This is a genomic window from Cellulosimicrobium sp. 4261 (assembly GCF_040546915.1).
Lineage (GTDB): Bacteria > Actinomycetota > Actinomycetes > Actinomycetales > Cellulomonadaceae > Cellulosimicrobium > Cellulosimicrobium cinnabarinum.
The window spans coordinates 1-56,256 of record NZ_JBEPOQ010000013.1 but is presented as its reverse complement, the minus strand read 5'-3'; the positions used below and the strand labels follow the sequence as shown (position 1 = coordinate 56,256).

Annotated in this window: 53 protein-coding genes, 4 tRNA genes and 1 pseudogene (1 of these 58 only partly in view); 30 read left to right on the top strand and 28 right to left on the bottom strand. The window is 75.6% G+C overall.

The window, feature by feature from the left end; translation table 11 throughout:
• The 9 genes from ABIE39_RS15150 to ABIE39_RS15110 form a co-directional block, all read left to right on the top strand.
• Positions 1–431, top strand: the 3' portion of a protein-coding gene (locus ABIE39_RS15150) for a hypothetical protein (RefSeq protein ID WP_061268560.1). It extends 136 nt beyond the left edge of the window; 431 of the gene's 567 nt are visible here — the last part of the coding sequence; its start codon lies off the left edge, out of view; its stop codon occupies positions 429–431.
• On the top strand, positions 428–2,149 hold the full coding sequence (locus ABIE39_RS15145) for an AAA family ATPase (RefSeq protein ID WP_354052391.1): 1,722 nt from the start codon (positions 428–430) through the stop codon (positions 2,147–2,149). The genes ABIE39_RS15150 and ABIE39_RS15145 overlap by 4 nt, the downstream gene beginning before the upstream one ends.
• Positions 2,146–3,504 (top strand): GlnX family signal transduction membrane protein, encoded by a 1,359-nt coding sequence (locus ABIE39_RS15140; RefSeq protein ID WP_175008102.1) that lies wholly within the window; start codon positions 2,146–2,148, stop codon positions 3,502–3,504. The genes ABIE39_RS15145 and ABIE39_RS15140 overlap by 4 nt, the downstream gene beginning before the upstream one ends.
• Entirely contained in the window at positions 3,501–4,541 is a 1,041-nt protein-coding gene (locus ABIE39_RS15135) for a glutamate ABC transporter substrate-binding protein (RefSeq protein WP_083385467.1), read from the top strand. Before ABIE39_RS15140 ends, ABIE39_RS15135 begins: the two co-directional genes overlap by 4 nt.
• Entirely contained in the window at positions 4,538–5,644 is a 1,107-nt protein-coding gene (locus ABIE39_RS15130) for a hypothetical protein (RefSeq protein ID WP_354052389.1), read from the top strand. The genes ABIE39_RS15135 and ABIE39_RS15130 overlap by 4 nt, the downstream gene beginning before the upstream one ends.
• Positions 5,641–7,992 carry a serine/threonine-protein kinase gene (locus ABIE39_RS15125; protein ID WP_354052388.1) on the top strand — a complete coding sequence of 784 codons (2,352 nt, stop codon included), beginning with the start codon at positions 5,641–5,643 and terminating at the stop codon, positions 7,990–7,992. The genes ABIE39_RS15130 and ABIE39_RS15125 overlap by 4 nt, the downstream gene beginning before the upstream one ends.
• Positions 7,989–9,275, top strand: a complete 1,287-nt coding sequence (locus ABIE39_RS15120) for a PP2C family protein-serine/threonine phosphatase (protein WP_354052386.1) — start codon at positions 7,989–7,991, stop codon at positions 9,273–9,275. Before ABIE39_RS15125 ends, ABIE39_RS15120 begins: the two co-directional genes overlap by 4 nt.
• Positions 9,276–9,345: 70 nt before the next feature.
• Positions 9,346–10,629: a vWA domain-containing protein gene (locus tag ABIE39_RS15115; RefSeq protein WP_021483252.1), complete on the top strand. Its 1,284-nt coding sequence runs from the start codon at positions 9,346–9,348 to the stop codon at positions 10,627–10,629.
• Complete coding sequence (locus ABIE39_RS15110; protein ID WP_209827485.1) at positions 10,626–11,630, top strand: FHA domain-containing protein; 1,005 nt, start codon at positions 10,626–10,628, stop codon at positions 11,628–11,630. The genes ABIE39_RS15115 and ABIE39_RS15110 overlap by 4 nt, the downstream gene beginning before the upstream one ends.
• A gap of 7 nt (positions 11,631–11,637) precedes the next feature.
• Here the strand turns inward: ABIE39_RS15110 and ABIE39_RS15105 are convergent, their stop codons facing one another.
• Complete coding sequence (locus ABIE39_RS15105) at positions 11,638–12,123, bottom strand: Hsp20/alpha crystallin family protein (RefSeq protein WP_400109857.1); 486 nt, start codon at positions 12,121–12,123, stop codon at positions 11,638–11,640.
• 338 nt (positions 12,124–12,461) lie between these two features.
• On the opposite strand from ABIE39_RS15105, the gene ABIE39_RS15100 reads away from it, so the two are divergent.
• From ABIE39_RS15100 to ABIE39_RS15080, 5 genes are all read left to right on the top strand, one after another.
• On the top strand, positions 12,462–13,175 hold the full coding sequence (locus ABIE39_RS15100; RefSeq protein WP_354052385.1) for a biotin transporter BioY: 714 nt from the start codon (positions 12,462–12,464) through the stop codon (positions 13,173–13,175).
• 20 nt (positions 13,176–13,195) lie between these two features.
• A complete protein-coding gene (locus ABIE39_RS15095; protein ID WP_354052384.1) occupies positions 13,196–14,593 on the top strand; it encodes a class I adenylate-forming enzyme family protein in 1,398 nt (465 codons plus the stop codon).
• The gene (locus ABIE39_RS15090) at positions 14,590–15,801 is read left to right on the top strand and encodes a thiolase family protein (protein WP_354052382.1); all 1,212 of its coding nucleotides are present in this window, start codon (positions 14,590–14,592) and stop codon (positions 15,799–15,801) included. Before ABIE39_RS15095 ends, ABIE39_RS15090 begins: the two co-directional genes overlap by 4 nt.
• Positions 15,802–15,905: 104 nt before the next feature.
• Positions 15,906–16,586 carry an ATP-binding cassette domain-containing protein gene (locus tag ABIE39_RS15085; RefSeq protein WP_175008220.1) on the top strand — a complete coding sequence of 227 codons (681 nt, stop codon included), beginning with the start codon at positions 15,906–15,908 and terminating at the stop codon, positions 16,584–16,586.
• A gap of 29 nt (positions 16,587–16,615) precedes the next feature.
• Positions 16,616–17,182 (top strand): CbiQ family ECF transporter T component, encoded by a 567-nt coding sequence (locus tag ABIE39_RS15080; protein WP_354052380.1) that lies wholly within the window; start codon positions 16,616–16,618, stop codon positions 17,180–17,182.
• 52 nt (positions 17,183–17,234) lie between these two features.
• Here ABIE39_RS15080 and ABIE39_RS15075 read toward each other — a convergent pair whose 3' ends face one another.
• The 3 genes from ABIE39_RS15075 to ABIE39_RS15065 are packed head-to-tail and all read right to left on the bottom strand — an operon-like array spanning position 17,235 to position 19,944.
• Complete coding sequence (locus ABIE39_RS15075; protein WP_354052378.1) at positions 17,235–18,551, bottom strand: MFS transporter; 1,317 nt, start codon at positions 18,549–18,551, stop codon at positions 17,235–17,237.
• Entirely contained in the window at positions 18,548–19,171 is a 624-nt protein-coding gene (locus tag ABIE39_RS15070; RefSeq protein WP_209827477.1) for an ArsR/SmtB family transcription factor, read from the bottom strand. The genes ABIE39_RS15075 and ABIE39_RS15070 overlap by 4 nt, the downstream gene beginning before the upstream one ends.
• Positions 19,172–19,218: 47 nt before the next feature.
• Positions 19,219–19,944, bottom strand: a complete 726-nt coding sequence (locus ABIE39_RS15065) for a phosphatase PAP2 family protein (RefSeq protein WP_175008091.1) — start codon at positions 19,942–19,944, stop codon at positions 19,219–19,221.
• A 226-nt stretch (positions 19,945–20,170) separates the two neighbouring features.
• On the opposite strand from ABIE39_RS15065, the gene ABIE39_RS15060 reads away from it, so the two are divergent.
• From ABIE39_RS15060 to ABIE39_RS15050, 3 genes are all read left to right on the top strand, one after another.
• Positions 20,171–20,311, top strand: coding sequence for a hypothetical protein (locus ABIE39_RS15060; RefSeq protein WP_157446647.1), 141 nt, complete (start codon positions 20,171–20,173; stop codon positions 20,309–20,311).
• Between the two features lie 184 nt (positions 20,312–20,495).
• Positions 20,496–21,209 carry an oligoribonuclease gene (orn, locus tag ABIE39_RS15055; protein WP_209827475.1) on the top strand — a complete coding sequence of 238 codons (714 nt, stop codon included), beginning with the start codon at positions 20,496–20,498 and terminating at the stop codon, positions 21,207–21,209.
• A gap of 92 nt (positions 21,210–21,301) precedes the next feature.
• Positions 21,302–21,377 (top strand) — tRNA-His (locus ABIE39_RS15050).
• Between the two features lie 87 nt (positions 21,378–21,464).
• Here the strand turns inward: ABIE39_RS15050 and ABIE39_RS15045 are convergent.
• Positions 21,465–22,106: a LysE family translocator gene (locus ABIE39_RS15045; RefSeq protein WP_255437030.1), complete on the bottom strand. Its 642-nt coding sequence runs from the start codon at positions 22,104–22,106 to the stop codon at positions 21,465–21,467.
• 226 nt (positions 22,107–22,332) lie between these two features.
• Between ABIE39_RS15045 and ABIE39_RS15040 the strand changes: the two genes are divergently transcribed.
• From ABIE39_RS15040 to ABIE39_RS15025, 4 genes are all read left to right on the top strand, one after another.
• Entirely contained in the window at positions 22,333–23,166 is an 834-nt protein-coding gene (locus ABIE39_RS15040) for an ATP-binding cassette domain-containing protein (protein ID WP_175008089.1), read from the top strand.
• The gene (locus ABIE39_RS15035) at positions 23,163–23,804 is read left to right on the top strand and encodes an ABC transporter permease (protein WP_175008088.1); all 642 of its coding nucleotides are present in this window, start codon (positions 23,163–23,165) and stop codon (positions 23,802–23,804) included. The genes ABIE39_RS15040 and ABIE39_RS15035 overlap by 4 nt, the downstream gene beginning before the upstream one ends.
• Positions 23,801–24,532, top strand: coding sequence for an ABC transporter permease subunit (locus ABIE39_RS15030; protein WP_175008087.1), 732 nt, complete (start codon positions 23,801–23,803; stop codon positions 24,530–24,532). Before ABIE39_RS15035 ends, ABIE39_RS15030 begins: the two co-directional genes overlap by 4 nt.
• A gap of 79 nt (positions 24,533–24,611) precedes the next feature.
• Positions 24,612–25,535: an ABC transporter substrate-binding protein gene (locus tag ABIE39_RS15025; RefSeq protein WP_108048678.1), complete on the top strand. Its 924-nt coding sequence runs from the start codon at positions 24,612–24,614 to the stop codon at positions 25,533–25,535.
• A gap of 142 nt (positions 25,536–25,677) precedes the next feature.
• On the opposite strand, the gene ABIE39_RS15020 is transcribed toward ABIE39_RS15025, so the two are convergent.
• From ABIE39_RS15020 to ABIE39_RS14990, 7 genes are all read right to left on the bottom strand, one after another.
• Complete coding sequence (locus tag ABIE39_RS15020; RefSeq protein WP_354052375.1) at positions 25,678–26,604, bottom strand: ATP-grasp domain-containing protein; 927 nt, start codon at positions 26,602–26,604, stop codon at positions 25,678–25,680.
• 59 nt (positions 26,605–26,663) lie between these two features.
• Entirely contained in the window at positions 26,664–28,223 is a 1,560-nt protein-coding gene (locus ABIE39_RS15015) for a dihydrolipoyl dehydrogenase family protein (RefSeq protein WP_354052373.1), read from the bottom strand.
• 55 nt (positions 28,224–28,278) lie between these two features.
• Positions 28,279–28,845: an AAA family ATPase gene (locus ABIE39_RS15010; RefSeq protein ID WP_209827458.1), complete on the bottom strand. Its 567-nt coding sequence runs from the start codon at positions 28,843–28,845 to the stop codon at positions 28,279–28,281.
• Between the two features lie 108 nt (positions 28,846–28,953).
• On the bottom strand, positions 28,954–30,600 hold the full coding sequence (locus tag ABIE39_RS15005; RefSeq protein WP_074810655.1) for a monocarboxylic acid transporter: 1,647 nt from the start codon (positions 30,598–30,600) through the stop codon (positions 28,954–28,956).
• On the bottom strand, positions 30,597–30,947 hold the full coding sequence (locus ABIE39_RS15000; RefSeq protein ID WP_170982087.1) for a DUF485 domain-containing protein: 351 nt from the start codon (positions 30,945–30,947) through the stop codon (positions 30,597–30,599). Before ABIE39_RS15000 ends, ABIE39_RS15005 begins: the two co-directional genes overlap by 4 nt.
• Positions 30,948–31,131: 184 nt before the next feature.
• A complete protein-coding gene (gene trmB, locus ABIE39_RS14995) occupies positions 31,132–31,947 on the bottom strand; it encodes a tRNA (guanosine(46)-N7)-methyltransferase TrmB (protein ID WP_502914875.1) in 816 nt (271 codons plus the stop codon).
• Between the two features lie 55 nt (positions 31,948–32,002).
• Positions 32,003–33,322: a TrpB-like pyridoxal phosphate-dependent enzyme gene (locus ABIE39_RS14990; RefSeq protein WP_354052372.1), complete on the bottom strand. Its 1,320-nt coding sequence runs from the start codon at positions 33,320–33,322 to the stop codon at positions 32,003–32,005.
• Positions 33,323–33,615: 293 nt separating this feature from the next.
• Between ABIE39_RS14990 and ABIE39_RS14985 the strand changes: the two genes are divergently transcribed.
• Positions 33,616–34,377 carry an SDR family NAD(P)-dependent oxidoreductase gene (locus tag ABIE39_RS14985; RefSeq protein ID WP_209827452.1) on the top strand — a complete coding sequence of 254 codons (762 nt, stop codon included), beginning with the start codon at positions 33,616–33,618 and terminating at the stop codon, positions 34,375–34,377.
• Between the two features lie 133 nt (positions 34,378–34,510).
• On the opposite strand, the gene ABIE39_RS14980 is transcribed toward ABIE39_RS14985, so the two are convergent.
• The 4 genes from ABIE39_RS14980 to ABIE39_RS14965 all read right to left on the bottom strand — a co-directional run bounded on the left by ABIE39_RS14980 (position 34,511) and on the right by ABIE39_RS14965 (position 39,312).
• On the bottom strand, positions 34,511–38,251 hold the full coding sequence (locus ABIE39_RS14980; protein WP_354052370.1) for a hypothetical protein: 3,741 nt from the start codon (positions 38,249–38,251) through the stop codon (positions 34,511–34,513).
• Between the two features lie 385 nt (positions 38,252–38,636).
• Positions 38,637–38,709: transfer RNA gene (locus ABIE39_RS14975), tRNA-Lys, on the bottom strand.
• A 125-nt stretch (positions 38,710–38,834) separates the two neighbouring features.
• Positions 38,835–38,910, bottom strand: a tRNA-Lys gene (locus ABIE39_RS14970).
• A gap of 105 nt (positions 38,911–39,015) precedes the next feature.
• Positions 39,016–39,312: a GroES family chaperonin gene (locus tag ABIE39_RS14965; RefSeq protein ID WP_009862228.1), complete on the bottom strand. Its 297-nt coding sequence runs from the start codon at positions 39,310–39,312 to the stop codon at positions 39,016–39,018.
• A gap of 157 nt (positions 39,313–39,469) precedes the next feature.
• Here ABIE39_RS14965 and bcp point away from each other — a divergent pair, with 157 nt between their 5' ends.
• Positions 39,470–39,946 carry a thioredoxin-dependent thiol peroxidase gene (gene bcp / locus ABIE39_RS14960; RefSeq protein WP_061268538.1) on the top strand — a complete coding sequence of 159 codons (477 nt, stop codon included), beginning with the start codon at positions 39,470–39,472 and terminating at the stop codon, positions 39,944–39,946.
• A gap of 94 nt (positions 39,947–40,040) precedes the next feature.
• Positions 40,041–40,122 (top strand) — tRNA-Leu (locus ABIE39_RS14955).
• 252 nt (positions 40,123–40,374) lie between these two features.
• Here ABIE39_RS14955 and trxA read toward each other — a convergent pair.
• Positions 40,375–40,758: a thioredoxin gene (gene trxA, locus ABIE39_RS14950; RefSeq protein WP_043652553.1), complete on the bottom strand. Its 384-nt coding sequence runs from the start codon at positions 40,756–40,758 to the stop codon at positions 40,375–40,377.
• 113 nt (positions 40,759–40,871) lie between these two features.
• Here trxA and ABIE39_RS14945 point away from each other — a divergent pair, with 113 nt between their 5' ends.
• The 4 genes from ABIE39_RS14945 (at position 40,872) to ABIE39_RS14930 (ending at position 45,271) form a co-directional block, all read left to right on the top strand.
• A complete protein-coding gene (locus tag ABIE39_RS14945; protein ID WP_175008078.1) occupies positions 40,872–42,326 on the top strand; it encodes an MFS transporter in 1,455 nt (484 codons plus the stop codon).
• Positions 42,319–43,920: a pyridoxal phosphate-dependent decarboxylase family protein gene (locus ABIE39_RS14940; RefSeq protein WP_354052367.1), complete on the top strand. Its 1,602-nt coding sequence runs from the start codon at positions 42,319–42,321 to the stop codon at positions 43,918–43,920. The genes ABIE39_RS14945 and ABIE39_RS14940 overlap by 8 nt, the downstream gene beginning before the upstream one ends.
• 106 nt (positions 43,921–44,026) lie before the next feature.
• Positions 44,027–44,596 carry an NUDIX hydrolase family protein gene (locus tag ABIE39_RS14935; protein WP_043652560.1) on the top strand — a complete coding sequence of 190 codons (570 nt, stop codon included), beginning with the start codon at positions 44,027–44,029 and terminating at the stop codon, positions 44,594–44,596.
• Between the two features lie 132 nt (positions 44,597–44,728).
• Positions 44,729–45,271: a flavodoxin domain-containing protein gene (locus tag ABIE39_RS14930; RefSeq protein ID WP_209827447.1), complete on the top strand. Its 543-nt coding sequence runs from the start codon at positions 44,729–44,731 to the stop codon at positions 45,269–45,271.
• Between the two features lie 63 nt (positions 45,272–45,334).
• On the opposite strand, the gene ABIE39_RS14925 is transcribed toward ABIE39_RS14930, so the two are convergent.
• Entirely contained in the window at positions 45,335–46,966 is a 1,632-nt protein-coding gene (locus ABIE39_RS14925; RefSeq protein WP_209827444.1) for an ABC-F family ATP-binding cassette domain-containing protein, read from the bottom strand.
• A gap of 110 nt (positions 46,967–47,076) precedes the next feature.
• Here ABIE39_RS14925 and ABIE39_RS14920 point away from each other — a divergent pair, with 110 nt between their 5' ends.
• Positions 47,077–47,526 (top strand): DUF3054 family protein, encoded by a 450-nt coding sequence (locus tag ABIE39_RS14920; protein ID WP_175008075.1) that lies wholly within the window; start codon positions 47,077–47,079, stop codon positions 47,524–47,526.
• On the opposite strand, the gene rdgB is transcribed toward ABIE39_RS14920, so the two are convergent.
• The 6 genes from rdgB to clpS all read right to left on the bottom strand — a co-directional run bounded on the left by rdgB (position 47,515) and on the right by clpS (position 51,750).
• Complete coding sequence (rdgB, locus tag ABIE39_RS14915; RefSeq protein WP_175008074.1) at positions 47,515–48,201, bottom strand: RdgB/HAM1 family non-canonical purine NTP pyrophosphatase; 687 nt, start codon at positions 48,199–48,201, stop codon at positions 47,515–47,517. The genes ABIE39_RS14920 and rdgB overlap by 12 nt on opposite strands.
• Positions 48,198–48,968: a ribonuclease PH gene (rph, locus tag ABIE39_RS14910; RefSeq protein ID WP_354052364.1), complete on the bottom strand. Its 771-nt coding sequence runs from the start codon at positions 48,966–48,968 to the stop codon at positions 48,198–48,200. Before rph ends, rdgB begins: the two co-directional genes overlap by 4 nt.
• Positions 48,969–49,060: 92 nt before the next feature.
• Positions 49,061–49,891 carry an MBL fold metallo-hydrolase gene (locus ABIE39_RS14905; protein WP_354052362.1) on the bottom strand — a complete coding sequence of 277 codons (831 nt, stop codon included), beginning with the start codon at positions 49,889–49,891 and terminating at the stop codon, positions 49,061–49,063.
• Positions 49,891–50,694 carry a glutamate racemase gene (murI, locus tag ABIE39_RS14900; protein ID WP_031316087.1) on the bottom strand — a complete coding sequence of 268 codons (804 nt, stop codon included), beginning with the start codon at positions 50,692–50,694 and terminating at the stop codon, positions 49,891–49,893. Before murI ends, ABIE39_RS14905 begins: the two co-directional genes overlap by 1 nt.
• Before the next feature lie 88 nt (positions 50,695–50,782).
• Positions 50,783–51,466 (bottom strand): DUF2017 family protein, encoded by a 684-nt coding sequence (locus tag ABIE39_RS14895; RefSeq protein ID WP_175008071.1) that lies wholly within the window; start codon positions 51,464–51,466, stop codon positions 50,783–50,785.
• A complete protein-coding gene (gene clpS / locus ABIE39_RS14890; protein ID WP_209827769.1) occupies positions 51,463–51,750 on the bottom strand; it encodes an ATP-dependent Clp protease adapter ClpS in 288 nt (95 codons plus the stop codon). Before clpS ends, ABIE39_RS14895 begins: the two co-directional genes overlap by 4 nt.
• Positions 51,751–51,863: 113 nt before the next feature.
• Between clpS and ABIE39_RS14885 the strand changes: the two genes are divergently transcribed.
• Positions 51,864–53,294 carry a nicotinate phosphoribosyltransferase gene (locus tag ABIE39_RS14885; RefSeq protein ID WP_209827438.1) on the top strand — a complete coding sequence of 477 codons (1,431 nt, stop codon included), beginning with the start codon at positions 51,864–51,866 and terminating at the stop codon, positions 53,292–53,294.
• A 36-nt stretch (positions 53,295–53,330) separates the two neighbouring features.
• On the opposite strand, the gene ABIE39_RS14880 is transcribed toward ABIE39_RS14885, so the two are convergent.
• From ABIE39_RS14880 to ABIE39_RS14865, 4 genes and pseudogenes are all read right to left on the bottom strand, one after another.
• Positions 53,331–55,187 carry a DEAD/DEAH box helicase gene (locus ABIE39_RS14880; protein ID WP_354052360.1) on the bottom strand — a complete coding sequence of 619 codons (1,857 nt, stop codon included), beginning with the start codon at positions 55,185–55,187 and terminating at the stop codon, positions 53,331–53,333.
• Positions 55,184–55,519: a DUF3039 domain-containing protein gene (locus ABIE39_RS14875; RefSeq protein WP_021482851.1), complete on the bottom strand. Its 336-nt coding sequence runs from the start codon at positions 55,517–55,519 to the stop codon at positions 55,184–55,186. The genes ABIE39_RS14880 and ABIE39_RS14875 overlap by 4 nt, the downstream gene beginning before the upstream one ends.
• A 108-nt stretch (positions 55,520–55,627) precedes the next feature.
• Entirely contained in the window at positions 55,628–55,936 is a 309-nt protein-coding gene (locus ABIE39_RS14870; protein ID WP_354052358.1) for a hypothetical protein, read from the bottom strand.
• Between the two features lie 229 nt (positions 55,937–56,165).
• Positions 56,166–56,256 (bottom strand): annotated as a pseudogene (locus tag ABIE39_RS14865) (glucosamine-6-phosphate deaminase); the annotation flags it as partial.

Sequence of the window (56,256 nt, the reverse complement as noted above, 5' to 3'; positions counted from 1 at the left end):
GCCGTGTGCCGCCCGCCGTGACGGCGCGCGTGCACCGCATCACCGGCACGGTCGAAGAGATGGTCCCCCGCCTCGACCGCCTCGGCGGCGGGTCGCAGCAGGCGCACACGGTCGTCGCGACGGCGACGAGCTACCTGCCCGAGGCCGTCGGCGCGTACCTGCGCCTGCCGCGCGACTTCGCCGACCGGCGGGTCGTCGCGCAGGGCAAGACGTCGCTCATGCTGCTGTGCGACCAGCTCGACCTGCTCGGCGTGACGCTCGACAAGATCTCCGACGCCGTCTCGCGGGCCGACGCCGCGGCCCTCGTCGCGCACGGCGCGTTCCTCGCGGAGAAGTTCCGCGACTCGTCGATCGCGCTCGACCCCGGCGCGGGCCGGGGCACGCCGCAGCCGGGCCCGCCGTCGGAGCCCGGACGACTGGAGGCACCGTGACCACCCCGGACACCCCGACCCTCGCGGCGGCGCTCGACGCGCTGGACGCCGCCGCGCGTGCCGCGGGCGTGGACGAGGAGGCCGCCCGCGACGAGGGCGCGCGCCTCGCCGCGGCCGTCGCCGAGTCCTCCCCCGGCGCCCCGGCGGCGTGGCTCGCCGCGCTGGGTCACGACCCGGCGGCGACGGGCGCGTTCTTCACCGCGGCGTCGAGCGCCCGGCGCTGGCGCACGTCCCCGACCGACGTCCTCGCCGCACTCGGGGCGGCGCGCTCGAAGCACGCGACCGCATACGGGCAGGCGCTCGCCGACGTCGCCCGCGCGGCCGCGCGCCTCGGCTCGCCCGGCCCGCACGTCGCCGGGGCCGCCGCCGCGACGGCCGCGGTCCAGCAGGCCGGCGCCGGGCCAGTGGCCGCTCCCGCGGCGAGCCGCGCGCCGTCGGGCCCGACGCCTGCCGCGGGCGGCCCGCTCGGCGCACCCCGCACGACGGGCGGCGCGGACCCGTTCGACCTCGGTGACCTGCTCGCCGCGCAGGGCTCGCTCGACGCGCTGCGCCGCCCGGCCCCCGAGGTCCCGTCCGTCGCGTCGATCCTCGACGCGCTCGGCGCGCGCGGGACCGGGGGCGGGACCGCGCCGTCGGGCACGACGCCCGCCCCGGCGTCGGGCACGACGGCGGACGCGACCGCCGGGAGCGCGGAGACGGCCACCGCCACGGAGACCGCTGCGGACGCGGCCGTCGAGGAGGAGCCCGCGCGCTCGATCGAGGAGCTGCTCGCCGAGCTCGACGCGCTCACCGGCCTCACGCGCGTCAAGGACGAGATCCACCGCCAGACCGAGCTGCTGCGCGTCGAGAAGCTGCGCACCGAGGCGGGCCTGACCCGCCCCACGCTCACGCGCCACCTCGTGTTCCTCGGCAACCCGGGCACCGGCAAGACGACGGTCGCGCGGCTCGTCGCGGGCATCTACCGCGCGCTCGGGCTGCTCGAGAAGGGCCACCTCGTCGAGGTCGACCGCTCGGAGCTCGTCGCGGGCTACCTCGGGCAGACGGCCGTGAAGACGTCGGAGGTCGTCGCGACCGCGCTCGGCGGCGTCCTGTTCGTCGACGAGGCGTACGGGCTCGCGGAGGACCAGTACGGCGCCGAGGCGATCAACACGCTCGTCAAGGACATGGAGGACCACCGCGACGAGCTCGTCGTCATCGTGGCGGGCTACCCCGGCCCGATGGCCGACTTCCTCGCGACCAACCCCGGGCTCGAGTCGCGGTTCTCCACGACCATCACGTTCGAGGACTACGCCGACGCCGAGCTGCGCGACATCTTCGCGAGCATGGCCTCCCGGGCGGACTTCGAGCCGACCCCCGAGGCGCTCGACGTCTTCGCGCGGCTCGCCGCGGCGCAGCCGCGCACCGAGGGGTTCGGCAACGCCCGCTGGGCCCGCAACGTGCTCGACGCCGCGATCGCGCGCCACGCGTGGCGGCTCAAGGACGTCGACGCCCCGACGATCGACGAGCTGCGCCTGCTCCTGCCCGTCGACCTCGTGGACGGCGAGGGCGCTCCCGCGCTCCTCGCGACGCTCGACCCGCCCGCACCCGAGGACGCGCAGGCCGAGCCCGCCGAGGCCGAGCCGGCCGGATCCGCAGCGGAGGGCACGGACGGCACAGACCGCCCCGCCACCGACGACGCACCAGAGACCGCACCCTCCAGCGCCGAGGAGAACGCATGACGACCACCCCGGTCCGCCCGGCGGGCCAGCAGATCGTCCCGGCCGGCGGCCCCGCGCCGGGTGGTGCCCTGACCGCCCCGGGCGGCGGCGCCGTCGTCCCGCAGGGGTCGCAGAGCGCCGCCGTGTCCCGCGCGCGCGGCGCGCTGCGACGCACGCCCGGCAAGCTGCGCCTCGTCATGGCGCTGTGCGTGCTCGCCGCGCTCGCGCTCGGTGCCCTCGGGTTCCAGGCCGGCAGCCTCCAGTCGCGCGCGCTCGCCGCGGCGAGCGAGGACGCGGCCCAGCTCGTCGGGGTCCAGGAGGTCCGCAACGCGCTCGTCGCCGCGGACGCGACGGCGACCGGGGCGTTCCTCGTCGGGGGCCTCGAGCCCGCCGACCAGCGCGCGCGGTACGACGAGCTCGTCGACCAGGCCGCGAACCGCCTCGCCACGCTCTCGGGCAGCAACGAGGCGGACGCCGCGCTGCTGGGCCAGGTGGCCGCCGACCTCACGGTCTACACGGGCCTCGTCGAGCAGGCGCGCGCCACCAACCGGCAGGGCTTCCCCGTCGGGTCCGCGTACCTCGACCAGGCCTCGACGATCCTGCGCGAGCAGATGCTCCCCGCGCTCGACGAGGTCGTGCTCGACGACGCCGACCGCGTCGCCGCGGACTTCTCGGGCGTGCGCAACGCGCTCTGGGTGCTCGCGGCCGGCCTCCTCGCGCTCGCCGTGCTCCTCGCGAGCCAGGTCTGGCTCGCGCGGCGCACGCACCGCGTGCTCAACGTGGGGCTCGCCGTCGCGACGGCCGTGGTGCTCGTCGTGGGCGTCGTCTCGACGGTCCTGCTGTCCCAGGCGAGCGCCCGCGCGCACGACGTCCGGACCGGCCCGTACGCCGCGACCCTCGCCGCGTCGCAGGCGTACTCGCTCGCGAACGACGCGAAGTCCATGGAGGCGTTCACGCTCATCAAGCGCGGCTCGGGCCAGACGTACGAGGAGTCGTTCGTCGCCGCGACGGACGACGCGGCGGCACGCCTCGACACCGCCGCGACCGAGGGCAACCTCGACGGGACGACGGCGCAGGCCCTCGACGCCTGGGTCGCGCGGCACGCCGAGATCCGCGCGCTCGACGACGCGGGCCAGTGGGACGACGCGGTCGCCCTCGCGACCGCGACCGACCCCGAGAGCCCGAACGCCGCGTTCGACGCGTTCTCGGCCGCGGCGCGCGACGACATCGAGACCAACGCCGCCGCGACGAGCGACCGCCTCGACGGCGCGGCGACGACGGCCACCGTCGCGGGCTGGCTGCTGCTCGTGGCAGGGCTCGTCGCGGCGCTGCTCGCGTGGCGCGGCGTGACGGCACGACTGGAGGAGTACCGGTGACCACGACGCCCGCCCCCCACGCCCGGCCCGCCGGGACCCGCCGCACCGGCACGCGCGCCCGCCGGGCCGGCGCCGTCACGACCGGGGTCGCCTCGGCGCTCGCCGCGCTGCTCGTGCTCGGCGCCTGCTCGGGGCCGTCGGGCGCGGAGGACCTGCGCCTGACGACCACCCCGCAGGACGAGGCGACCGAGGAGTCCCCCGCGGCGCCCGCCGCACCAGCCGAGTGCGCCGACCCGCTCGCCTCGTACGCGCCCGAGGGCGCCCTGCCCGGCCCGGACGCCCTCCCGGGCGGCAGCACCATGGCCACGATCCGCGACCGGGGCGCGCTCGTCGTCGGCGTCTCGGCGGACACGCTGCTCATGGGCGCGCGCAACCCGCTGTCGGGCCAGATCGAGGGCTTCGACATCGACGTGCTGCACGAGGTCTCGCGCGCGATCTTCGGCGACCCCGACCGGCTGCAGTTCCGCGTCATCACGTCGGGGCAGCGGCTCGAGGTGCTCGAGAACGGCGAGGTCGACCTCGTCGCGCGCGCGTTCACCATCAACTGCGAGCGCTGGGAGTCCATCGCGTTCTCCGCGGAGTACTACCACGCGGGGCAGAAGGTGCTCGTCACGCGCGACTCGACCGCGAACGGGATCGCGGACCTCGAGGGTCAGCGTGTGTGCGCGCCCGAGGGCACGACGACGCTCACGCGCCTCGAGCAGTTCTCCGGCATCGAGCCCGTCCCCGCGACCACGCACACGCAGTGCCTCGTGCTGTTCCAGCAGGGCAAGGTCGACGCGATCACGGGAGACGACACGATCCTCGCGGGCTTCGCCGCCCAGGACCCGTACGCGAAGGTCGTCGGCGAGGCGATCAGCGACGAGCCCTACGGCATCGGCGTCCCGGCGCAGAACGTCGACATGGTGCGGTTCGTCAACGGTGTCCTGGAGCAGATGAAGGCCGACGGGCGCTGGGCCGCGATCTACGGCGAGTGGCTCGGCGGCCTCGGCCCGGCCCCGACCCCGCCGGCCGCGGTGTACGGCCGCACGCCGTGACGCGCACCCCCGCACCCGAGGCGCCGGGACGGCTCGGCGACGCGATCCCCGCCGCCGACCTCCTGGCGTACCTCGGCGCGCTCGAGACCTGGCTCGACGAGCGCCGCACCGAGCTCGACCGGCTCGACGCCGCCGCACAGGCCGCCGCGACGCCCGACGCCTACACCGCCGACCTCGTGCTCGCGCTGTCGCTGTGGCAGGCGATCCGCTCGCGCGCCGACGAGATCCGGCCCGTGTGGGACTCGGGCCGGGCCGACGCCGTCGCACGCGAGAAGATCTCCCAGCTCCTGTGGGGCCGGCTCGACTCGGGCTCGGGCGCCGCGCTCGTCTCGCTCGTCGAGGCGGTCAAGCTGTGCGACGCGCTCGTCGTGCAGCTGCGCACGCGCCTGTCCTTCGACCCGCACACGGCCGACCAGGTCGCGCGGCTGCGCGGCGTGCGCGCCGAGCTCGTGCGCTGCGAGGACCTCGCGGGCTCGGACGTCGACGCGCGCGGCCGCGTCGAGACCCTCCGGGGGCGCCTCGACCACCTCGTCGCGCAGGCGGCGCGCGGCGCCGACGTGTCGGGCCCGCTCGCCGAGCTCGAGACCGAGGTCGCGCGCGCCGAGCGCGACCTCATCGTCGCGTCCGCGCAACGCCGCGAGCTGCGCCGCGACCGCGCCCGCACCGAGGAGCAGCGCGCCGCGCTCGAGGCGCGCGAGCCCGCCCTGCGCGAGCTCGTCGCGCGCTGCCGACGCGAGATCGCGCACCCGCCGCGGCTCGCCGTCCCGGACGTCTCGCGCCTCGGCCCCGTGCCCGACTCGCGGTTCGAGCTCGATGCCTACGCGGCCCGCCTCGCGACCGTGGCCCGCGCCGTCGAGACCGTCGAGGACGCCTACACCCGCCCCCTGCGCGCCCGTGCCGAGCTGCGGTACAGCCTGGAGCGGCTCGCCGCGCGGGCCGACGCCAACGGCCGGTCGGCGTCCCCCACGGTGCGCTCCGGCCTCGCCGAGGCGCGCGAGGCCGTCGAGACGACACCGTGCGACGTGACTCTCGCACGGTTCCTCGTCGAGCAGTACCAGTTCCTCACCCGCGACCTGCCCACCCCGGAAGGAGCGTCGTCGTGACGACCACCGCGACCGTCCCGTGCTCGGAGCCCGGCTGCCCGGGCACCATCGAGGACGGCTACTGCAACGTCTGCGGCGCGCCCGCGGGCGGCTCCGGCGCCGCCCCGACGCCCACCGCGAGCGGCACCACCGGCGTGCCCGCGCCCGGCAGCGCGGCCGCCGCCTCGCCGTCCGCCATGCTCGGCACCGGGTTCGTGCAGGGCCGCCCGGGCACCGCCGGGGCGGGCGACCCCGACGCCGAGCGCTCGACGCGCACCGGCCGCACGAGCTCGAGCCGCCTCGCGTCGACCGCGCTCGGCTCGGCGCGCACCGCCGCGACCGGCTCGAAGGCGACCCGTCGCGTCGGGACCTCCTCGACGCGGCTGCGCGGGCGCGGCCTGGGCGCGGGGCTCACGACCGTCCCGTCGGTGCCCGTCCGCGACCCGCTGCAGTCCGTCATGGCCGTGCCCGAGGTCGCCGAGCGCAAGCGCTTCTGCCCCGCGTGCGGCGAGAAGGTCGGCCGCGGGCGCGACGGGCAGCCCGGCCGCACCTCCGGGTTCTGCCCCCACTGCGGCAACCGCTTCGACTTCACGCCGCAGCTGAAGCCGGGCGACCTCGTGGGCGGGCAGTACGAGGTCGTGGGCTGCCTCGCGCACGGCGGCCTCGGCTGGATCTACCTCGCGCGCGACCAGAACGTGTCCGGCCGGTGGGTCGTGCTCAAGGGCCTGCTCAACTCGGGCGACCCCGACGCGTACGCGGCGGCGATCTCGGAGCGCCAGTTCCTCGCAGAGGTCGAGCACCCGCTCATCGTCGAGATCTACAACTTCGCGATGCACGACGGCGCGGGCTACACCGTCATGGAGTACGTCGGCGGCGAGTCGCTCAAGGAGATCCTCCAGCAGCGCCGGGAGGACAACAACGGGGTTATCGCCCCGATGCCCGTGGACCAGGCCCTGGCCTACGTCCTCGCGGTCCTCCCCGCGTTCGCCTACCTGCACGACCACAACCTGCTGTTCTGCGACTTCAAGCCGGAGAACGTCATCCAGCAGGGCGACGGCGTGAAGCTCATCGACCTCGGCGGCGTGCGCCGCACCGACGACCTCACGTCCGCGATCTTCGGCACCGTCGGCTACCAGGCGCCCGAGGTCGCGGAGGTCGGGCCGTCCGTCGCGTCCGACATCTACACGATCGGCCGCACGCTCGCGACGCTCGTCCTCGACTTCCGCGGGAACACGACGACGTACGTCGCCTCGCTCCCGCCCGTCGCGGACACGCCCGTCTTCCAGCAGTACGACTCGTTCTACCGCCTGCTCGCCAAGGCGTGCGCGCTCGACCCGGCCGACCGGTTCGCGACCGCGGACGAGATGCGCACCCAGCTCCTCGGCGTCCTGCGCGAGGTCGTGGCGGCCGACGCCGGCCCGGGCAACCCGGCGCTGCACTCCGCGGCCTCGGTCCTGTTCGAGGCGCCGGTCGCGGACGTCGCGTCCCGCCCGCTCGCGTGGGACGAGCTGCCGACGCTGCGGCGCGACGACCACGACCCCATGGCGAGCTGGCTCGCCGGGGTCAACGTCGTGGACCCGGACGCGCGCCTCGCGGCGCTCGCCGACGCGCCCGAGGACACGGTCGAGGTGCGTCTCGCCCGAGCCCGCGCCGCGATCGAGGCGGAGCGGTTCGACGTGCTGCGCGACACGATCGCGACGATCCTCGCGGACGACCCGTGGGAGTGGCGCGCCGCGTGGATCGGTGGCCTCGGCGAGCTCGCGCAGGGCGACCCGGTCGCGGCGCGCGCCTCGTTCAACGCCGTCTACGGGCAGGTGCCGGGCGAGCTCGCGCCCAAGCTCGCGCTCGCCGCGGCCTGCGAGCTGAGCGGCGAGCCCGACATCGCCGAGTCCCTCTACGTGATCTGCGCGCGCACCGACGCGAACTACACCGCGCCGGCCGCGTTCGGGCTCATGCGCGTGCGCGAGGCGCGCGGCGACCTCGACGGCGCGCTGCACGCGCTCGACCTCGTCGGCCCGACGCGCGGGTCGTACGTCGAGTCCCGCACCCTCCGCGCGCACCTGCTCGCGGCGTCGGGCCGGGGGCTGCCCGCGCTCGCCGACGCCATGGCGAGCGTGTCGACCGTCGCGATCGCGCCGCGCGAGCGGGCCGAGCTCGCGGTGGGCGTCCTGCGCTCCGCGCTCGACACCGTGACGGCCTCCGGCCCGGAGCCGACCACGCGCATCGCCGGCGTGCCCGCCGACGAGCCCGCGCTGCGCGACGCGCTCGAGGGCGCGTACCGCGAGCTCGCGTCGCTCACCGACTCGCGGGACGCGCGCATCACGCTCGTGGACCGCGCGAACGAGGTGCGCCGGTGGACGATCCGATGAGCGACTCCCCGGCACCCGCGCCCGGCGGCACGGTCGCGGAGCCGAGCGGCGTGCTCGAGTGCCCGGCGTGCGGGGAGCCGTCGCCCGAGGGCGCCCGGTTCTGCGAGGCGTGCGGCACGCCGCTCGCCCCGCTCCCCGCGTCGCCGGCCCCAGACGCCGGGACCGGCCCTGCCGCGGACCCCGCGACCGACGCCGCGACGGACCCCGCAGCAGCCGGGACCACCGGCAGCGGACCCGGGAGCGGCGACGGGACCGGCGACGAGCCCGGCGAGCCGTCGGGCGGGGCCTCGGCCGAGACCGGAGGCGCCGCGGCCGAGACCGGCGCGCGCCCCTGCGTGCGCTGCGGCGGCCGGGTCGCCGAGGACGGGTACTGCACCGAGTGCGGCGAGCCCGCCGCGTCCGAGCGCGACCACTGGGCCGAGCGGCCCGCGAGCTGGGTCGCCGGCGTGTGCGACCGGGGCGTGCGGCACTCGCGCAACGAGGACGCCATGGCCCTCGCGGCGAGCGAGTCCGCGACGACCGAGCGGGCGTTCGCGGCGCTCGTCGTGTGCGACGGCGTCTCCTCCGCGCCCGACTCCGACGTCGCGAGCCTCGCCGCGGCCCGCGCCGCGCGCGACGTGCTCGCGGCGCGCGCCCCCGACGGGACCGACCCCGTGACCGGCGAGGCCTCGGCGCGCATGGGCGCGTGGTCCGCGCTCCTCGGCGACGCGTCGCGCGCCGCGCAGGACGCGATCCTCGCGACCGTGGGCACGATGGCCGACCGCGAGAACCCGCCGTCGTGCACGTTCGTCGCGGCCGTCCTCGACGGGCCGCTCGTCGTGGCGGGCTGGGTGGGCGACTCGCGCGCCTACTGGATCCCGGACGACGGCGACGCGCACCAGCTCAGCGTCGACGACTCGTGGGCGCAGGAGATGATCGCGCAAGGCGTCCCGCGCGCCCAGGCGGAGACGTCGCCGCAGGCGCACGCCATCACGCGCTGGCTCGGCCCCGACGCCCCCGACCCGGTGGCCCGCACGGCCGCGACGCTGCCCGACCGCGACGGCTGGCTGCTCGTGTGCTCGGACGGCCTGTGGAACTACTGCTCCCCCGCGCCCGACCTGGCGGCCCTCGTGCGCAGCACGCAGGACCGTGTCGGCGACGACCCGCAGACGCTCGCGGGCGCCCTCGTCGACTGGGCGAACGCCCAGGGCGGCCGGGACAACATCACGGCCACGCTCGCCCGGTTCTCCCGGGCGTCGTCCACGGCCCCGCCGCCGCCCCCGGCGGACCCCGCCACCGCCTGACGCGCACCGCGCGTCGGGCCCCGACGACCCGATAGCCTGCACGAACACCCGCACCACCGAAGGAGCCCCCATGGCCGAGTTCGCCGCCGAGGTCTACCAGAACGAGTTCCTGTCCGAGGGCGCGACGGACGTCCACGCGATCGTCACCGTGACGTGCCGCGGCGCCGGGAGCGCGGGGAGCGCCGGCGGCGCGGGCGGGGTGGCCGAGATCATCATGGTCGACACGTCGGGGTCGATGTCGGGGCGCAACATCGAGGCCGCGAAGCACGCGGCCCAGGTCGCGGTCGACCAGATCCTCGACGGCACGTGGTTCGCGATCGTCGGCGGGAGCCACGTCGCGAACCGCGCGTTCCCCTACCCGAACGCCCGCATGGCCATGGTGCAGATGGAGCCGGGCGCGCGCGCCGAGGCGAAGCGCGCGATCTCGATGCTCACGCCCGGCGGCGGCACGGCGATGAGCACGTGGCTGCGCCTCGCGGACCAGCTCTTCGCGACGGTGCCCCAGGCGACGCAGCGGCACGCGATCCTGCTCACCGACGGCAAGAACGAGTCGGAGCCCCGCGCCAACCTCTCGGCCGCGGTCCGGGACGTCACGGGCCACTTCCAGTGCGACGCCCGCGGCGTCGGCTCGCGCTGGCAGGTCGACGAGCTGCGCGAGATCTCCACCGCGCTGCTCGGCACGGTGGACCTCATCGCGGACCCGAACGAGATCGCCGCCGACTTCGAGAAGCTCATGCAGGCCTCCATGGCGCGCGGCGTCGCTTCCGCGGACCTGCGCGTGTGGGCCCCGCAGGGCTCGCAGGTGCTGTTCGTCCGCCAGGTCGCCCCGACGGTCGAGGACCTCACGCACCGCCGGGCCGAGGTCAACCCGCTCACGGGCGCGTACCCGACCGGGTCGTGGGGCGACGAGTCGCGCGACTACCACGTCGCGGTCCGCGTGGCCTCGAAGCCCGTCGGCTCCGAGCAGCTCGCGGCGCGCGTCCAGCTCGCCGTGAACGGCGAGGTCGTGTCCTCGGGCCTGGTCAAGGCGAAGTGGTCCGACGACGAGTCGCTCACCACGCGCATCAACCCCGAGGTCGCGCACTACACCGGCCAGACCGAGCTCGCCGCAGCGATCCAGGAGGGCCTCGCGGCCAAGGCCTCGGGGGACGAGGCGACGGCGACCGTCAAGCTCGGGCGCGCCGTCCAGCTCGCGCAGCAGACCGGGAACGAGGAGGCGACGTCGCGCCTGCGCAAGGTCGTCGAGATCGACGACGAGGAGCACGGCACCGTGCGGCTCAAGCGCAACACGTCGACGCTCGACGAGATGGCGCTCGACACCGCCTCGACGAAGACGACGCGGGTGCGTCGGTGAGCGCCGTCGTCTGCCCCAACGGGCACCCCTCGGAGTCGACCGACTACTGCGACGTGTGCGGCGAGCCCATCGCCGCGGCGTCGGCACCCGCGGTGCCCCCGGCGGGCGCGTCGTCCCCGGCACCGGGCGCGTCGTCCGGCACCCCGGCACAGGCTCTCGAGTGCCCGAACTGCGGCTCGCCCGCCCCGGCCGGCGCCCTGTTCTGCGAGAACTGCGGCTACGACTTCACCACCGGTGCCCTGCCCGACCCGGTGGAGCCCGCGTCGGCGCTCTCGCTCGACCCGCCGTCGCGTCCCACGCCGGCGACCCCGGCCGCACCCGCCGCCGCACCGGCCGCACCGGCCGCACCGGCCGCACCGGCCGCACCCGTCGCACCGGAGGCAGGCGTCGCGTCGGGCGCGACGCCGCCGCCGCTCCCGGCCGCGTCGCCCGCGTCCGCGGCCACCCCGCCGCCGGGCGCCTCCGCACCGCTCGAGGCTCCGGCGTCGACCCCGGCCACCGGGACCGCCGCGGGTGAGCAGCCCGGCGGTGAGCCCGCCGACCCGGCCTCCGCCGCGCCGTCGGGCGCGCACCTGCCGACGCCGCCCGTGCCCGGGCCGGACCAGTGGGTCGTCGAGATCTGGATCGACCCCGACTGGTACGCGGCCCAGCAGCCCGAGGACCCCATGCCGTCGGCGGGCCTGCCGGGGCTCGTGGTGCTGCGCGAGCGCAGCGTGCTCGTGGGGCGCCCGTCGGTCTCGCGCGGCATCCACCCGCAGGTCGACTGCGGCGCGGACACCGGCGTCTCGCGACGGCACTGCCAGCTCAGCACGGACGGGCAGCGCTGGTGGGTCGAGGACCTGCAGTCCTCGAACGGCACCTACGTGAGCCCCGCGGGCGAGCCGCTCCCGACGGACCCGATCCCCGCCGGCCAGCGACGCGAGCTGGCCGACGGGGACCGCGTGTACCTCGGGGCGTGGACGCGCCTCGTCGTCCGCAAGGCGCTCCCCGGCGAGGCGTGAGCCCGGCTCAGCCCTCCGACGCCTGAGGCTCGGCCTCGGCCGTGATCTGGGTCGCCGCGCCGCCCGCGCGGTGTGCGACCTCGATCCGGCGGGGCCGGGCCTCCTCAGCGACCGGGATCGTCAGCGTCAGCACGCCGTCCTCGTACGACGCCGTGATCTTGTCGAGCGCCAGGCCGCGCCCCACCGTGAGCTGGCGTGCGTACGTGCCGGACGGCCGCTCGCGCGCGAGCCACTGGACGTCCGGGTCGGTCCGCGGGCTCCGCTCGGCGCGGATCGTCAGCGTGCGGTCCTCGACGGACACGTCGATCGTGCCCGGGTCGACGCCCGGGAGGTCCATCGTCAGCACGTAGTGGTCGCCGGCGCGGAACAGGTCGAGCGGCATGCCGCCCGAGGCCGCCGAGGCCGCGGTCGCGCGGGCGCCGGACGCGAGCTGGCCCACCAGGCGGTCCATCGCGTCGAAGGTGCTCGTGAAGGGGTCGGTCATCGCAGCCACACCTCTCACCTCCTCGTCGCACGGTCCCGGGCGGTCCGGGACCGGTCGGTGCTCCCGCGAGGCAGGCACCCCGCGGGCGGCTACAGCTCCTGTTTTAGCACTCTCCCCCCGGGAGTGCCAAGAGGTGCGACGAGGCGTGCCGACCGGCCACGCAGGCCGCGTTGTGCGGCTCCCACACCGGCCCCGCACCCGCGCCCGGGAGCGGTTGGAGGTTCCCTCCAACGGGTTGTGCGATCCGTGCACGGCGGGCCGCCGAGGTGGTCGCGAGCGCCGTCGCCCGACGACCGCCGTCCCGGCCAGAGTGGACACGCCCGCCCACCGACAGCAGGGAGCCCGCGATGACCGACGCCCGCACGGAGACGCCCACCGCCACCTCGTCCGCCCCGGCGGCCACCGCGCCGGCCGCGCCGCGCGAGGTACCGCGCGACGAGCCCGACCGCCGCCGTGGCCGGTTCGCGCTCGACGCCGGCGACGCGGCGCGGGTCGCGACGTTCGCCGCGCTCCTCGCCGCGCTCGGCCTGCCCGGCTCGATCGCCCTGTTCGGCAACGCGGTGCCCGTGACGCTCCAGACGCTCGGTGTGATGCTCGCGGGGGCGGTCCTCGGCGCGTGGCGCGGCTCGCTCGCCGTCGCGACCTTCCTCGCGCTCGCCGCGGCCGGGCTCCCCGTCCTCGCGGGCGGGCGCGGCGGGCTCGGGGCGTTCGTCGGGCCGTCCGCCGGCTACCTCGTCGGGTTCCTCGCCGGCGCGGCCGTCGTCGGTCTGCTCGTCGACCGGCTCCGGCGCGTCACGTTCGCACCCGTGCTCGTCGCGTGCCTCGTCGGCGGGGTCGCGGTCGTCTACGCCGTCGGCGTCCCCGTGCAGGCGCTCGTCACGGGCGTGCCGCTGCCCACGACCGCACAGCTCTCGCTCGTGTTCCTGCCCGGCGACGTGCTCAAGGCGCTCGCCGCCGCCGCGATCACGGTGGGCGTCGTGCGCGCCTACCCCGCGGCCCGCCCGGCCCGGCGCCCGACCGGCGCCGACCGTGCCGCGGCCGACGACCGCCCCGCCTCCTGAACACCTGCGAGAGTGTCCGCGTGCCCGTCGCCCACCAGGTCCTGACGCACGCCGCCGACCCGGCGGTGCGCGACCGTCCCGCCCTGCGCACGCCCGAGCGGTCGCGCACCTACGCCGCGCTCGCCGCGGACGTGCGCGCGGGCGCGACGCACCTGCGCGCGTCGGGCACGCGGCCGGGCGACCTCGTCGCCGTCTCGCTGCCGGACCCGCTGGACCTGCTCACCGCCGTGCTCGCCGTCGACCACCTGGGCGCGACGCCCCTCGTGTGCGACGCCGCCTGGCCGCGCGCCCACCGCGCCGAGGTGCTGCGCACGCTCGCGCCGCGCACGTTCGTCGAGGTGCCGCTCCCGCGCGGGACCGGCACCGCCGACGGCGCGCAGCCCGTCCCGCCGCACGTCCCCGGCCCCGACGACCTCGCGTGGGCCGGGTTCTCGTCCGGGAGCACCGGCCGCCCGCGCGCGGTGGTGCGCACGCGCGCGTCGTGGGCGGGGTCGTTCGACGCCGTCACGCGGCTGCTCGGGCTCCGACCCACGGACGCGGTCCTCGTCCCCGGCCCGCTCGCGTCGTCGCTGTACTGCTTCGCCGCCGTGCACACGCTCGCGGTGGGCGCGTGCGTCGTCCTCACGCGCACCCCGGCCGCGACGACGGCGGCGCTCGCGACGAGCGACGTCGTGCACCTCGTGCCGCAGGTCCTCGACGACGTGCTCGACGCCGTCGCCGCGGGTGCGCCGTCGCGGCTGCGGCACGCGGTCGTCGGCGGGGCATCGCTCGCCCCCGGCGCACGGGAGCGGGCGCGGGGCCTCGGCCTCGACGTGCTCGCGTACTACGGCGCCGTCGAGCTCTCGTTCGTCGCCTACGACCCCGACGGGTCGGGGCTGCGCGCGTTCCCCGGCGTGGACCTGGTGGTCCGTCCCCTGCCGTCGGCGAGCGTCGGCGAGGTGTGGGTGCGCTCGCCGTGGGTGTCGCGGGGCTACCTCGCGCGCGCTACAGGACCGCTGCGGCGCGACGGCGCATGGCACACCGTCGGAGACCTCGCCGACCCGGGTCCGGAGCCGCTCGTGCTGCGCGGCCGGGGCGACGGCGCGATCCTCTCGGGCGGGTCGACGGTCGTGCCCGAGGACGTCGAGGTCGTGCTGCGGGCCGTGCCCGGGGTGCGCGACGTCGTCGTGCTCGGCACGGCGCACCGCCGCCTCGGGGCGGTCGTGACGGCCGTCGTGGAGTGCGACGACCGGTCGGGGCTGCGGGCGCACCTCGAGCGGGTCGCCCGCGCGGCGCTCGCGCCGGCCCAGCGGCCGCGGCGCTGGTACGGCACGCGGGCGCTGCCGCGGACGCCGTCGGGCAAGCCCGCGCGCGGCGCGGTGAGCGAGGTCCTCGGCGGGACGGACCTCGCACGCTCGGGCCTGGAGCCGCTGCGGTGAGCCCACGAGAGCTCGGCGCGACGGACGGCGCGCCCGACGCGACGCCCGTGGTGGTGGCCGCGCGCCGCACGTGGGTCGGCACGGCGGGCCACGGGCACCGGGCGCTCACCGAGGTGGACCTCGCGGCCGCGGCGCTGCGCGCGACCCTCGACGACGCGCGGGCGCACGGCGTCGCGGCGGACGTGGCGGACGTCGTGCTCGGGTGCTGCACGGGCCCCGGCGGGGACGTCGCGCGCGTCGCGGCGCTCGCCGCCGGAGCGGGCGTCGGCGTGCCGGGGCTCACCGTCGACCGGCAGTGCGCGTCCGGCCTCGCGGCCGTGCTCGTCGCGGCGCAGCAGGTCCGCGCGGGCGACGCGGCGCTCGTCCTCGCGGGCGGCACCGAGAGCGCGACGCGCTCGCCCGCGCGGGCCCACCGCACGCCGTGGGGCGACGTCCCGTACGCGCGCGCGGCGTTCGCGCCCGTGCCGTGGGCCGACCCGGGGATGGGCGCGGCGGCCGACGAGCTCGCCCGACGCCGCGGCGTGACCCGCGAGCGCCAGGAGGCGTACGCGGTGCGCAGCCACGCGCGCGCCCGCGCGGCGCACGACGCCGGGCGGTTCGCCGCGGAGACCGTGCGCGTCGGCCCGCCGGGCCGTGCCCTGGAACGCGACGAGCGCGCGCGCCGCCTCGACCCGGCCGTCATCGCGCGCCTCTCCCCCGCGTTCAGCGCCGGGGGAACCGTCACGGCGGCGACGTCGAGCCCGGTGAGCGACGGCGCCGCGGTCGTCGCGGTGGTCCCCGAGGCGGTGCGCCGCGACCTGGGGCTCGCGGGCCTGCGGGTCGTCGCGTCCGCCACCGTGGGCTGCGACCCGGCGCTGCCCGGGTGGGGCCCGGTGCCCGCGGTGCGCGCCGTGCTCGACCGCGCCGGCGCGCGGCTCGACGACGTCGCGGCGGTCGAGGTCGTCGAGGCGTTCGCGGCCCAGGTGCTCGCGGTCACCGACGCGCTCGGCCTCGACCCGCTGGGCGACCCCGCGGACGACGCCCGGGTGTGCCCCGACGGCGGCGCGCTCGCGCTGGGCCACCCGTGGGGCGCGAGCGGCGCGGTGGCCGTGGTCCGGCTGTTCTCCCGGCTCGTGCGCGGGGGCGCGCGGGCCGGGACGCTCGGGCTCGCGACGGCGGCCGTCGGCGGCGGCCAGGGCGTCGCGGTGCTCGTGGAGGTGGCACGGTGATCGCGCGCGCGGCGCGCGCCGTGCGGGGGCGACGCCGGGACCGCCCGGCCGAGGTCGCGCCGCCCGCACCGGAGGCCCCCGTCGAGGACACCGCCGGGGGGTGCGTGGTGCGGCTCGAGGACGTGCACGTGCGGCTCGGCGAGCGCGACGTCCTACGCGGCGTGAGCCTCGAGCTGCGCGAGCACCGGGTCGGCGTGGTCGGGGCGAACGGCTCGGGCAAGAGCACCCTGGCCCGCCTGCTCAACGGGCTCGTCGTGCCCACGGCGGGACGCGTGCTCGTCGACGGCCTCGACACGCGCCGCCAGGGCGCGGCGGTGCGACGGCGCGTGGGGTTCGTGTTCACCGACCCGGACGCGCAGATCGTCATGCCGACCGTGGCGGAGGACGTCGCGTACTCGCTGCGCGGCGTCCCGGCGGACGAGCGCGGCGAGGTCGTGCGGCGCGCCCTCGCCGCGCGCGGCCTGGCCGAGCACGCCGACCATCCCGCGCACCTGCTCTCGGGCGGGCAGAAGCAGCTCCTCGCGCTCACCTCCGTGCTCGCGGCGGGCCCGCGCCTCGTCGTGGCCGACGAGCCGACGACGCTCCTCGACCTGCGCAACACGCGGCGCGTCGCCGCGGAGCTCGCGTCCCTCCCCCAGCAGGTCGTGCTCGTCTCGCACGACCTCGCGCTCATGGACGCCATGGACCGCGTCCTCGTGGTCGACGGCGGGCGCGTCGTCGCGGACGACGCGCCGGGCCCGGCCGTCGCGCACTACCGCCGCCTGGTCGACGCGGGGCCGGGGTGACGGCGGGCGGCTACCGGCCGGGGACCTCGGTGCTGCACCGCCTCCCGGCCGGGGCGAAGCTCGTCGGTCTCGCGGCGGCGTCGGGCGCGGTGCTGCTCGTGTCGTCGCCGGTCGCGGTGGGGGTCGTGGTCGTCGTGGTCGCAGCGCTCTACGCGGTGGCGGGGGTGGGCACCCGCGCCGCGTGGGACCAGGTCCGGCCGCTGCGGCTCGTCGTGCCGGTGCTCCTGGCGGTGCAGTGGTTCGCGCTCGGTCCCGCCGCCGCGGTGGTCCTCACGACCCGCCTCGTGGCGCTCGTCGCGCTCGCGGGGCTCGTGCTGCTCACGACCCGCACGGCCGCGGTGCTCGCCGCGATCGAACGCGGCCTGCGCCCGCTCGGCCGCGCGGGGGTCGACGTCGGCCGCGTCGCGCTCGTCCTCTCCCTCGGCGTGCGCTCCGTCCCGGTGGTCGCGGCGCTCGCGCAGCGCGTGCGGGACGCGTGCCGCGCGCGCGGCCGGGAGCACGACGTCCGGGCCTTCGCGGTCCCGCTCGTCGTGGGCGCCCTGCGCCAGGCGGACGCGCTGGGCGACGCGCTGCGCGCCCGCGGCCTCGACGACTGAGGCGGACCCGTCGGCGTCTCGCTGCCGGTGGTGCGCCCGCCGGTGGGTCCCGCTACCGGGCGCGGGCGACGGCTGGACGGCGGCGAAGCCCGCGCAGGGCGAGCGCCGCGGCGACGGCGATGCCCGCCACGGTGACGACGAGCAGCGCCCGGTAGTCCACGACCCCGACGAGCGCGGCACCCACCACGGTGAGCAGGAGCTGGGGCACGTTGAGCAGCATGGTGCTCGCCGCGGCCACCCGGCCCTGGAGCGCGGGCGGCGTGCGGAGCTGGCGCTCGGTGACGAACCCGACGATCGCCCACGTGACGCCGAGGCCGACGCCGCCGAGCCCGACGACGACCGCCACCACGCTCGTGCCCGTCGCGGGGACGATGCCGAGCGCGAGCACGAGCAGGCCCAGCGCGACGAGGCGCTGCGCCCCCCACCGGGCCACGAGCCGGGCGGCGGTGAGGCCGGCCACGATCGCGGTCATCGCCTGGACGGACGACACCGGCCCGAGGAGCGCGGCCGGGAGCCCGAGGCCGTCCTCGACGATCGCGAGGCTCACGGCGTTGAGCAGCCCCACCGCGCCGAACGCGACGACGAGCGCGACCGTGAGCACGCCGAGCGGGGCGGTCCGCGCGAGGTGCCGGAAGCCCGCGGTCACCTCGGCGAGGTACGGCTCGCGCTCGTCGGCGGGCGGGGTCTCGCGCACCCGCACGCGCGCGACCACCCCGGCCGCGACGACGAACGCACCCGACGCGGTCAGGACGAGCGGCCACACGCCCGCGAGGGAGTACGCACCCGCGCCCACGACGGGCATGAGCAGCCGGAACACCTGGTCGATCGTCGTGAGGCGGCCGTTCGCGGCGGCGAGCGCGTCGTCGGGCAGCATGTCGCGCACGAGCCCGGACTGCGCCGCGGACGTCGCGAACCCGACCCCCGAGTACACGACCGTGACGAGGAGCACGAGCCACACCTGCCCCGGCCCGCGGACGAGGAGGAGGGCGAGGAGGACGACCGCGCCGACGAGGTACGTCGCGACGAGCATCCGGCGGCGGGACACCCGGTCGGCGAGCTGGCCGAGGAACGGCGACGCGAGCGCGGGAAGGCCCAGCGCGGCGAACACGAGCCCGGCTGCGCCGTTCGAGCCCGTGAGGTCCTTGACCCACACGGCGAGGATGATCGCGAGCACCGAGTCGGCGAAGTTGGTGAACCCCCACGCGACCGAGAGCAGGCGGAAGGGTCGCCCGCGGAGCGCGGCCCGCGCGTCCGCTCCCGGCGTCGTGGCCCCGCTCCGCGGCGCGACCGTTGCGGTCGGTGCGGTCGGTGCGGTCGGTGCGGTGTCCGCAGTCGGTGCCGCGGCCGCCGGCTCGGGCGGGGCGGTCACCGGTGGTCCGCGGGCAGGTCGGCGTTGACGACGGCGAACAGCCGCGCTGGCCGGGCCCCCTCGGGGCGCAGCGACGGGTCGTCCCAGCGCCCGGCGAACCGGTCGGTGAGCGCCTCGACCTCGCGCGCGAGCGCGTCGAGCTCCTCGCGCGTCGCGTAGAACGACGACGAGCTGAGCGTCGAGGCGAGCAGCCACCGCGGGTCCTCCGCCGCGGCGCCGGCGAGCCACGCCCGCACGCGCGCCGCCTCCTGGCCGAGCACGAGGTCGGCCACGGCGCTCGCCGCGGGCAGCGACTCGGGCACGTCGGGGTCGAAGCGGGTCTGGCGCCCGCGCCCGACCGTCCGCCAGGGGCGCTCCTTGCCCCGCCGCTCGGCGGGCTCGACGTAGCCGTACTTCGCGAGCATGCGCAGGTGGAACGAGCAGCTCGCGACGGACTCGCCCGTCGCCTCGGCACAGCGCGTGGCCGTGACCTCGCCCTCGTCGTCGAGCAGCGTGAGGATCCGCAGACGCAGGGGGTGCGCGAGGGCGCGGATGCTCGCGGGGTCGCTCGCGACCACCGGTCCGGGCGGGGACGTGCTTGCGGAGGCGCCCTGCCCAGGGTGGTCGGCGGCGGTCGTCATGGGGACGACGCTACGTCACGAAAGATATCTTGCGCAAGACTTCTTTCCTAAGAGCCCTCAGGCCCCGCCTCGACCGGTCGCGCCCGCGCCCGGAGGTCGTGCACCCGGCTCACGACGACGACGACGCCGAGCACCGCCACGGCGAGCGCGAGGCCCGCGAGGACGTCGGTGAGGAAGTGGTAGCCGAGGTAGAGGCGGCTCAGCGCCACGGTCCCGACGACGAGCACCGACGCCACGACCCAGACCGTCAGCACGCGAGCGTCGCGGTGGCGGTGCCACACGAGGTAGCCGCCGACGAGCACCAGGGTCGCCGCGCCGATCGTGTGCCCCGAGGGGAACGAGAACGACCGCTCGACCCCGGCCACGACCATCGAGGCGTCCGGCGGGCGCGGACGGGCGATCACCGCCTTGAGCACGCTCGAGACGAGCGTCGCGAGCACCATCGCCCCCGCCAGCAGACCCGGTTCCCACCAGGTCCCCGAGCGCCGTGCCCACACGACGCACCCCACCGCCACGAGGAGGGGCAGCACGAACGGGCCGAACACGGTCGTCACGACCGTCAGCACCCCCGTCGCGACGGGGGTGCGGTGCGCCACCATCCAGGCCAGCAGCGGCTCGTCGAAGCTCCAGAGGTCGTCCCGCTCCCGGACCGAGTCCAGCAGGCCGGCGAAGCCCAGGACGCCGACCAGGACCAGGAGCAGCCCCGGCCACACGCTCGCGAGCACCGCCCGCGGCGACGTGCCCTCCTCCGACCCGCTCGTCGTCGCTCCCATCCCCGGAGGCTACGGAACGCGGGCCGACGACGCAGGGCGGCGGGGGCCCCGGGCGAGACCCCGGCGAGGGGCAGGACGGTCCCCCGCGAAAAACCCGTGCGCCGCCGGCGCCCGTCGTGGTCGTATGAGCACACACCGCGGTGGCGTCCGTCCGGTCCGTACCGGGCGGTGGAGGGTCCGGCCAGACCCACGAACCCAGCGTCACGAGAGCAGCACCATGCATCCCTTGATCACGTACGACGTGGCGGCCCTCAGCCGTCGCGAGCAGCTGCAGGAGCAGACCCTGCGCCGGTCGCAGCTGCGCCGCACCACGACCCGCGTCCCGGCGCACACCCGGCAGGCCCGCCTGTCGCGCCGCACCGCATGACGCGCACCGAGCGCTCGGCACGCCGGGGGCACACCCCGCCGGGCGAGAGCGCGGCACGTCGAAGGCCTCGGCCGTCCGGACCCTCCGTGGACCGGACCGCCGGGGCCTTCGTCGTGCGGGCGTCGTCGGACCGCTCGCACCGCGGCGGCCGGGTTGACACCCGCCGCGCGACTAGGCTGTGGGCGTGAGCCCTGTGAACGCGAACGAACGCATCGTCTGGATCGACTGCGAGATGACCGGGCTCGACCTGGGCGCCGACGCCCTCGTCGAGGTCGCCGCGGTCGTCACCGACTCCGAGCTCAACGTGCTCGGTGACGGCGTCGACGTCCTGGTCCGCCCGCCGGCCGAGGCGCTCGAGCAGATGGGCGACTTCGTGCGCCAGATGCACACGACCTCCGGTCTCCTCGACGAGCTCGACGAGGGCCTGACGCTGGCCGAGGCCGAGCAGCGCGTCCTGGACTACGTCCGCACCTGGGTGCCGGAGCCCGGGAAGGCGCCCCTCGCCGGGAACTCCGTCGGGACCGACAAGGCGTTCCTCGACCGCGACATGCCGGCCCTCATGAGCCACCTGCACTACCGGATCGTCGACGTCTCCTCCGTCAAGGAGCTCTCCCGCCGCTGGTACCCGCGCGCGTACTTCTCCTCGCCCGAGAAGCACGGCGGGCACCGCGCGCTCGCCGACATCCTCGAGAGCATCGACGAGCTGCGCTACTACCGCGCCGCCGTCTTCGTCCCTGCGCCGGGCCCGGACTCGGCGACCGCCCGCAAGATCGCGGAGCAGGTCGTCGCGACGAGCGTGACCCGGGGACGCACGCGGCCGCACGAGCCCGGCGAGAGCGCCGCCACGACCGCCGACGACGCCACCGTGGCGACCGTCACAGGGGCCACGGAGGCCTGACGCGAGAAAGGCGTCCGGGAGCACCCCGCAGACCGGGTACACTTTTCGACGGCCGGTGCTCCAGGCGCCGGTCCGTGAGCACGGCTCACATGGTGGGTATAGCTCAGCTGGTAGAGCACCTGGTTGTGGTCCAGGGGGTCGCGGGTTCAAGTCCCGTTACTCACCCCAGACGACGAGGGCCGGTCTCCTGACGGAGACCGGCCCTCGTCGCGTCCGAGCCCGACGCGCTCCCCGGCGGCGCGCTCCGGGGCTTGCTCATGGCGCCCGGTGCGACGCGACGGCGAGGACGCCGCCGAGGCCGATCATCATCCCGCCGCCCGCGGCCCGCACCGTGCCGAGGCGCCGGGGCGAGGACGCGAACCACGAGCGGGCCGCGCCCGCGGCCAGCGCCCAGACGCTGTCGCACACGAAGGCGATCACGGTGAAGACGAGGCCGAGCACGATCATCTGCGCCGGCACGCGCCCGGCGTGGAAGTCGGTGAACTGCGGCAGCACGGCCACGAAGAACACGATCGTCTTGGGGTTGCTCACCCCGACGACGTAGCCCTGCCGCACCACGCGCCACCAGGGCTCGCGGACGGGAGCGGCGTCGACGGTGACGGCGCCGTCGCGCCGGTGGCGGATCGCCTGGGCGCCGAGCCACACGAGGTAGGCCGCACCGACGAGCTTGACGACGGTGAAGATCGCGACCGACGTCGCGACGACCGTCCCGACCCCGAGCGCCACGGCGACGACGAGCGTGAGCGCGCCCAGCTCGTTGCCGAGCACGCTGAGCACGCCGCCGCGGTGACCCAGCGCGAGCGAGCGGCCGACGACGAAGAGCACGCTCGGGCCCGGGATCGCGACGAGCACGAGGGAGGCGAGCGCGAAGGCGAGGAGGGCGTCGAGGTGCGGCACAGCGCAACGATAGGCCTCGGCGTGACGCACGTCACGGGCACATCCCGCCCGCCACCGGACGCGCGCCACGAGCGGACCGAGGGGGCCGGGCGGCCCGCGCGGTCCGGGTGCGGCGTGTCGGTGGTTCGTCGTACGGTCTGGGGGACGCGCGGCATCGCGCTCGACGAGCCGAGCCGCGGTCGTGGTTGGGTGGAGGCCGTTCACCGACTGTCGGGAGGCAGCGCCCATGATCGAGTTCCGATCGGTCACGAAGACGTACCCCGACGGCACGGCGGCGGTCGCCGACTTCGACCTCGTCATCCCGCCGCACCGCACCACGGTGCTCGTCGGGTCGTCCGGCAGCGGCAAGACGACGCTCCTGCGCATGATCAACCGGATGGTGGAGCCCACGTCGGGCACGATCGAGATCGACGGCAGCTCCGTCCTCGACCGCGACCCGGTGAAGCTGCGGCGCAGCATCGGGTACGTCCTGCAGAACGGCGGCCTGCTCCCCCACTACAAGGTCGTCGACAACGTGACGACGGTCCTGCGCCTCGAGGGCACGCCCCGGCGACAGGCGCGCGAGCGCGCCCTCGAGCTGCTCGACACCGTCGGCCTCGACCGGGCGCTCGCGGACCGCTACCCGAGCCAGCTCTCCGGGGGCCAGCAGCAGCGCGTCGGGGTGGCGCGGGCGCTCGCCGCGGACCCGAACATCCTGCTCATGGACGAGCCGTTCGGCGCGGTGGACCCGATCGTGCGGGCCGAGCTCCAGACCGAGACCATCCGGCTGCAGCGCGAGCTCGAGAAGACGGTGGTGTTCGTCACGCACGACATCGACGAGGCGTTCCTGCTCGGCGACCAGGTCGTGATCCTGGAGAAGGGGGCGCACGTCGCGCAGATCGGTTCACCGAGCGAGATCCTCGAGAACCCCGCGAGCGAGTTCGTCGCGAGCTTCATCGGCGCCGAGCGCGGCCGTCGTGCGCTGCGCACGAAGCGGACGGCGCACGGCACGGTCCTCGTCGACGGCGCCGGCCGGACGCAGGGCGTGCTCGTCGGCGACGCCCCCGAGGGCGGCGCATGACCTGGGTCCTGGACAACCTCGACCTCATCGGCCGCCTGACCGTCGAGCACCTGCGCCAGTGCGTCGTGCCGATCGTGCTGGGCTTCGCCGCGTCGATCCCGCTGGGCTGGCTCGCGTTCCGGTTCCGCCTCACGCGCGGGCTCGTGCTCACGCTCGTCGGGCTGCTCTACACGATCCCGTCGCTCGCGCTCTTCGCGCTGCTCCCACCGCTCCTGGGCATCAGCTTCCTGTCCGAGGTCAACCTGGTGGTCGCGCTGACGATCTACGCCGTCGCGATCATGACGCGGTTCGTCGCCGACGCCCTGGCGTCGGTCGACCCGACCGTCCGGCAGGCGGCTCTCGCCGTCGGGTACGGGCCGTGGCGGCGCTTCTGGCAGGTCGACCTCCCGCTCGCCGGCCCGGTCGTGCTCGCCGGGCTGCGCGTCACCGCCGTCTCGACGATCTCGCTCGCGACGGTCGGCATCCTCATCGGGATCGACAACCTCGGCTACCTCTTCACCAACGGCTACCAGCGACAGATCGTCCCCGAGATCCTGGCCGGCGTCGTCGCGGTCGTCGTCATCGCCCTGCTCGTCGACCTGCTGCTCGTGCTCGCCGGACGAGCGGTCATGCCCTGGTCCCGGAAGGTGCGCGCATGAACGTCTTCTCCGACGCGGTCGCCTGGATCTTCTCCCCCGACCGGCTCACGGGCGCGCTCCCCCTCCCCGAGGCGATCTGGACCCACCTCGCCTTCACGTTCGTGGCGGTGCTGATCGCCGCGGCGATCGCCGTCCCCGCGGGCTGGGCCATCGGCCACACCGGGCATGGGCGGGAGGTCGCCGTCGCCCTCTCGGGCGCGGCGCGCGCGGTGCCCTCGTTCGGGCTCGTCCTGCTGCTCGTGCTCGTGCTCGGGGTGACGCACAAGATCGCGGCCTCGATCACGGCGTTCGTGCTCCTCGCGATCCCGCCGATCCTCGCGGGGGCGTACGCCGGAATCGAGGCCGTCGAACGCCGCGTGGTCGACGGCGCCCGGTCCGTCGGCATGACCGGTCGCCAGGTGCTGTTCCAGGCCGAGGTCCCGCTCGGCCTCCCGTTGCTCATCGGGGGGCTGCGGTCCGCGACGCTCCAGGTCGTCGCGACCGTCACGCTCGCCGGCTACGTCGGCAACTGGGGCCTCGGCTTCTACATCGTGCAGGGCATCCAGATCCGCGACTTCTCCCAGATCCTCGGTGCGGCCCTCGTCATCGTGGTGCTGGCCGTCGTGCTCGACGCGCTGTTCGCGATCCTCCAACGGGTCGTCGTGCCGCGCGGCGTCACGGCGGGACGGTCCGTGGAGGACTCCCCGTCCCGGCGGCGCCGCCGCGCCCCCGAACCCACCACCGCCTGACGCGGACGGCCGCTCCCCCGCCGCACGCGCCGAACCGATCCCTCCCGGTCTCCGGGACGGCCCTCAGAAAGGCAGACACATGCGCACCACCCGACGCACCGCCGCCCTCGTCGCCACCGCGGCGACCGCCGTCCTCGCCCTCACCGCCTGCGGCGGCGGGTCCGACCCGCTCGCCGAGGACACCACGAGCGCCGACGGCGGCGGCAGCGCCTCGTCCGACACGATCGTCGTCGGCTCGCAGGCCTACTACTCGAACGAGATCATCGCGGAGATCTACGCGCAGGCGCTCGAGGCCGAGGGCTTCACGGTCGAGCGCAACTTCTCGATCGGTCAGCGCGACGCGTACATGCCCGCGCTCGAGAGCGGCGAGGTGCAGGTCTTCCCGGAGTACACGGGCAACCTGCTGCAGTTCTTCGACCCGGAGACCACGGCGACGTCGCCCGACGACGTGTACGCGGCGCTCCAGGAGGCGCTGCCCGACGGCCTCACGGTCCTCGACCAGTCGACCGCGACCGACCAGGACTCCTACAACGTCACCGAGGCGTTCGCGACGGAGAACGACCTCACCAGCCTGTCCGACCTCGCCGGTCTCGACGTGCCGCTCACGCTCGGCGGCCCCGCCGAGCTCGAGCAGCGCCCGTACGGCCCGCAGGGGCTCAAGGACGTGTACGGCGTCGACGTGTCGTTCGTCGCGACGGGCGACACGACCGTCCAGGACCTCGTCGCCGGCACGGTGAACATCGCGAACGTGTTCAGCGCCGACCCGCGCATCCAGACGGAGAAGCTCGTCACGCTCGAGGACCCGGAGGGTCTGTTCCTCGCCTCGAACGTCGTGCCGCTCGTCAACGCGGACATCGCCGACGAGATCGCGGACGTCATCAACCCGGTGAGCGAGGCACTCACGCCCGAGGGCCTCGTCGCCCTCAACGTGGAGTCCACCGTCGACCAGCGTTCGCCCGAGGACATCGCCGCCGACTGGCTCTCGGAGAACGGTCTCGCCTGAGCGGGCCGGCGTCGCACGACGGCGGCCCGTCCCGGTTCCGGGACGGGCCGCCGTCGTCGTGCGTGGGGCCGGAGCAGCACCGCCGAGGACGCATCGCCGCGTCGCTGCGGGTCGTCCTGCTCGGCCGCCCGGTCGGCGCGGGTCAGCGCGCGACGCGAGCCGCGATCGCGTCGGCGAACCGGTCGAGCGAGCCCGGGGCGAGCGCGAGGAACAGCGACGGCTCGGTGAGCTCGAGCTCGATGACGACGACGCCGCCGTCGTCGTTGCCCGTGACGACGTCCACGCGCGCGTAGAGGAAGCTCGCCGGGTCCCCGCCACCGACGGCGTCGGCCGCCGCGGCGAGGGCGCGGCGTGCGACGTCGAGCTGCTCGTCGGACGCGGTGAACGGGCTCATCTCCTCCTGCTGGTAGAGGCCGCGCGTCGGGCGGTGCGGGCCGGTGAGCAGCGCGTTCTTGCGCACGGCGTGCGAGAACTCGCCGTCGACGAAGACGAGGCCCGTCTCCCCCGCGGTGTCGACGCTCGTCACGTAGGGCTGCACCATGACCTCGCGCCCGGAGACGAGCAGGTTCTTGGCGTGCTGGATGGCGAGCCCGCGCGAGTGCGCCTCGCCCGCCTGGTACCGGCCCGTGTCCTTCGCGCCCGCGCTGACGACCGGCTTGATGACGAAGTCGCCCTGGGCGGGCAGGCGCGTGTGGATCGCGCGCGAGGAGAGGTTGCGCGCCGGGTCGAGCCACAGCGTCGGGATGACGGGGATGCCCGCGCCCTCGAGCTCGCGCAGGTAGCCCTTGTCGGTGTTCCAGCGCAGCACCTGCTCCGCGTTGAGGATGCGGGGGACCCGGCTCGCCCACGCGACGAACTCGTCGCGCCGGGCCGAGTAGTCCCAGGTCGAGCGCACGACGACGGCGTCGAACGCGGCCCAGTCCACGTCGGGGTCGTCCCAGACGGCGGGCTGCGCCGCGACGCCCCGGGCGTCGAGCGCCCGCACGAGCGGCGCGTCGTCGGGGTCGAGCTGCGGGAGGACGGAGCACGTCGCGAGGGCGACGCGCGGGGCGGTGTTCTCGGTCGTCACGTCCCCGAGCCTAGGCGACCGGGCCGCGGCGCGGGCGCCGGGCCCGCGCCGGGCGGTCCCTACAGCCCGTACTCCTCGAGCAGCCGCAGCCACACCTCGCTCACCGTCGGGTACGACGGCACGGCGTGCCACAGCCTGCGCAGCGGGACCTCCCCCACGACGGCGATCGTCGCGGCGTGCAGCATCTCCGCCGCGTCGGGGCCCACGAACGTGGCGCCGACGACGACCTCGCGCGCGGCGTCGACCACGAGCTGCGCGCTGCCCGCGTAGTCGGCGGAGCGCACCGAGGAGCCCGCGACGTTCGCGAGGTCGTAGCGCACGACGCGCACGTCGAGGCCCGCGTCGCGCGCGGACGACTCGGTGTGCCCGACGGCCGCCACCTCGGGCCGCGTGAACACGACCTGGGGCGAGGCGACGGCGTCGGCGGTCGCGGCGAACCGCGACCACGGCTCGGGGTCGGCGCCGACGGCGGGCGGTCGCTCGCCCGCGGTCGGGGCGTCCTCGGCGTCGGGGTCGCCGAAGCGCGCGGCGACGACGTCGCCCGCGACGCGGCCCTGGTACTTGCCCTGGTGGGTGGTCGCGACGCGACCGGTGACGTCGCCCGCCGCGTACAGCCACCCGGTGCCGGCCTGCGACCCGAGCCCTTGGACGAGCATCGTGTCGTCGACCTCCAGCGCGCGGCCGGGCGCGAGCCCGACGGAGTCGACCCCGAGGTCCTGGGTGCGCGGCACGCGGCCCGTCGCGACGAGCACGCGCTCGGCCGTGACGGGCGCCAGCTCGGGCGCGTCCCCGCCGTCCGCGGGACCGGTCGCCGCGAGGACGAGGCGCGCGCCGCCGTCGGGCAGGGGCTCGACGGCCTCCGTCGCCACGCCGAGCCGCACGTCGACCCCCAGGTCCCGCAGCGACGCGGCGACCGCCTCGCCGGCCCACGGCTCGGTGCGCCCGAGCAGGCCACCCCGCGACAGCACGGTCACGCGCGCCCCGAGGTCGGCGAACGCGACCGCCATCTCCGTCGCGACCACTCCCCCGCCGACGATCGCCAGCGACTCGGGCACGTCCTCGACCGCGGTCGCCTCGCGGCTCGTCCACGGGTTCGCGTCCGCCAGCCCGGGGACGTCGGGCAGGACCGGCACGCTGCCGGTCGCCACGATCACCGCGTGACGGGCGGCGAGCCGGCGGGCGCGCGGCAGGTCGTCCGGGTCGGCGTCGGGCTCCTCGGCGACGACCTCCACGAGCCGCGGGCCGACGATCCGCCCGAGCCCACGAACGAGCGTGAGGCCCGCGCCCTCGACCCACGAGACCTGGCCGGAGTCGTCCCAGTCCGAGACCATCTGGTCGCGCCGCGCGAGGACGGCGGCGACGTCGAGGTCGTCGCCGACGGTGACGCCCGGGACGCCCCGCGCCTCGGCCCGCACGGCCCCCGGGCGCAGGAGCGTCTTGGACGGCATGCACGCCCAGTACGAGCACTCGCCGCCCACGAGCTCGGCCTCGACGAGCGCCACGCTCAGACCGGTGCGCGACGCGCGGTCGGCGGCGTTCTCGCCGACGGGCCCGCCGCCGATCACGATCACGTCGTAGGTCTCGTCAGGAGTGGTCGGGTGCTGCGCCTCGGACGTCATGGACCCCATCCTCGCGCGAGGGTCCCGTCGGCGCCCGGCGGTGCCGCCGGGCGGGTCAGGCGACCCGTGCCTCGTCGAGGTGGTCGAGGACGTGCCGGACGGTCCGCGCGACCGTCCACCCGGTCGTGTCGACGTGCAGCCCGCCGGGGGTCGCGCGGGCGGCGGCGGCGAACTCCTCCGGGGTCCAGGCTCCGTACGCCTGCTTGTGGCGGCCGGCGTCGCGCGCGGCGAGGGTCGCGGCGTCCGGCGTCAGCACGACGGCGAAGCACGGCCGGGTGCGCACGCGCGCCGTGAACCGCGCGAGGTCGGGGCCGAGCAGGATGTCCTGGACGACGACCGTGACGCCCGCGGCGGCGTAGGTGTCGGCCGCCTGCGCCGCGAGCGCCTGCCGCAGGTCGAGCTGGGCCCGTGCCTCGGCGGTCAGGGGCGGCGCCATCTCCGCCTGGCCGCTGACCACGAACCGCCGGAACTGGTCGCCGCGCACGTGCGCCGCGAGCGCGAACGTCCGGGCGAGCGCGTCGGCGACGGTGGACTTCCCCGAGGCCATCGCGCCGGTGACGACGAGGACCGGCGCGGGCGCCACGCCGCGGGAGGCGGCGGGGGCTGGGGTCGCGGAGGGCATGGCGGGACCGTACGACGCGGCCGGCCCACCGCGCGAGGGCTTTGCCGCACGCAGGACGCCCCCGGCCCGGGGCCGGGGGCGTCCTGCGTGCGAGGGGCCGCCGTCCGGCTAGTGCACCGTCGCCTTCTCGGCGCCCGCCCCGGTGAGCGAGCGCACCTCCATCTCGGCGAACTTCTCGGGGTGCGGCTTCTCCCTGCTGAGGAGCGTCCCGACGATCCCGAGGAGGAACGCCAGCGGGATCGACACGATGCCGGGGTTGCTCAGGGGGAAGATCGCGAAGTCGACGTCCGTGTTCTTGATCATCGACAGGCTCGCGCCCGTCACCGGGTCGACCTTGCCCGACACGACGGGCGAGAAAGCGATGAGCACCACGCACGAGATCAGCCCGCCGTACATGCTCCACAGCGCGCCCGCGGTGTTGAACCGCTTCCAGAACAGCGAGTAGAGGATGGTCGGGAGGTTCGCGCTCGCCGCGACGGCGAACGCGAGCGCCACGAGGAACGCGACGTTCTGGCCCTGCGCGAAGATGCCGCCGAGGATCGCGAGGATCCCGATGACGACGACCGTGATGCGCGCGACCTTGACCTCGCCGTCGGGCTTGACCTCGCCGCGCTTGATGACGTTCGCGTAGATGTCGTGCGCGAAGCTCGCCGCCGCGGTGATCGTGAGCCCGGCGACGACGGCGAGGATGGTCGCGAACGCGACGGCGGAGATGAAGCCGAGGAGGATCTCGCCGCCGAGCGCGAACGCGAGCAGGGGTGCCGCGGAGTTCACGCCTCCTGGCGCGGCGCTGATCGTCTCCGGCCCCACGAGCGCGCCCGCCCCGTACCCGAGCACGAGGGTGAACAGGTAGAAGATGCCGATGAGCCAGATCGCCCACACGACCGAGCGCCGGGCCTCCTTGGCCGAGGGCACGGTGTAGAAGCGCATGAGGACGTGCGGCAGGCCGGCGGTGCCGAGCACGAGCGCGAGGGCCAGCGAGAGGAAGTCCAGCTTCGTGGTACCGGTGGCGCCGTACTGCTTGCCGGGCTCGATGAGCGCCTCGCCGCCCGGGCCCGCCTTGTCGATCGCGCCCTGGAGCAGGTCGGACAGGTTGAAGCCGAACTTCGCGAGGACCCACACCGTCATGACGGCGGCGCCCGCGATGAGCAGCACGGCCTTGATGATCTGGACCCAGGTGGTGCCCTTCATGCCACCGACCAGCACGTAGAGGATCATCAGCGCGCCGACGACCGCGACGACGACGCTCTGGCCCGCCGTGGAGTCGACGCCGAGCAGCAGCGCCACGAGGCCGCCGGCCCCGGCCATCTGCGCGAGCAGGTAGAAGAACACGACGGCCAGGGTCGCGAGGGCGGCCGCCATGCGGACGGGCCGCTGCTTGAGCCGGAACGACAGCACGTCGGCCATCGTGAACTTGCCCGTGTTGCGCAGGAGCTCGGCGACGAGCAGCAGCGCGACGAGCCACGCGACGAGGAAGCCGATCGAGTAGAGGAACCCGTCGTAGCCGTTGATCGCGATGGCGCCGCAGATCCCGAGGAAGCTCGCGGCGGACAGGTAGTCGCCCGCGATGGCGGTCCCGTTCTGCGGCCCGGTGAACGACCGCCCGCCCGCGTAGTAGTCCGCGGCGGACTTGTTCTGCCGGGACGCGCGCAGCACGATGACGAGCGTCACGGCGACGAAGACGGCGAAGATCGCGACGTTGACGACGGGGTTCCCGACGTCCGTGGCCTCGGCGGCCAGGAGGTGCGCGCTCACAGCTCGTCCTCCTCGATCTCCCGGCGGAGCTCGTCCGCCTGGGCGTCGAAGCGCTTGTTGGCCCAGCGCGCGTAGATCATCGTGATCGCGAACGTGGACACGAACTGGCCGAGCCCGAGGAGGAGCCCGACCGTGACGTTCCCCCACACCCGGACGCTCATGAGGTCGTGCGCGTAGTTCGCCAGCAGCACGTAGACGAAGTACCACACGAGGAAGAGCGCGGTCATCGGGAACACGAAGCTCCGGAAGCGTCGGCGCAGGTCCTGGAACTCGGGCGAGCGTTGCACCCGCTGGTAGTCGGTCTCTTCGGCGGGCCCCGGTCCGGGGGCGGCCGTCACGTCGGTCATGACGCCTCCGTTGGCTCATTCCGTGGACAGACAGAGAGCCCGCACCCCGCGGACGGTCGCCTGTCGACGCGACCGCACGCGACACTGCGTGCCCGGGGCGACCTTCCGCCCCCGGCACAATGTGCCGTAGATCACTGTTGTCCGCAAGGACCGCGCGCGGCCGGTCGCGAGGCCGTGCCGAGCGTCAGACGCGCACGTACTCCAGGTCCGTGATCACCCGCCCCGCGGCCTCGCCCTTGCGCTCGAACCCGGTGAGCACCCGGCCCTCGAAGCGCGGCGCGACGTTCCCCGGACCGTGCGCGTTGCGCAGCCCCGGCGCGGCGTCCAGGACCTCGAGCATCTGGTCCGCGTACTCGGCCCAGTCGGTGGCGAGCCGCAGCGTCCCGCCGGGACGGACGTCGTCGCCCTCCCCCGGCGCGCGCAGGACGCGCTCGGCCAGCGCCGCGAACGACGGCGTCACGAGGCGACGCTTGTGGTGGCGGGACTTGTGCCAGGGGTCGGGGAAGAACACCCAGAGCTCGTCGACGCTCCCCGCGGGCAGCGTGGTGGCGAGGACCTCGGCCGCGTTCGCCTGGACGAGCCGCACGTTCGTCAGGTCGCGCTGCGACGCGCGCAGCACGGTCTGCGCCAGCCCGGGCGCGTACACCTCGACGGCGAGGAAGTCCGTGCCCGGCTCGCGCTCGGCGGCGGCGACGACGGCCTCGCCCTGGCCCGAGCCGATCTCGACGACGAGGCGCGCGTCGCGCCCGAAGATGGCCGCGACGTCGAGCACGTGGTCCGGGTCCACCGACGTGCGCGCGACGTCGCGCGGCACGTCGACGACGTAGCGGTCGCGGTACGCGTCCCAGGCGCGCTGCTGGCGCGGCGCGAGGCGGCCGCTGCGCCGCACGAACGACACGGGCTGGGTGCGGTAGCGCGGGCGGGCGTCGCCGGTCCCCGGGGTCGCGGAGGGGGCGCCGGTCACGGGCTCGTCGAGGGTGTCGGGGGTCGGTTCGGGCACCGCACCAGGGTACGGGCGCCTCGCGGGGGTCGTGCCGCGCGAGGCGCCCGGCCCGTCAGACGTACGCCGCGTACGCGGGCAGGTCGAGCACGCCGTTGCCCGACAGCCCGAGGACGATCACCTCGGGCTCCGTCGCCGCGCGCGCGTGCGCGACCGCCGCCGCGACGGCGTGCGTCGGCTCGGGGGCGGGGATGATGCCCTCGCTGCGCGCGAACAGGGTCCCGGCCGTGAACGCCTCGTCCTGGTCGACGGCGACGGCGTCCATGAGCCCGAGGTGGACCGCGTGCGACACCATCGGCGACATGCCGTGGTAGCGCAGGCCGCCCGCGTGGATCGCGGGCGGGACGAAGTCCTTGCCGAGCGTGTGCATCTTGAGCAGCGGCGTGAGGCCCGCGACGTCGCCGAAGTCGTAGCGGTACTCGCCCTGGGTGAGCGACGGGCACGCGGCCGGCTCGCACGCGACGAGCCGCGTCGTCGTGCCCTCGCGCAGGTTGCGGCCCAGGAACGGGAACGTCAGGCCCGCGAGGTTCGACCCGCCGCCCGCGCAGCCGAACACCACGTCTGGCGCGCCCTCGCCCGCCTCGTCGAGCTGGACGAGCGCCTCCTGGCCGATGACGCTCTGGTGCAGCATGACGTGGTTGAGCACGCTGCCCAGCGCGTAGTGCGCCGTGGGGTCCTTCGCGGCCGTCTCGACGGCCTCGCTGATCGCCATGCCGAGCGAGCCGGTCGTCCCCGGGTCCGCGGCGAGCATCGCTCGCCCGGCCTCCGTGAGGTCCGACGGCGACGGGTGGCAGATCCCGCCGTAGACCTCCATCTGCGCGCGGCGGTACGGCTTGGAGTCGTACGACGCGCGCACCTGCCACACCTCGACGTCGAGCCCGAGCAGCGCGCCCGCGAACGACAGCGAGGCGCCCCACTGGCCCGCGCCCGTCTCGGTCGTCAGCCTCGTCGTGCCCTCGAGCGCGTTGTAGTACGCCTGCGCGACGGCGGTGTTCGGCTTGTGCGAGCCGACCGGGCTCACGCCCTCGTACTTGTAGTAGATCCGGGCCGGGGTGCCCAGGGCCCGCTCGAGGCGCCGCGCCCGCACGAGCGGGGACGGCCGCCACAGCGCGTAGATCTCGCGGATCGTCTGCGGGATCTCGACGTAGCGCTCCGTCGTCACCTCCTGCTGCACGAGCGCGAGCGGGAAGAGCGGCGCGAGGTCGTCGGGCGTGAGCGGCTCGCGCGTGCCCGGGTGCAGGTGCGGGGGCACGGGCTCGGGGAGGTCGGCCGCGAGGTTGTACCAGTGCGTCGGGACGGTCGAGGGCACCTCGGCGCCCGTCGGCTCGAGGGACCGGACGGGCAGGGCCGTCGGCGGGGTCTGCTGTGTCGTCATGCTCGGCTCCAGCTCAGGGGACGGCCGCTGGGCCGACGACGCGCGCACCGGGTTCACCGAGGCCGCCCACGTCGTCGGGGCACGGCCGGATGAGGTCACCGGCCGTCAGGCGGCCGGCCACCAGGGGGTCACGGACGGGTGCGTCACGAGGCCGACCCTACCCCCGCGCGCCCGCTCGGGACCACCGGCGCCCGGGCGGGGACGATCGGCTCTCGCGCGCGCGGGTGCGCGCGCGCTGGGATGGGAGCAGACGCCGGACGACGGCAGGCCGGCGCGGACGGAAGGGAGCCGTCATGGTCAGCAACCACGTCCCGGGCAGGTTCGAGGGCCGCACGGCGATCGTCACCGGCGCGGGCGCCGGCATCGGCCGCGCGACGGTCGAGCGGCTGCTCGCGGAGGGCGCACGCGTCGTCGCCACCGACGTCCGGGAGGACCGCCTCGAGAAGCTCGTCGCCGACGTCGGCACAGACGCGCTCGTGACCGTCGCGGGCGACGTGAGCGCCCAGACCACGATCGACGCGGTGGTCGCCGCCGCGGGCGGCCGGGTCGACGCCCTCGCCAACGTCGCCGGCATCATGGACGGCTTCCTGCCGAGCGCCGAGGTCGACGACGCGACGTGGGACCTCGTCATGACCGTCAACGTCACCGCGGTCATGCGCCTCACGCGCGCGGTCCTGCCCCTCATGCTCGAGGCGGGGAAGGGCTCGATCGTCAACGTCGGGTCGGAGGCGGGCTCGCGCGCGTCGGCGTCGGGCACCGCGTACGCGACGTCGAAGCACGCGGTCGTCGGCTTCACGAAGAGCACCGCGTTCTTCTACACGCCCCGCGGCGTGCGGGCGAACGTCGTGGCCCCCGGAGCCGTCGCGACGAGCATCGAGGCGCCGTTCCGCTCGCAGTACGCGGGCGAGCGGCTCGGACCGGTCATGGCGACGACGGTCCCGCCGGCCGCGAGCGCCGACGAGCTGGCCGCGGCGATCACGTGGCTCCTGTCGGACGACTCGGCCAACGTCTCGGGCGCCGTCCTGCACAGCGACGGCGGGTGGGCCGCCGTCTGACCGTCCCGCTCCCCCGGCAGACCGGGCGAGCGACGGAGCGGCCCCCGGACCGTCCGGTCCGGGGGCCGCCCTCGTGCCGTCGGCACCGCGTCAGCGGCGCGTCGGCAGCGCGTCGCAGCGCGTCAGCGCCGTGTCAGCCGCACGCGAGCGCGTCGTGCGCGACGTCGGCCGCGAACGACCGGCCGTCCCCGCTCGCGCCGACGTGCGCGGCGCCCGCCGCGACGTCGGACGCCCGGACGGAGAACGCCTGGTACGCCGACGCGCCGGGCCGGACGCCGGTGACGGTGCGCTCGCCGAACGGCGTGCTGAGCGTGACGTCCATCGGGACGGTGTCCGCGTTGCGGGCCCGGACCGCGACGTACGCCGTGCCGGCGAGGCACTGCGTGCGCGCCGTCGTCTCGACGACGAGGCCGTCCTCGGCGGGCGCGGTGGTGAACGTGCTCACCGGCGACACGGCGGTGCCGCCGCCCGCGCTGGTGGCCGTGACCGTCCACGCGTGCACGGCACCCGGCTCGAGCCCGTCCCACGTGACGGTCGCGACCTCGCCCGACGGCACGGTCGCCCGGCCGATCTCCTCGCCCGGGGCGTAGAGCGACACGGCGTCGGTCGCCAGGCTCGTGACGCGCGACGTGAGGTCGACGGGGACGGTGAAGTCGTCCTCGCGACCGTCGTAGCGGTGCTCGTCGTCGTACTCGGTGGCGCCGAAGTTCTCGAGCCACGGCGAGTAGGTGTCGACGATCATCTCGGAGCGGTCGACGTCGAACTGGAGCAGGCGCAGGAAGCTCGCGCCGAGCCGCAGCCCCTCCTCCGGCGTGTACCCGCCGATCTCGGTGAGCCCCGCCTCCTCGGCCGTGACCTCGTAGAACTGGTAGTCCGCGAGCAGCTCGACGACGCCGTTGCCCGGCGTCCCGACGTCCTGGCGCACGTTGATGCCCACGCCGTGCCGGTGCCCCGCGAGGACGAGGAACACGTTCGGGTTGGGCTCGACGACCTTGGCGTGCACGAGGCGGCCGTCGGGCGTCGAGATCTCGGAGTCACGACCGTCGGGGTTCGAGCTCGGCACGAGGTAGTCGTGCGTGAGGACGACCGCGTTGCGGTCGGGGAACTGCTTGAGGACGCCGTCCGCCCACGCGGCCTCCTCGTCCGTCACCCCGTACGACAGGTACACGGCGACGAAGTCGAGCCCGCCCGCGCTGAACAGGTCGTAGTGGTTCTGGTTGTCGCCCTCGCGCCACGGGCCGCCGTAGGACGCGTTCTCCCACCCTGCGGACAGGGCCTCGTAGCGCTCGGGGCCGTAGAACTCGTTGAACAGCGCCCCCGGCCCGTTGTCCTGGCCCGTGAGGTTGTCGTGGTTGCCCGCGAGGACCCCGTTGGGGATGTTCGCGTCGTCGAGGATCTGCTGCGCGGACGAGGAGAACTCGTACTCGCCCCGGATCTGGGCGGCCATCGCGTCGTCGGCCGGCAGGCGCGTGTAGTTCTCGTTCACGTCGCCCGTGTGCCCCACGTACGCGATCCCGCGCGCCTCGGCGTTGTCCACGACCCACTGCGTGAGGTCGGTGTAGGCCTTGCCCCAGACGGCTCGCTCCTCGGCCGTCTCCTGCTCGACCGCGCCCTCGGTGAGGTACTGCGTGTCGGTGAAGTGGACGAGCGAGAAGTCGTAGTCGTCGCGCGGCGCGAAGTCGGTCTCGTCCCGCGACCCGCCTGCCTCGATGTCGTCCGCGAAGGGGTCGGTGCCCGTCACGAGCACGTGCACGGCCCCGTCGGTCGCAGCACCCTCGCCGAGCACCGTGCTCAGCGACGTCGTGCCCTCGACCGCACCGCGTGCGGACGCGAGCGGCTCCCACCGCTGCCCGTCCCACACGTGCAGCGTCGCGAGCCGCTGCGGGTCGACGACGCCCTCCCAGCGCACGACCTGGCCGACGGTCGTGCCCGTGGCGGGCAGCTCGAAGCGCTGGTAGGTGACGTCGCGGCTCTGCGGGGAGTCGAGCGTCAGCTCGTCGCCCGGGGCGAGCGCGTCCGCCGCGGCGGGCTGCTCGCCCTCGACCGGGAGCGTCGTCGGGATCTCGGCCGACTCGCCCTGGGCGACCAGCGCGGGGGCGGTGACGTCGGCGCGGGAGAACGTCGCGGTGACGTCGCCGCCGCCGGGCGCCGCGACACGAGCCGACAGGTCGACGCTCCCCGCGACGTCGCGCGTGCCGTGCGCCGGGGCCAGGTCGGTCGGCACGTCCGGCACGCCGAGGCTCGTGAACGCGATCTCGTGCGTGCTCGCGTTGCCGAGCACGTCCGACGCGGTGACGACGAGCGTGTGCGCGCCCGGGGCGAGACCCGGCCCGACGGGCGCGCCGAGCTCGAGCGTCTCGCCGTCGAGCGTGACGTCGGGGCCGGTCAGGACCCCGGAGGCGTCCGCGAGGTCGACCGCGAGGCTCGTCGCGCTCGCGAGCTCCGCGCCCGCGGCCGGCGTGCTGGACACGATCGCGGGACCGGTGTTGTCGGTGGTCACCGTCCGGCGCGCGGCCGCACCCGCGGCGGTCGCCGACGTGATCACGTGCTCGCCGTCGGCGAGCGTCGTCGTGTCGGCGTCGGCCCGCAGGCCCGTCGCGGGCGCGTCGGCGTCGCGGACCACGTCGAACGCGAGGTCGACCTCGCGCGGCTTCGTCGTGCTCGTCCCGCAGTCGCCGTCGCCCATCGAGTACGACGGCGCGATGCCCACGCCGGTCGCCGTGCCGTCGCTCACGTCGAGCGCGATCCCGGAGATCGCGAAGTCGTCGCGGTTGTCGCCGCACGCCGTCGGGTAGGTGCCCGTGACGAAGCGCACCACGTTGCGGCCCGGCGACAGGAAGGCGTTCGGGACGTCGATCCGCACCGTCTCGCTCACGTAGTCGCGGTCCACGAGGTCGATCCGCTGCCCGTTGACGAGCAGGTGGTTCGTGTAGCGGGCCTCGATCGAGTTCGAGCCCACGGTGAAGACGAACCGGGACGAGCCGGTGCCGAGCGTCGCGACGGTCGTCAGCGGGGCGCCGTCCAGCTCGATGCCGACGGGCGACTCGCCCCCGGCGGGCGGCGTGGCGAGCACGGTCTGCGGGCCGTGCAGCAGCGCGCCGTCCGCAGGGAGGATGACGGGCGCCCCCGCGGCACCGTTGTTCACGGTGACCGCGCTCGACGCGCTCGCGCCCGACGCGGTCGTCGCGGTGAGCGTGTGGGCGCCGTTCTCGAGCGTCGTCGTGTCGAGCTCCGCGGCGAGGCCGGTCGTGGCGGCCGGGTCCTGGTCGAGGTCGAACGTGAGGTCCGCCGAGAGCACGCGCGACGTGTTCGTGCCGCACGAGCCGTCGCCGAACGCGTAGGAGAAGCTGTTGGCGGAGCCGTCGGCCGTCTCGCCCAGGAGCTCGAGGGACACGTCGGTGAGGTCGTAGTCGTCGTAGTTCGTCCCGCACGACGTCGTGACCGCGCCGACGACGAACCGCACCCGGTTCTCGCCCGGCACGAGCCACTGCGCGGGGACGTCGAGCGCGACGCGCTCGGACACCATGTCCCGGTCGAGCTCGAGGCGCTCGCCGTTGACGAGCACGTGGCTGCCGTACCGCTTCTCGATCGAGTTGCTGCCGACGTCGAACAGCAGGCGCGCGGTCGCGGGCGTCACGGACGCGTCGAGGGCGGTGCCGTCGACCGCGAGCGCCGTGACGGCGTCGCCCGCGCGGACGGGGTCGGCCACGACGCGCACCGTGCCGTCGAGGAACGTGCCGGTCGTCGGGCTCAGCACGGGCCGCGTCTCCGGGGCGGCCCCGGTGGTCCGGGCGGTCGTCCGGTCGAGGGTCGGGGAGGCTCCCGGCGCGGTCGCGGCGGCGGCGCCGGGCGCGAGCAGGCCGGCGACGAGCACCGTGCCGAGCGCCCCGGCGACCGCGGCGCGGCGCCGCGCCCCGCCGTCGGTCCGTCTCTCGGCGCGTCTCTCGGCGCGTTTCTCGGCGCGTCTCGAAGTCCTGTGCGTGGGCACGGACGTGTCCATCGTGGTTCCCTTCCGTGGCGAACGGGTCGACGGGCGACGCTGCCGAGCGGCGACGACGCCCGCACCGGACCCTTCCCGGCGGGGGTGAACACGAGGCCGGCGCCGGGCGAACTCCGGCGAAACGGACGGCGACGGTTGCGGCGGGCGACAGGCGCGCGCAGGCGTCCGGCACGAGCAGAGTGCGGAGGGACGGTTCCCCCGGAGGGCCCGGACGACGAAGGCCGCCCACCACGAGGGTGGACGGCCTGGTCAGCAAGGGTGCGCCATCAGGGACTCGAACCCCGAACCCGCTGATTAAGAGTCAGCTGCTCTGCCAATTGAGCTAATGGCGCGCGAGAGGGAACACTACCAGCGGCCAGGACCGCCGCTCTCCGCGAGGAGAGCGGGCCCGCCCGCCGCGCCGGCTCTCGACCGGCACGGCTCGGGCCGCCCGCCATGCGGACGGCCCGATCGGTGGTGGTGCGCCATCAGGGACTCGAACCCCGAACCCGCTGATTAAGAGTCAGCTGCTCTGCCAATTGAGCTAATGGCGCGCGAGAGAAAACACTAGCAGCCGCGGGCGCGCCGGGAAAATCCGTTCCGCCCGCCCTCGTGTGACGTCGGCGACACGGGCCGGCGGGCCCGCGGAGCGGCTCCGGCTACAGGTACAGCCCTGTCGGGCCGTCCTCCTCGACCTCCTGCGAGACGGCGTGCACGTCGCGCTCGCGCAGCAGCACGAGGTCCTTGCCGCCGAGCTCGACCTCGGCGCGCTCGTCCGGGTCGAACAGCACGCGGTCCCCCACCGCGACCTGTCGCACGTGCTCACCGGCCGCGACGACGACGGCCCACGCGAGCCGCTTCGGCCCCACCGCGGTCGCGGGGATGACGAGACCCGCCGAGCTCTGCCGCTCGCTCGCGTCGACCTCCGGGTCGACGAGCAGGCGGTCGTGCAGCATCCGGATCGGCAGGTCGCTGGCGGCCGGCCGGGACGGCGACGGGCGGGACGAGGTGGTGGCGGGGGCGGACGTCGTCTTGCTCACAGCGACAACGCTACCGGTGCCGCCCACCCTCACCTACGCTCGAACCACACCCTGGCCGGACCGAAGGAGATCCATGTCCACGCGCCTCACCGTCGGCGACACCGCTCCCGACTTCTCCCTGCCCGCCGCCGACGGCAGCACCGTCACGCTGTCCGACCTGCGTGGCAAGCACGTCGTCGTCTACTTCTACCCCGCGGCCGGCACGCCCGGCTGCACGACGGAGGCGTGCGACTTCCGCGACAACCTCGCCTCGCTCCAGGGCGCGGGGTACTCGGTCGTCGGCGTCTCCCCCGACCCGGTCGACAAGATCGCCGCGTTCGTCGAGGCCGAGCACCTGACCTTCCCGCTCGTGTCGGACGAGGACAGGTCCGTCCTCGAGGCGTACGGCGCGTGGGGCGAGAAGAAGCTCTACGGCAAGACGGTCGTGGGCGTCATCCGCTCGACGGTCGTCGTCGACCCGGAGGGCAAGGTCGAGCTCGCGCAGTACAACGTGAAGGCCACGGGCCACGTCGCGAAGCTCCGTCGCGACCTCGGCATCGACCCGAGGTAGCGCACCCGGGCGGCGCCGTCCTGGCCCGGTGCGCGTCGAGCGACGCGCACCGGCCGCCAGGGCCGCGCCGCCCGCGCCGTAGACTGACCACCGCGCGCGAGTGGCGTAACTGGCAGCCGCGCCAGGTTTAGGTCCTGGTGTCCTCGGACGTGCGGGTTCGAGTCCCGCCTCGCGCACCGTTCCCGTCCCGCCGGAGCCCTCGTGGGGACCGCGTGGCGGCACTCGCGGATTCACCCGCACCCCATCTGGACGACCGTCCAGTTCGGTGTCTACCGTGGTGGCAGAGCCGGTGCCCGCACCACTTGCCCCCTGCCGGTACGGGCACCGGCTCCACACCCGCCACGCAGCGCCTGCGCGCGAGACGGCCCTCGACACCACGACGGCCCGGCACCCTCCGAGGGTGCCGGGCCGTCGTCCTGCGTGCGGGCTCAGGCGTCCTGAGCCGGGGAGCCGTCGCTCGCCTCGGCGATCTGACGACGCACGTCCTCCATGTCGAGGCCCTTCACGGCGTCGACGACCTGCTTGAGCGCCGGGGCCGGGAGGGCGCCGGGCTGGGAGAACACGAGGATGCCCTCCCGGAACGCCATGAGCGTCGGGATCGACGTGATGTTGGCGGCGGCCGCCAGGCCGCGCTCGGCCTCCGTGTCGATCTTGCCGTGCACGACGTCCGGGTTCTCCTCCGAGGACGCCTCGAAGACGGGCGCGAACATCTTGCACGGTCCGCACCAGTCGGCCCAGAAGTCGACCAGGACGATGTCGTTCTCCTTGATCGTCTGCTCGAACGTGGACTCGGTGAGCGTCTGCGTGGCCATGGATGTTCCTCCTGGGGCTGTAGGGGTCTGCTTCGTAGAGCGCACACCCTGCCCCGAGTATTCCCCGCGCACGACCGCGCAGGCCCGGCGCGCGCACCCTCTACGCTGCCCCTGTGACGCACGCCACCTCCGCCCACCGGCTCTCGCGCGCCACGGTCGCGGGCTACGCCGCCGGGTCCGTCGGCACCGGCGGGTTCGGCACCCTGCCCGGCCTGGTCCTGCTCGTCTACCTCACCGACGCGCTCGCGGTCCCCGCCGCGGCCGCCGGCCTCATCGTCACGGGCGCCAAGGTGTGGGACGTCGTCGTCGACCCGTTCATCGGGTACGGGTCGGACCGGGACCTGGCTCGCACCGGCTCGCGCCGTCGCTTCATGACGCTGGGCGCCCTCACGCTGCCCGTGCTCTTCGCGCTGACGTTCGCGGTCCCGGCGGCCGCGGGCCCGACCGCCGCCGCGATCTGGGTGCTCGTCGCGTTCCTGCTGGCCGCGACCGCTTTCTCGCTCTTCCAGGTCCCGTACATCGCGCTCCCCGCGGAGCTCGACCCCACGTACGACGGCCGCACCCGCCTGCTCGCGTGGCGCGTCGCGACGCTCGCGTTCGCGATCCTCCTGTTCGGGGCGGGCGGACCGGCGCTGCGCGGTGACGGCGACTCCACGACGGGGTACCTGGTCATGGGCATCGTGTCGGGCGTCGTCATCGGGGCCGGGATGCTCGTGGCGGCGCGCGTCGCGCCCCGCGGCCGGGGCACGCCCGCTCCCCCGGCCGACGCTCCCGCGGCGCCCGCCGGTGCCGCCGCCGGGGCGACGGCGCCCTCCTCCGCCGCGCGCGCGTGGACCCTCGCCGTGCGCGAGGCGGTCGACGCGCTGCGCCGCTCGCGCCCGTTCCGCACGCTGCTCGCCGCGTTCGTGCTCCAGGCCGTCGCGACGGGGCTCATGCTCGCCGGGGCGGCGTACGTCGCGCGGTACGTGCTGCGCGACGAGGCGGCCGTCAGCTACCTCTTCGCCGCGCTCGTCGCGCCCGCGCTGCTCTGCATGCCGGTGTGGACGCGGCTCGCGCGCCGCGACGGCAAGGAGCGCGGGTTCGTCGTCGCGACCGTGCTGTTCGCGGTCGCCGCGCTCGGGATGGTCCCGCTCGTGTGGGCACCGGGCGCATGGGTCTACCTCCCGACGGCGCTCGCCGGCGTCGCGTACGCGGGCATGCAGGCGCTGCCGCTCGCGATGCTCCCCGACGCCATCGCGCACGACGCGCGGACGCACGGCGACGGCCGCGGCGGCGCCTTCAGCGGCGTGTGGACGGCGGGCGAGACGACGGGCATGGCGCTCGGCGCCGCGGTGCTCTCGCTCGTCCTGGGCGTCACCGGGTACGTGTCCACGCGGGCGGGCGAGACGGTCGACCAGCCCGCCGCCGCGGTGGACGGGATCGCGCTCTCCTTCTCGGTCGTGCCCGCCGCGCTCGTCCTGCTGAGCCTCGTCCCGCTCGTGCGCTACGGTCTGCGCAGGGGGGACATCGACGACACAGCACCGGAGCTGCCGCGTGACCACTCCCCGACCGACCGAGCCCGTGACTGACGCGGGAGCGAGCGCCCCCGGCGCCCTGCCGCGGCCCGCGGACGACGTGCCGCTGCGCACCGACGGGATCCTCGACCGGCTCGCCGCGCTCCGGGCCTCCGACGCCCCGACGCACGGCGGACGCGTGCTGTCCTACGTCTACGACCCCGGTCTCGCCGAGCTCGACGAGCTCGCCGCCGCCGCCGCACGGGCCGTCCAGCCGGTCAACGGTCTCGACCCCACGACGTTCACGTCGGTGGCCGTCATGGAGAGCGAGCTCCTCACGTTCGCGCGCACGATGCTGCACGGACCCGCCGACGGGCCCGACGCCGTCGTGGGCTCGGTGACGTCCGGCGGGACGGAGAGCTGCCTGCTCGCGGTGAAGATCGCGCGCGAGGCGTTCCGCGCCGAGCACCCGGACGTGCGCCCCCGCGTCGTGGCCCCCGTGAGCGTGCACGCCGCGTTCCGCAAGGCCGCCCAGCACCTCGACGTGGACCTCACACTCGTCCCCGTCGACCCGGCGACGGGGACGCCCGCCGCCGCCGACCTCGTCGCGGCGCTCGACGCCGACGACGTCGCGCTCGTCGTCGTGTCCGCGCCGTCGTACCCGCACGGCGTCGTCGACCCGGTCGCCGAGGTCGCCGAGGCCGCCGCCGCGCGCGGCGTGCCCGTGCACGTGGACGCGTGCGTCGGCGGCTGGGTGCTGCCGTTCTGGGTCGCGGCGGGGGGCGAGGCGGTGCCGCCGTTCGACTTCTCCGTGCCGGGCGTGACGAGCATCTCCGCGGACGTGCACAAGTACGGCTACGCACCCAAGGGCGCGTCCGTCCTGCTCGTGCGCGGGCGCGACCGCCAGCGCCTCCAGTTCTTCGCGACCACGGGCTGGCCGGGGTACCCGGTCGTCAACCCCACCCTCTCCGGCTCCCGCTCGGCCGCGCCCCTCGCCGCGGCGTGGGCCGTGAGCCAGGCGCTCGGCACCGCCGGGTACACGGCCCTCACCGCGCGGTGCGTGCGCGCGACGCACGCCCTGCACGCGGCCGTGGACGCGATCGACGGGCTCCGCGTCGTCGGGCGCCCCACCGGCCCGCTCGTCGCCGTGGCGACCGACGAGTCCGTGCCGTCCGAGCGGCGCGTCGACCCGCACCTGTGGGCCGACGCCGTCCGGTCCCTCGGGTGGGTGCTCCAGCCCCAGCCCGGGCTCGTCCAGGACGACGGCACGCGCCTGCCGCACACGACCCACCTCACGGTCACCCCCGTCACCGAGGCCGGCCTCGACGACCTCGTCGCGGCGCTCGGCGCAGGCGCGGACGCCGTCCGCGGGGCCGGGCGCCCCGACGTGGGCGGCGTGCTCGGCGCGCTCGCCGGTGCGCTCGCTCCCGACGGTGACGCCGCGCCCACCGCCGACGACGTGTGGGGGGCGCTCGCCGGGGTGCTCGCCGGAGGCGGCCGCACCGCGGAGGGCGACGACGACGCGCAGCGCGGCTCCGTGCTGCCCGACCGCCTCGCCCCGCTCATGGCCCTCATGGAGGTGCTGCCCGGTCCGGTCGCGGAGCGGGCGCTCGTGGAGATCGTGGCGCGCGTCTCCGAGCCGCACGCGGAGACGCCCGGCACCGCATGACGGCACCGCGTGACGGCACCGCGTGACGGCTGCGTGTGCGGCTGCGCCGTGGTGCGGCGCCGGGGGCGGACTCGCCCCGCCGCAGCGCTCGGGGTAGAACAGTCGCGTGACCGAAACCGCCGACTTCCCGCCCGACGACTTCTCCCACGAGAACCCGCGCCCCGCGGGCTGGCTCAGCCCGGAGGAGATCGCGGTGGCGCGCGCCCAGCTCCCGCTCGTCTACGTGGACGCCGTCCCGGTCCGGGTCGACGACTCGGGCGACGTGGTCGCGGTCGGCCTCCTGCTGCGCGTGACGCCCGAGGGCATGATGACGCGGGCCCTCGTCTCCGGCCGGGTCATGTTCCACGAGCGCATCCGCGACGCGCTGCTGCGGCACATCGAGAAGGACCTCGGCCCGGTCGCGCTGCCCCAGGTGCCCGCCTCGCCGCAGCCCTTCACGGTCGCGGAGTACTTCCCGACGCCGGGCATCACGTCGTACCACGACCCGCGCCAGCACGCGGTCTCGCTCGCGTACGTCGTGCCGGTGACGGGCGACTGCCGGCCGCAGCAGAATGCCCTCGAGCTCGCGTGGCTCACGCCCGAGCAGGCGTGCAGCGACGAGGTCCAGCTCGAGATGCGCGGCGGCCAGGGGGTGCTGCTGCGCCAGGCGATGGCGTACGTGGGTCGCCTGCCGTGACCGACGCGGCGCGCGGGACCAACGACCCGCGCGCTCCGTCCGCCCGACCCTGGGTCTCGCGCTCCCCGCCCCGGAGGCTTGAGGGAGGGGACCCGTCCGGCCGGGACGGGCGGTCGACGGAGGGTGTGCGCGATGGACGCCGCGGTGGTCTACGAGTCGATGTACGGCAACAGCGAACGCGTCGCGCAGGCGATCGCGGAGGGCCTGTGCGAGACGGTGCGGGTCACGGTCGCCGACGTGACCGACCCGGCCGCCGCCCCGGACGCGCTGCGGCACGTGGGTCTCCTGGTGGCCGGCGGGCCGACCCACGCGCTCGGCATGACGCGGCCCGCGACGCGCGCCGAGGCGGTGCAGCGCGCGACCGGACCGGTCTCCGACCGCACGACCGGCCTGCGCGAGTGGGTGGAGTCCCTCCCGCCCCAGGACGAGGAACGGCTCGCCGCGACCTTCGACACGCGCGCGACCAAGGTCCGGTCGCTCCCGGGCTCCGCGGCCCGCGGCGCCGCCCGGGCCATGCGTCGCGCGGGGTTCCGGCTCGTCGTTCCGTCCGCGTCGTTCTACGTCGGCGACGTCCAGGGCCCCCTGGACGACGGCGAGCTCGACCGGGCGCGCGCGTGGGGTCGCGCGCTGGGCAAGGTGCTCGTCCCGGCGGAGAGCCCGGCCGAGGGCCGCTGACCCCGCCGTTGACACGCCAGGGCCACGACGCCCGAGCCGCCCCGGCGGCGAGGGCCCGGCGGGTCAGCCGAGCTCGAGCCGGGGCCAGTCGTCGAGGTCCTCGCGCATGCGGCGGTCGTGCGTCGCCACGACGACCGCCGCGGGGGTGACGCGCAGCGCCTCGGTGAGCTCGTCGACGAGGTCGATCGACAGGTGGTTGGTCGGCTCGTCGAGGACGAGCACGTGCGGCGCCGCCAGGAGCGCGCGGGCGAGGTCGAACCGGCGGCGCTGCCCCGCGGACAGCTCGCGCAGCGGGCGTTCCAGATCCTCCTCCGTGAGCAGGCCGAGGAACGCGACGGGCACGAGATGGTCCGGGTCCAGGCGACCGGCGTCGAGCAGGTCGAGCGCCTCGCGCGCGTACTCGTCGAACCCGGTGCGGTCCTCCGCCTCCGGGGGCAGCGCCGGGCCCTCCTGCGCGACGACGCCCAGCCGCGCGCCGTCGACCACGGACCGCGTGCCGCGGTCGAGAGGCACCAGGCCCGCGAGCGCGGCGAGGAACGTCGACTTGCCGCTGCCGTTCGGCCCGGTCACGAGGAGGCGTCCCGAGGGCGGGAGCGCGACCCGGGTCCCGGGCAGGTCGAGGCGCGCGCCGCCGTCGGGCCCGACGCGCGGGCTGCGCAGCTCGAGCACCGGGTCGCCCGGCTCCCAACCGGGCGACATCGCGGGGAGCTCGGGGAACACGAGCTGGAGCGGCGGCACGGGCACCTCGACGGCCTCGGCCTCGAGCTGCTGGAGGCGCCGGTCCGCGGCCTTGACGTGGATCCGGGCGCGCGTCGCGCGGCGGTGCTTCTGGCTGCCCTTGGGCGGGCGCCACTCGTCGGACAGCCCTTCGTACGACGCGTCGAGCACCGCGGCGAGCTTCTCCGCACGCTTCTGCTCCGCCCGGAACCGCTGCCGCCACCGGTGCAGCGCCTGGTTCTTCGCGAACCGGTAGGAGAGGTACCCCGGCTGCCCGTAGAGCACCGGCTTCCCGTCCATCGCCGGGTCGAGGTCGAGGATCTCGGTCGCGACGTCGTCGAGCAGCTGCCGGTCGTGCGTGACCATCACCACGCCGCCCCGCCACGCGACGAGCTCGCCGGTGAGGAAGTCGATCCCGCCGGTGTCGAGGTGGTTCGTCGGCTCGTCGAGGAGGAGCAGGTCGGCGCGCTCGGCGAGCCGGCACGCGAGCCGCACGCGGTAGCGCTCGCCGACGGACAGGGTCGCGAGCTCACGGTCCCGGTCGCGGCACGCACCGAGGCGCGAGAGCGCGACGTCGACCCGGCGGTCCGCGTCCCACACGGCGAGGTGCTCGGCGCGGGCGAGGATCTCCGTGAGCTCGGCGAGGTCGCCCGCCTCGTGGTCGAAGTCGCGGGCCGCCGCCTCGAGCTCGGCGGCGACCGCCCGCAGCCCGCTCAGCGTCGCGGCGACGAGCGTGCCGACCGTCTGGCCCGGCGCGATGGCGAGCTCCTGCTCGACGAGCGCGAGCGAGCCCGCGCGGCGCACCTCCCCGCGGCCGGGCGCGAGGTCGCCCGAGAGCACGTGCAGGAGCGTCGACTTGCCCGTGCCGTTCTCCCCCACGACCCCGAGCCGCGTCCCGGCGGCGACGCGCAGCCCGACCCCGTCGAGGACGGGACGTCCGGGGTAGGCGAAGGCGAGGTCGTCGGCGGCGAGGTGCACGGGGACCACCCTATGTTCCGCGAGATCGACCCGGCCGTCGCCGGATCGACCTCCCGAGGGTAGATCTCGGCCGTGCGGGTCGACCTCGCGGGCGGGGTACCGTCGGGAGCATGACCGACCTCGCGCCCACCGGACCGCGCGCTCGTCGCCCCGGGCTCGTCCTGCTCGCCGCGCTCGCCGACGTCGCGTGCGTCCTCGCGCTCGCGACCGGCGGCCTCGCGACGCACTCCGCCGACGAGGGCCTGGCCCGGCTGCTCGTCGTGGCGTGGCCGTTCGCCGCGGGCACCGCGCTGGGCTGGCTCGTCACGCGCGCGTGGCGTCGCCCGTGGGCCCTGTGGCCGACGGGCGTGGTCGTCTGGGGCTGCACGTGGGCGCTGGGCGTCCTGCTCCGCGTGCTCACCGACCAGGGCGTGGCCCCGGCCTTCCAGCTCGTGTCGTTCGGGTTCCTCGCGGTGACGATGCTCGGCTGGCGCGGCGTGGTCGCGCTCGTCGGCGTGCTGCGGCCGGGCGACCGCCGACGCCGCGAGCGCGAGCTCGCCGGCCGCCCCCTACCGCGCTGAGAGCGCCGCGACGACGTCCGGCGCGAGAGCGCGGAACGCCTTGCCCCGGTGGCTGATCGCGTTCTTCTCCGCCGGGCTCAGCTCGGCCGCGGAGCGGTCCGCCCCTGCCTCCGGCTGCTCGTCCGGCAGGAGGATCGGGTCGTAGCCGAACCCGTTCGCGCCGCGCGGCGCCGTGAGCAGGGTCCCGCGCATCTCCCCCGTGCGCACGACCTCCGTGCCGTCGGGCGTCACGAGCGCCGCGGCGCACACGAACCCGGCCGCGCGGTGCTCGGCGCGCACGTCGCCGAGCTGCGCGAGCAGGAGCTCGAGGTTCGCGACGTCGTCGCCGTGCCGCCCGGCCCAGCGCGCCGAGAAGATGCCCGGCGCGCCGCCCAGCACGTCGACGGCGAGACCGGAGTCGTCCGCGACGGCCGGCAGCCCCGTGGCCGCGGCCAGGGCGCGCGCCTTGATGAGCGCGTTCTCGGCGAACGTCACGCCGTCCTCGACCGGCTCGGGCGCACCGACGTCGCCCGCCCCGACGATCGCCCCGGGCGCGAGCTCGAGGCCGGGGTGCGCGTCGAGCTCCGCCGCGAGGATCGCGCGCAGCTCGGCGATCTTCCCCGGGTTGTGCGTCGCGAGGACGAGGCGCGCGCCGTCGGGCACGACGACGCCCGTCGCCCCGGGTGCGCCGCTCACCGCGCGTCCGCCGCGAGCGCCGCGCGCTGGATCGCGGTGAGGTCGGCGGTGCCGGCCACCGCGAGGTCGAGCAGCGCGTCGAGCTCGGCGCGGTCGAACGGGGCGTGCTCCGCGGTGCCCTGGACCTCGACGAACGTCCCCGACCCCGTGACGACGACGTTCATGTCCGTCTCGGCGCGGACGTCCTCGACGTACGGGAGGTCGAGCATGGGCGTGCCGTCGATGATGCCGACGCTCACGGCCGCGACGGAGTCGGTCAGCACGGGCTTGCCGCCCTTGATGTGGCCGTGCCGCTGGCCCCACGCGACGGCGTCGGCGAGCGCGACGTAGGCGCCGGTGATCGCGGCGGTGCGCGTGCCGCCGTCGGCCTGGAGGACGTCGCAGTCCAGCACGATCGTGTTCTCGCCGAGCGCGGAGACGTCGATGATGGCGCGCAGGGACCGGCCGATGAGGCGGGAGATCTCGTGCGTGCGCCCGCCGATCTTGCCCTTCACCGACTCGCGCTGGCTGCGCTCGTTCGTCGCGCGCGGGAGCATCGCGTACTCGGCGGTGACCCAGCCCTCGCCCGACCCCTTGCGCCAGCGCGGCACGCCCTCGGTGAACGACGCCGCGCACAGCACGCGCGTGCGGCCGAACTCGACGAGCACGCTGCCCTCGGCCTGGTCGAGCCAGTTGCGGGTGATGGTCACGGGGCGGAGCTGGTCGGGCGTGCGGCCGTCGGCGCGGAGGGGCGCGGCCGTGCCCGTGGACGAGGAGGGGGCGGTCATGCCGCCACCCTACCGACCGCCGGCCGACCGCTGAGCGCGGGAATCCGTCGCGCCGTCCGGGGCCGACCGCGACGAGCTCCCGCACTCGGCGGTCAGAGGTCGAAGACCGCGCCCGTCGTCGCGACGTCGACCGGGCCGGCGTACGTCTCGCGCGCCTCGGCGCGCGAGCGCTCGGGGTCGTTCCACGCGGGCAGGTGCGTGAGAACGAGCCGGCGCGCGCGGGCCGCGGTCGCGACCTCGCCCGCGCGCCGCCCCGTGAGGTGGATGCCCCGCTCCACGCCGTCGTCGCGGCCCTCGTGGAACGCCGCCTCCGACAGCAGCAGGTCGGCGTCGCGCGCGAGCTCGACCACGCCGTCGCACGCGTCCGTGTCCCCCGTGTACGCGAGGACGGCGCTCTCCCCCGGGCGCAGCGTCGACGGCCCGGTGACACGCACCCCGTACGCCTCGACCGGGTGGAACACGCGGTACGGCTCGAGGACGAGCGGGCCCACCCGGACCGGCGCGCCCGGCTCCCACGTGCGCACGTCGAGCTCCTCCGTCACGCCGTCGCCCGGCTCCGCGCCGTACGCCGCCTCGATGCGGGCGGCCGTGCCCGCGGGGCCCAGCACGGTGAGCCGGCTCGGCACGCCCGTGCGGGTCGAGCCGCGCACCGGGTGGTAGCGCAGGTAGACGTACAGGCCGCACACGTCGACGAAGTGGTCCGGGTGCAGGTGGGACAGTCCCACCGCATCGAGGTCGAGCGGGTCGACGAACCGCTGGAGCGCGCCCAGCGAGCCGTTGCCCAGGTCCAGCACGACGTTCCAGTCGCGCGCCTCGAAGCCCGCGGCCGCGGCCTCCGCGGCGGGGACCTGGACCAGGTACGACGACGCGGGCGACGCCGGGCCCGCGAACGACCCGGAGCACCCGACCGTGACGAGACGCATCAGGCCGCCTCCACGCTCAGCACCTCGGGGCCGAGGAACCGGCGCGCGAGGTGCTCGAACGGCTCCGCGCTCCCCGTCGCGAGGAACCGGTGCCGCGGCGGCCCCGCGTCCCGCGAGCGCTCGAGGTCGTGCGCGACGAGCGTGCGGTACACGTCCTTCGCCGTCTCCTCCGCGCTCGATACGAGCGTGACCTCGTCGCCCATGACGTACGAGATGGCGCCCGTCAGCAGCGGGTAGTGCGTGCACCCGAGCACGAGCGTGTCCACGCCCGCGGCCTTCACCGGGTCCAGGTAGCGGTGCGCGACCTCCAGCACCTCGGGGCCCGACGTCACGCCCTGCTCGACCAGCGGCACGAACTCGGGGCACGCCTGGGTCGTCAGGGTCAGGCCGGGGGTCACGGCGAACGCGTCCTCGTACGAGCGCGACGTGATCGTGGCCCGCGTCCCGATGACGCCGATGCGGCCCGACCGCGTCGCGGCCACGGCGCGGCGCGCCGCCGGGAGGATCACCTCGACGACCGGGAGCCCGTGGCGCTGCGTGTACCGCTCGCGCGCGTCGCGCAGCACCGCGGACGAGGCGGAGTTGCACGCGATGACGAGCATCTTCACGCCGTCGTCGACGAGCTGGTCCATGATCGCCAGCGCCATCGCCCGGACCGCCGCGAGCGGCTTCGGCCCGTACGGGCTGTTCGCGGTGTCCCCGATGTAGAGGAGGGCCTCGTTGGGGAGCTGGTCGAGGATCGAGCGAGCCACGGTCAGGCCACCCACGCCCGAGTCGAAGATCCCGATGGGAGCGTCGTTCACCCGGCCGAGCCTACTGTCGCCGTCCCGCGCGAGGCGCCCCGAACCACGCGTACGTGGCTGTGGCAGCGCCCACAGGCCCCGGGCACGCTCAGTCCCGCGGCTCGGGGCGCGGACCGCCGCGCCCCGCCCGCAGGTCCGCGAGCATGCCGTCGACGAGCGACTCCTGGAGCAGCCCCGTGAGGAGGAACACGCTCACGAGGAAGCGGCGCGGCGCACCACCCACCTCGCCGTCGTCGGGGCCGTCGTCGCCCTCGCGGTCCAGCTCGTCGTAGAGGCCCTCCACCTGCTCGTCCGTGCGCAGCCCCAGGCGCTCGGCCAGGACGAGGCGCACGTCGGTCAGCGCGCCCGCGACGTCCTCCGCCTCCTCGCGCCCGACGACGAACGGCGCCGCCTCGGCCGGCTCGGAGTCCACGAGCATCCGGCCGAGCAGCACCAGCCGCCCCACCTTGCGCGCCGCCAGGTCGTCCTGCGTGAAGCGCCGGAACTCGTGCGCCACCTCGACGTCGTCGGACGCGTCCGGGAGCAGACGGCGCACGGCCGGGTCCGGCGGCGGCGTCGCCTCCGACCCGCCGCCGCCGGGCGTCGGGCCGGTCCAGCCCGGGGGCGACCACGCGTCGTCGGGCACGGCACGGCCCGGTGCGTCCGGCGCGCGCCCGGGCACGCCCTCCTGGAGCATCTGGGCGACGTCGCCCGCGAGCTGGGCCAGCACGATCCGCTCCGACGGCTCGAGCTCGGCGACGTACCCGTGCGCCTCCGCGCGGAACGGCCTCACTGCTCGCCGTCCTTCTGGAGCGTCGCCCACAGCCCGAACGAGTGCATCGCCTGCACGTCGACCTCCATGCGCTCGCGGTCGCCCGTCGACACGACGGCCCGGCCCTCCCGGTGCACCTGCATCATCAGCTCGTGGGCCCGCGCGGTCGAGTACCCGAAGTACGACTCGAACACGTACGCGACGTAGCTCATGAGGTTGACCGGGTCGTTCCACACGAGCGTGACCCACGGGCTGTCGAGCCGGGTCTCCTCCTCGGAGCGGACCGCCTCCTCGGGCACGGTCAAGGACGCCCGCGCGACCGCGGGACGGGTGAAGATCGGGTGGGGTCTCACGTGACCACTGTATTCGCGGGCCTGTCGGCACCCACCGCGGCGGTCGCTGCCCTACGGTATTCCGCATGAGCCTCGCCGACCCGGGCAGCGTCGCCCTCCCCGCGACCGACAGCGCTGCCCCCTCCGCCTCGCCGACGCACCGGTCGACGTACCAGCCGGCGTACCAGCCGGCCGCGTCGACGGCGCTCCTCACCGACCGCTACGAGCTGACGATGCTCCAGGCCGCGCTCGCCGACGGCACCGCGGGCCGGCACTGCCTGTTCGAGGTCTTCACGCGCCGCCTCCCGCCCGGTCGCCGGTACGGCGTCCTCGCCGGGACCGGACGGGTGCTCGAGGCGCTGTCGGCGTTCCGCTTCTCCGCGCAGGAGCTCGACTGGCTCCACGCGCAGTCCGTCGTCGACGACCGCACCCTCGAGTTCCTCGCCGGCTACCGCTTCACGGGCACGATCACCGGATACCCTGAGGGCGAGGTCTTCTTCCCCCAGTCTCCCGTCATGACCGTCGAGGGCACGTTCGCCGAGGCGGTGCTGCTCGAGACCCTCGTGCTGTCGATCCTCAACTACGACTCGGCCGTCGCGTCCGCCGCGTCCCGCATGACGAGCGCCGCCGTCGAGCGCCCGTGCCTCGAGATGGGCGCGCGGCGCGCGCACGAGCAGGCGGCCGTCGCCGCGGCGCGGGCCGCCGTCGTCGGCGGGTTCGCCGGGACGTCCAACCTCGAGGCGGGCCGCCGGTACGGCCTCGACACCATCGGCACCGCCGCGCACGCCTTCACGCTCCTGCACGACGACGAGGAGTCCGCCTTCGCCTCGCAGGTCGCCTCCCTCGGCCCCGGCACCACGCTGCTCGTCGACACCTACGACGTGCGCCGCGGCGTCGAGAACGCCGTCAAGGCGGCCGGTGGCCGCCTCGGCGCCGTCCGGCTCGACTCCGGGGACCTCGGCGTCCTCGCCGTCGAGGTGCGCCGCCAGCTCGACGCCCTCGGCGCGCACGACACGAAGATCACCGTGACCTCCGACCTCGACGAGTACGCCATCGCGTCGCTCGCCGCCGCACCCGTCGACTCCTACGGCGTCGGCACGTCCCTGGTCACCGGCTCCGGCGCCCCCACGTGCGGCATGGTCTACAAGCTCGTCGCCCGCGCCGACTCCACCGGCGTGCTCCAGCCCGTCGCCAAGGCGTCCACCGCCAAGACGAGCACCGGCGGCCGCAAGTGCGCCGCACGCCGCTACGACGCCGACGGGCGCGCGGTCGAGGAGGTCGTCGTCTCCGGCGACGACCTCGCCGTCCAGGAGTGGGAGCCCGACGACGTCGACCTGCGCCGGCTCCAGGTGCCGCTCGTCGTCGACGGCGCCGTCGACTCGCGCTGGGTCGGGTCGTACGGCGTCGAGAACGCCGCGCACCGCCACCGCGAGGCGCGCGCCGAGCTGCCGCGCGGCGCGCGTCGCCTCTCCGCCGGCGACCCGGCGATCCCGACGGTCGTGCACACGCTGTCCTGACGCGACCGGCACCCGGCACCGCCGGGCGACGCGCGGCTATCGCCTGCCGACGAACCAGCCGCGCACCGTCGCGACCCGCGCGCCGAGCTGCTCGACCGTCGCGAGCGGGACCTCGGGACCTCCGCAGCGGCGCCGGAGCTCGGTGTGCACCGACCCGTGCGGCTGCCCGCTGCGGCGCGACCACGCCGAGACGAGCTGCTGGAGCTCCTTGCGGAGCTCCGCGGCGCGCCGGTGGTCCATCTCGGCACGCTCGCGCTCCGCGGACTGCGTGGTGCGGGAGCGCGCGCTCATCTGGTCGGCCTGCCGCTGGCGCAGGAGGGTCGTGACCTGGTCCGCGTCGAGCAGACCGGGCAGCCCGAGGAAGTCGAGCTCCTCGTCCGAGCCGACGTCCGCGCCCGTGCCGAACTCGCCGCCGTCGAACAGCACGCGGTCGAACGACGCCTGCGCCTCGAGCGCCTCGAAGGAGCCCTGGACGAGCTCGCCCGACGCCTTGTCCTCGCGGTTCGCCTCAGCGAGCAGCGCGTCCTCGGGGTTGAACCCCTCGCCCTGCTCCTCCGCGGTGAGCGGCCGGTCCAGCGCATGGTCGCGCTCGAGCTCGAGCCCGTTCGCGAGCTCGAGCAGGTGGGGCACGCTGGGCAGGAACACCGACGCCGTCTCGCCGCGCTTGCGGGCACGCACGAACCGCCCGACGGCCTGCGCGAAGAACAGGGGCGTCGCGGTCGAGGTCGCGTACACGCCCACCGCGAGCCGCGGGACGTCGACGCCCTCCGACACCATGCGGACGGCGACCATCCAGCGCGCGTCGCCGTCGGAGAACTCCTCGATGCGGCTGCTCGCGCCGTCGTCGTCGGACAGGACGACCGTCGGCGACTTCCCGGTGATGCGCGCGAGGTGGCCCGCGTACGCGCGCGCGTCCGTCTGGTCGGTCGCGATGACGAGGCCGCCCGCGTCGGGGATCGCCCGCCGGACCTCGGTCAGCCGCTTGTCCGCCGCCGCGAGGACCGACGGGATCCACTCGCCGTTCGGGTCCAGCGCGGTGCGCCACGCCTGCCCCGTCATGTCCTTGGTGAGCGCCTCGCCGAGACGGGCGCTCACCTCGTCGCCGGCCTTGGTGCGCCAGCGCATGTTGCCCGAGTAGGAGAGGAACAGCACCGGGCGCACGACGTGGTCGCGCAGGGCGTCGCCGTACCCGTACGTGTAGTCGGCGCGCGACCGCCGGATGCCGTCCGGACCGCGCTCGTACTCGACGAACGGGATGGCCGCGGTGTCCGAGCGGAAGGGCGTGCCCGTGAGCGCCAGGCGCCGGGTCGCGTCCTCGAACGCCTCGCGCACCGCCTCGCCCCACGACAGCGCGTCGCCGCCGTGGTGCACCTCGTCGAGGATGACGAGCGTGCGGTCGGCCGTCGTGCGCGCCGCGTGCAGCGCCGGCTTCGCGGCGATCTGCGCGTACGTGAGCGCGACGCCGTCGTAGTGCGCGCCGTGCCGGCCCTGGCTGTTGCGGAAGTTCGGGTCGATCCGGATGCCGACGCGGGCCGCGGCGTCGGCCCACTGGTGCTTGAGGTGCTCGGTCGGGGCGACGACGGTCACGCGCCGCACCACGCCCTGCTCCAGGAGCTCGGTCGCGACGCGCAGCGCGAACGTCGTCTTGCCCGCGCCGGGCGTCGCGACGGCGAGGAAGTCGCGCGGCGAGCGCGTGCGGTACAGCTCGAGCGCCTCGGCCTGCCAGGCACGCAGCTTGGACGCCGAGCCCCACGGGGCGCGCCGCGGGAACGCGGGCGAGAGGTGCGACGCCGCAGCGGACGACGGGCTCTGGGGCGCCGGCGGCGAGGTCCTGCTGCTACGGGAGTCGGGGGCGGAGTGACCGGTGGACGTCGTGTGGTGCTCCGCGCTCACTTGCCGGAGTCACCCTCGCCGTCCTGCGGGTCTCGCAGTCCCTCGTAGATCTCCTTGCACGTGGGGCACACGGGGAACTTGTTCGGGTCACGACCGGGCACCCAGACCTTGCCGCACAGTGCGATCACCGGCTTGCCGGAGAGCGCCGACTGCATGATCTTCTCCTTGCGCACGTAGTGCGCGAAGCGTTCGTGGTCGCCGGGCTCGGTCTGCTCGCGCGTCTCCTCGCGCTCGAGCACCCCGGTCGACGTGCCGGTCGTCGGCTCGGTCGCAGGGGTCCGGAACGGGTCCTCGGGACCCCCGGGTGGCGTGCTCGCGCGCAGTTCGATCATGGAGGGAAGTCTACGTCGCGCAGGTGACGGTCGAGCCGGGCCGCCCGACACGCGGCCCGGGCGCCGGCGCGTGCCTGTGGGGCGGCTCCCGCCCCACAGGCACCCGGCTCATGCTGCGCAGCTCACCGACGGGTTGCCGCTCACGACGTGCCACTCGAGGATGCTCTGGCGCCCCGTGTAGACGCGGTGCTGTGTGCCGATCTTGCTGCTCGCGTAGAGCTGACCGCCCTGGGGCGGGTACACCCGGACCTTGAACGGCGAGGAGGACGTGAAGTACACCGTCCGCCCTGAGGGGCAGGTCACGCCCCCGTTGGCGTGGGCCGCACCGACCGGCCCGACAGCGAGACCGAGGACGAGACCCGCGCCAAGGAGGAGACCGGCAAGCTTCTTCTTCATCGAGATGACCCCCTTCGACATGGCACCGGCGTTGGTGCCACGAGAACTCTCGCAGGCGCGGTATCAGAGAGCAAGACTTTGTCAGCAGATATTACAGAACGCGAGGTCGTGGCTGACTGGGGTGCTCGTCGACGCCCGTGACGACGGCACGACGAAGCCCGCCGACGCGACGGCCCAGGGGCGTGGACCGCGCGCCGACGGGCGGCTCGGTGTCGCGGGAGCTCCCGCGAGGCGTCGTCGACCCGTCGGGTCAGAGGCCCTGCCAGTCGGGCTTGGACGCGTACGTCTGGCGGTAGTAGTCCCCCAGCTGCAGGCGCGAGGCCGCCGCGTCGTCGACCAGG

Excerpts from the sequence above, each read along its gene's own strand:
- ABIE39_RS15140 (WP_175008102.1), top strand. The coding sequence starts at position 2,146 with ATGACGACCACCCCGGTCCGCCCGGCGGGCCAGCAGATCGTCCCGGCC.
- ABIE39_RS15120 (WP_354052386.1), top strand. The coding sequence starts at position 7,989 with ATGAGCGACTCCCCGGCACCCGCGCCCGGCGGCACGGTCGCGGAGCCG.
- ABIE39_RS15115 (WP_021483252.1), top strand. The coding sequence starts at position 9,346 with ATGGCCGAGTTCGCCGCCGAGGTCTACCAGAACGAGTTCCTGTCCGAG.
- ABIE39_RS15100 (WP_354052385.1), top strand. The coding sequence starts at position 12,462 with ATGACCGACGCCCGCACGGAGACGCCCACCGCCACCTCGTCCGCCCCG.
- ABIE39_RS15070 (WP_209827477.1), bottom strand. The coding sequence starts at position 19,171 with ATGACGACCGCCGCCGACCACCCTGGGCAGGGCGCCTCCGCAAGCACG.
- ABIE39_RS15065 (WP_175008091.1), bottom strand. The coding sequence starts at position 19,944 with ATGGGAGCGACGACGAGCGGGTCGGAGGAGGGCACGTCGCCGCGGGCG.
- ABIE39_RS15040 (WP_175008089.1), top strand. The coding sequence starts at position 22,333 with ATGATCGAGTTCCGATCGGTCACGAAGACGTACCCCGACGGCACGGCG.
- ABIE39_RS15035 (WP_175008088.1), top strand. The coding sequence starts at position 23,163 with ATGACCTGGGTCCTGGACAACCTCGACCTCATCGGCCGCCTGACCGTC.
- ABIE39_RS15030 (WP_175008087.1), top strand. The coding sequence starts at position 23,801 with ATGAACGTCTTCTCCGACGCGGTCGCCTGGATCTTCTCCCCCGACCGG.
- ABIE39_RS15025 (WP_108048678.1), top strand. The coding sequence starts at position 24,612 with ATGCGCACCACCCGACGCACCGCCGCCCTCGTCGCCACCGCGGCGACC.
- ABIE39_RS15015 (WP_354052373.1), bottom strand. The coding sequence starts at position 28,223 with ATGACGTCCGAGGCGCAGCACCCGACCACTCCTGACGAGACCTACGAC.
- ABIE39_RS15010 (WP_209827458.1), bottom strand. The coding sequence starts at position 28,845 with ATGCCCTCCGCGACCCCAGCCCCCGCCGCCTCCCGCGGCGTGGCGCCC.
- ABIE39_RS15000 (WP_170982087.1), bottom strand. The coding sequence starts at position 30,947 with ATGACCGACGTGACGGCCGCCCCCGGACCGGGGCCCGCCGAAGAGACC.
- ABIE39_RS14990 (WP_354052372.1), bottom strand. The coding sequence starts at position 33,322 with ATGACGACACAGCAGACCCCGCCGACGGCCCTGCCCGTCCGGTCCCTC.
- ABIE39_RS14985 (WP_209827452.1), top strand. The coding sequence starts at position 33,616 with ATGGTCAGCAACCACGTCCCGGGCAGGTTCGAGGGCCGCACGGCGATC.
- ABIE39_RS14965 (WP_009862228.1), bottom strand. The coding sequence starts at position 39,312 with ATGCTGCACGACCGCCTGCTCGTCGACCCGGAGGTCGACGCGAGCGAG.
- bcp (WP_061268538.1), top strand. The coding sequence starts at position 39,470 with ATGTCCACGCGCCTCACCGTCGGCGACACCGCTCCCGACTTCTCCCTG.
- trxA (WP_043652553.1), bottom strand. The coding sequence starts at position 40,758 with ATGGCCACGCAGACGCTCACCGAGTCCACGTTCGAGCAGACGATCAAG.
- ABIE39_RS14930 (WP_209827447.1), top strand. The coding sequence starts at position 44,729 with ATGGACGCCGCGGTGGTCTACGAGTCGATGTACGGCAACAGCGAACGC.
- ABIE39_RS14920 (WP_175008075.1), top strand. The coding sequence starts at position 47,077 with ATGACCGACCTCGCGCCCACCGGACCGCGCGCTCGTCGCCCCGGGCTC.
- rph (WP_354052364.1), bottom strand. The coding sequence starts at position 48,968 with ATGACCGCCCCCTCCTCGTCCACGGGCACGGCCGCGCCCCTCCGCGCC.
- ABIE39_RS14905 (WP_354052362.1), bottom strand. The coding sequence starts at position 49,891 with ATGCGTCTCGTCACGGTCGGGTGCTCCGGGTCGTTCGCGGGCCCGGCG.
- ABIE39_RS14885 (WP_209827438.1), top strand. The coding sequence starts at position 51,864 with ATGAGCCTCGCCGACCCGGGCAGCGTCGCCCTCCCCGCGACCGACAGC.
- ABIE39_RS14875 (WP_021482851.1), bottom strand. The coding sequence starts at position 55,519 with ATGATCGAACTGCGCGCGAGCACGCCACCCGGGGGTCCCGAGGACCCG.
- ABIE39_RS14870 (WP_354052358.1), bottom strand. The coding sequence starts at position 55,936 with ATGTCGAAGGGGGTCATCTCGATGAAGAAGAAGCTTGCCGGTCTCCTC.